This window comes from Pannonibacter phragmitetus DSM 14782 (assembly GCF_000382365.1).
In the GTDB taxonomy this organism is placed as follows: domain Bacteria; phylum Pseudomonadota; class Alphaproteobacteria; order Rhizobiales; family Stappiaceae; genus Pannonibacter; species Pannonibacter phragmitetus.
Map to the genome: position 1 here is coordinate 285,381 of NZ_KB908218.1, position 43,685 is coordinate 329,065.

Annotated in this window: 40 protein-coding genes (1 of these 40 only partly in view); 26 read left to right on the top strand and 14 right to left on the bottom strand. The window is 63.3% G+C overall.

All coding sequences use genetic code 11. The features are described from left to right. Both H163_RS0109800 and H163_RS0109805 read right to left on the bottom strand, forming a co-directional pair. Nucleotides 1-334, bottom strand: the 5' end (the start) of a protein-coding gene (locus H163_RS0109800) for a hemolysin family protein (RefSeq protein WP_051105360.1). 890 nt of this gene lie to the left of the window's left edge; only the first 334 of its 1,224 coding nucleotides appear in the window; the start codon lies at nucleotides 332-334; its stop codon lies beyond the left edge, outside the window. 187 nt (nucleotides 335-521) lie between these two features. Next, nucleotides 522-1,478 carry a LysR family transcriptional regulator gene (locus H163_RS0109805; RefSeq protein ID WP_019964402.1) on the bottom strand — a complete coding sequence of 319 codons (957 nt, stop codon included), beginning with the start codon at nucleotides 1,476-1,478 and terminating at the stop codon, nucleotides 522-524. A gap of 106 nt (nucleotides 1,479-1,584) precedes the next feature. Between H163_RS0109805 and dctP the strand changes: the two genes are divergently transcribed. From dctP to H163_RS0109830, 5 genes are all read left to right on the top strand, one after another. Beyond that, complete coding sequence (gene dctP / locus H163_RS0109810; RefSeq protein ID WP_019964403.1) at nucleotides 1,585-2,589, top strand: TRAP transporter substrate-binding protein DctP; 1,005 nt, start codon at nucleotides 1,585-1,587, stop codon at nucleotides 2,587-2,589. Nucleotides 2,590-2,669: 80 nt separating this feature from the next. Beyond that, nucleotides 2,670-3,149 (top strand): TRAP transporter small permease, encoded by a 480-nt coding sequence (locus H163_RS0109815; RefSeq protein ID WP_026355683.1) that lies wholly within the window; start codon nucleotides 2,670-2,672, stop codon nucleotides 3,147-3,149. Between the two features lies 1 nt (nucleotide 3,150). Beyond that, the gene (locus H163_RS0109820) at nucleotides 3,151-4,434 is read left to right on the top strand and encodes a TRAP transporter large permease (RefSeq protein WP_019964405.1); all 1,284 of its coding nucleotides are present in this window, start codon (nucleotides 3,151-3,153) and stop codon (nucleotides 4,432-4,434) included. Nucleotides 4,435-4,452: 18 nt separating this feature from the next. Further along, nucleotides 4,453-4,803 carry a hypothetical protein gene (locus H163_RS0109825; protein ID WP_019964406.1) on the top strand — a complete coding sequence of 117 codons (351 nt, stop codon included), beginning with the start codon at nucleotides 4,453-4,455 and terminating at the stop codon, nucleotides 4,801-4,803. Beyond that, a complete protein-coding gene (locus H163_RS0109830) occupies nucleotides 4,800-5,774 on the top strand; it encodes an alpha/beta hydrolase (protein ID WP_019964407.1) in 975 nt (324 codons plus the stop codon). The genes H163_RS0109825 and H163_RS0109830 overlap by 4 nt, the downstream gene beginning before the upstream one ends. 158 nt (nucleotides 5,775-5,932) lie before the next feature. On the opposite strand, the gene leuD is transcribed toward H163_RS0109830, so the two are convergent. The 3 genes from leuD to H163_RS0109845 form a co-directional block, all read right to left on the bottom strand. Continuing rightward, nucleotides 5,933-6,538, bottom strand: coding sequence for a 3-isopropylmalate dehydratase small subunit (leuD, locus tag H163_RS0109835; RefSeq protein ID WP_019964408.1), 606 nt, complete (start codon nucleotides 6,536-6,538; stop codon nucleotides 5,933-5,935). Nucleotides 6,539-6,593: 55 nt separating this feature from the next. After that, the gene (gene argC, locus H163_RS0109840; RefSeq protein WP_019964409.1) at nucleotides 6,594-7,544 is read right to left on the bottom strand and encodes an N-acetyl-gamma-glutamyl-phosphate reductase; all 951 of its coding nucleotides are present in this window, start codon (nucleotides 7,542-7,544) and stop codon (nucleotides 6,594-6,596) included. A gap of 103 nt (nucleotides 7,545-7,647) precedes the next feature. Next, nucleotides 7,648-8,217: a peroxidase-related enzyme gene (locus H163_RS0109845; RefSeq protein ID WP_026355684.1), complete on the bottom strand. Its 570-nt coding sequence runs from the start codon at nucleotides 8,215-8,217 to the stop codon at nucleotides 7,648-7,650. 86 nt (nucleotides 8,218-8,303) lie between these two features. Between H163_RS0109845 and H163_RS0109850 the strand changes: the two genes are divergently transcribed. Continuing rightward, complete coding sequence (locus H163_RS0109850) at nucleotides 8,304-13,121, top strand: NAD-glutamate dehydrogenase (RefSeq protein WP_019964411.1); 4,818 nt, start codon at nucleotides 8,304-8,306, stop codon at nucleotides 13,119-13,121. Between the two features lie 73 nt (nucleotides 13,122-13,194). Next, entirely contained in the window at nucleotides 13,195-14,061 is an 867-nt protein-coding gene (gluQRS, locus tag H163_RS0109855) for a tRNA glutamyl-Q(34) synthetase GluQRS (protein ID WP_019964412.1), read from the top strand. A 2-nt stretch (nucleotides 14,062-14,063) separates the two neighbouring features. Here the strand turns inward: gluQRS and H163_RS0109860 are convergent, their stop codons facing one another. Beyond that, on the bottom strand, nucleotides 14,064-15,029 hold the full coding sequence (locus H163_RS0109860; protein WP_019964413.1) for an AEC family transporter: 966 nt from the start codon (nucleotides 15,027-15,029) through the stop codon (nucleotides 14,064-14,066). A gap of 236 nt (nucleotides 15,030-15,265) precedes the next feature. Between H163_RS0109860 and H163_RS22590 the strand changes: the two genes are divergently transcribed. Continuing rightward, nucleotides 15,266-16,411, top strand: a complete 1,146-nt coding sequence (locus H163_RS22590) for a hybrid sensor histidine kinase/response regulator (protein WP_019964414.1) — start codon at nucleotides 15,266-15,268, stop codon at nucleotides 16,409-16,411. Between the two features lie 271 nt (nucleotides 16,412-16,682). On the opposite strand, the gene acnA is transcribed toward H163_RS22590, so the two are convergent. Next, nucleotides 16,683-19,361 carry an aconitate hydratase AcnA gene (gene acnA / locus H163_RS0109870; protein WP_026355685.1) on the bottom strand — a complete coding sequence of 893 codons (2,679 nt, stop codon included), beginning with the start codon at nucleotides 19,359-19,361 and terminating at the stop codon, nucleotides 16,683-16,685. A gap of 517 nt (nucleotides 19,362-19,878) precedes the next feature. Between acnA and H163_RS0109875 the strand changes: the two genes are divergently transcribed. From H163_RS0109875 to H163_RS0109900, 6 genes are all read left to right on the top strand, one after another. Next, nucleotides 19,879-22,671, top strand: a complete 2,793-nt coding sequence (locus tag H163_RS0109875; protein WP_019964416.1) for a bifunctional aconitate hydratase 2/2-methylisocitrate dehydratase — start codon at nucleotides 19,879-19,881, stop codon at nucleotides 22,669-22,671. Between the two features lie 199 nt (nucleotides 22,672-22,870). Next, complete coding sequence (ccmA, locus tag H163_RS22595; RefSeq protein WP_051105361.1) at nucleotides 22,871-23,548, top strand: heme ABC exporter ATP-binding protein CcmA; 678 nt, start codon at nucleotides 22,871-22,873, stop codon at nucleotides 23,546-23,548. Further along, nucleotides 23,545-24,216: a heme exporter protein CcmB gene (gene ccmB, locus H163_RS0109885; RefSeq protein WP_019964418.1), complete on the top strand. Its 672-nt coding sequence runs from the start codon at nucleotides 23,545-23,547 to the stop codon at nucleotides 24,214-24,216. Before ccmA ends, ccmB begins: the two co-directional genes overlap by 4 nt. A gap of 143 nt (nucleotides 24,217-24,359) precedes the next feature. Next, nucleotides 24,360-25,127: a heme ABC transporter permease gene (locus tag H163_RS0109890; RefSeq protein ID WP_019964419.1), complete on the top strand. Its 768-nt coding sequence runs from the start codon at nucleotides 24,360-24,362 to the stop codon at nucleotides 25,125-25,127. Between the two features lie 7 nt (nucleotides 25,128-25,134). Next, the gene (ccmD, locus tag H163_RS0109895) at nucleotides 25,135-25,320 is read left to right on the top strand and encodes a heme exporter protein CcmD (RefSeq protein ID WP_019964420.1); all 186 of its coding nucleotides are present in this window, start codon (nucleotides 25,135-25,137) and stop codon (nucleotides 25,318-25,320) included. Beyond that, nucleotides 25,317-25,934 carry a DsbE family thiol:disulfide interchange protein gene (locus H163_RS0109900; RefSeq protein WP_019964421.1) on the top strand — a complete coding sequence of 206 codons (618 nt, stop codon included), beginning with the start codon at nucleotides 25,317-25,319 and terminating at the stop codon, nucleotides 25,932-25,934. Before ccmD ends, H163_RS0109900 begins: the two co-directional genes overlap by 4 nt. Nucleotides 25,935-26,036: 102 nt before the next feature. On the opposite strand, the gene H163_RS0109905 is transcribed toward H163_RS0109900, so the two are convergent. From H163_RS0109905 to H163_RS0109920, 4 genes are all read right to left on the bottom strand, one after another. Next, nucleotides 26,037-27,365: a TRAP transporter large permease gene (locus H163_RS0109905; protein ID WP_019964422.1), complete on the bottom strand. Its 1,329-nt coding sequence runs from the start codon at nucleotides 27,363-27,365 to the stop codon at nucleotides 26,037-26,039. Between the two features lie 3 nt (nucleotides 27,366-27,368). Further along, nucleotides 27,369-27,947 (bottom strand): TRAP transporter small permease subunit, encoded by a 579-nt coding sequence (locus H163_RS0109910; protein ID WP_019964423.1) that lies wholly within the window; start codon nucleotides 27,945-27,947, stop codon nucleotides 27,369-27,371. Between the two features lie 143 nt (nucleotides 27,948-28,090). Then, the gene (locus tag H163_RS0109915; RefSeq protein WP_244296176.1) at nucleotides 28,091-29,110 is read right to left on the bottom strand and encodes a TRAP transporter substrate-binding protein; all 1,020 of its coding nucleotides are present in this window, start codon (nucleotides 29,108-29,110) and stop codon (nucleotides 28,091-28,093) included. A 97-nt stretch (nucleotides 29,111-29,207) separates the two neighbouring features. Further along, complete coding sequence (locus tag H163_RS0109920) at nucleotides 29,208-29,963, bottom strand: GntR family transcriptional regulator (RefSeq protein WP_160118282.1); 756 nt, start codon at nucleotides 29,961-29,963, stop codon at nucleotides 29,208-29,210. A gap of 160 nt (nucleotides 29,964-30,123) precedes the next feature. On the opposite strand from H163_RS0109920, the gene H163_RS0109925 reads away from it, so the two are divergent. From H163_RS0109925 to H163_RS0109940, 4 genes are all read left to right on the top strand, one after another. Then, on the top strand, nucleotides 30,124-31,326 hold the full coding sequence (locus H163_RS0109925; protein ID WP_019964426.1) for a mandelate racemase/muconate lactonizing enzyme family protein: 1,203 nt from the start codon (nucleotides 30,124-30,126) through the stop codon (nucleotides 31,324-31,326). A 14-nt stretch (nucleotides 31,327-31,340) separates the two neighbouring features. Next, a complete protein-coding gene (locus H163_RS0109930) occupies nucleotides 31,341-32,108 on the top strand; it encodes an SDR family oxidoreductase (protein WP_019964427.1) in 768 nt (255 codons plus the stop codon). Nucleotides 32,109-32,233: 125 nt separating this feature from the next. Beyond that, the gene (locus tag H163_RS0109935) at nucleotides 32,234-32,977 is read left to right on the top strand and encodes a DUF1223 domain-containing protein (protein WP_019964428.1); all 744 of its coding nucleotides are present in this window, start codon (nucleotides 32,234-32,236) and stop codon (nucleotides 32,975-32,977) included. Between the two features lie 138 nt (nucleotides 32,978-33,115). Beyond that, on the top strand, nucleotides 33,116-34,003 hold the full coding sequence (locus tag H163_RS0109940; RefSeq protein ID WP_019964429.1) for a cation diffusion facilitator family transporter: 888 nt from the start codon (nucleotides 33,116-33,118) through the stop codon (nucleotides 34,001-34,003). A gap of 3 nt (nucleotides 34,004-34,006) precedes the next feature. On the opposite strand, the gene H163_RS0109945 is transcribed toward H163_RS0109940, so the two are convergent. Further along, complete coding sequence (locus H163_RS0109945) at nucleotides 34,007-34,618, bottom strand: 2-hydroxychromene-2-carboxylate isomerase (RefSeq protein ID WP_019964430.1); 612 nt, start codon at nucleotides 34,616-34,618, stop codon at nucleotides 34,007-34,009. A 193-nt stretch (nucleotides 34,619-34,811) separates the two neighbouring features. Here H163_RS0109945 and H163_RS0109950 point away from each other — a divergent pair, with 193 nt between their 5' ends. Beyond that, complete coding sequence (locus tag H163_RS0109950; protein WP_019964431.1) at nucleotides 34,812-35,669, top strand: phosphatase PAP2 family protein; 858 nt, start codon at nucleotides 34,812-34,814, stop codon at nucleotides 35,667-35,669. A gap of 6 nt (nucleotides 35,670-35,675) precedes the next feature. Here the strand turns inward: H163_RS0109950 and H163_RS0109955 are convergent, their stop codons facing one another. Continuing rightward, the gene (locus H163_RS0109955) at nucleotides 35,676-36,152 is read right to left on the bottom strand and encodes a low molecular weight protein-tyrosine-phosphatase (RefSeq protein WP_019964432.1); all 477 of its coding nucleotides are present in this window, start codon (nucleotides 36,150-36,152) and stop codon (nucleotides 35,676-35,678) included. Nucleotides 36,153-36,333: 181 nt separating this feature from the next. Here H163_RS0109955 and H163_RS0109960 point away from each other — a divergent pair, with 181 nt between their 5' ends. After that, a complete protein-coding gene (locus H163_RS0109960) occupies nucleotides 36,334-36,633 on the top strand; it encodes a 4a-hydroxytetrahydrobiopterin dehydratase (RefSeq protein WP_026355688.1) in 300 nt (99 codons plus the stop codon). Here the strand turns inward: H163_RS0109960 and H163_RS0109965 are convergent, their stop codons facing one another. Next, nucleotides 36,634-36,897, bottom strand: coding sequence for a sulfurtransferase TusA family protein (locus H163_RS0109965; protein ID WP_019964434.1), 264 nt, complete (start codon nucleotides 36,895-36,897; stop codon nucleotides 36,634-36,636). It abuts the gene before it with no gap. Nucleotides 36,898-37,038: 141 nt separating this feature from the next. Between H163_RS0109965 and H163_RS0109970 the strand changes: the two genes are divergently transcribed. The 6 genes from H163_RS0109970 (at nucleotide 37,039) to H163_RS0109995 (ending at nucleotide 43,110) form a co-directional block, all read left to right on the top strand. Beyond that, entirely contained in the window at nucleotides 37,039-37,617 is a 579-nt protein-coding gene (locus tag H163_RS0109970; RefSeq protein WP_115336505.1) for a DUF924 family protein, read from the top strand. Nucleotides 37,618-38,018: 401 nt separating this feature from the next. Continuing rightward, nucleotides 38,019-38,357: a P-II family nitrogen regulator gene (locus tag H163_RS0109975; protein WP_026355689.1), complete on the top strand. Its 339-nt coding sequence runs from the start codon at nucleotides 38,019-38,021 to the stop codon at nucleotides 38,355-38,357. 12 nt (nucleotides 38,358-38,369) lie between these two features. Then, nucleotides 38,370-39,737, top strand: coding sequence for an ammonium transporter family protein (locus tag H163_RS0109980; RefSeq protein WP_019964437.1), 1,368 nt, complete (start codon nucleotides 38,370-38,372; stop codon nucleotides 39,735-39,737). Between the two features lie 199 nt (nucleotides 39,738-39,936). Continuing rightward, a complete protein-coding gene (locus H163_RS0109985; RefSeq protein WP_019964438.1) occupies nucleotides 39,937-40,503 on the top strand; it encodes a biotin transporter BioY in 567 nt (188 codons plus the stop codon). Beyond that, the gene (locus H163_RS0109990; RefSeq protein WP_019964439.1) at nucleotides 40,500-41,939 is read left to right on the top strand and encodes a class I adenylate-forming enzyme family protein; all 1,440 of its coding nucleotides are present in this window, start codon (nucleotides 40,500-40,502) and stop codon (nucleotides 41,937-41,939) included. Before H163_RS0109985 ends, H163_RS0109990 begins: the two co-directional genes overlap by 4 nt. A gap of 4 nt (nucleotides 41,940-41,943) precedes the next feature. Beyond that, entirely contained in the window at nucleotides 41,944-43,110 is a 1,167-nt protein-coding gene (locus H163_RS0109995; protein ID WP_019964440.1) for a thiolase family protein, read from the top strand. Nucleotides 43,111-43,685: the final 575 nt, after the last annotated feature.

Genomic DNA, 43,685 nt, shown 5'->3' on the forward strand with positions numbered 1-43,685 from the left:
CGGGTGCGCGCAGGGCGATCCGTTTGGGCACCAGTTCGCCCACGATCAGCGACATGTAGGTGATGGCTACGACGACTGAGCCGACACCCAGTGCATCGGCCGCAGCGGGCGGCAGGCCCTGCGTCAGCAGCCAGCCTGAGAGGCGCGCGCCCAGCGTCGCGCCGGAGAAGGCGCCCGACAGGACACCCACCAGGGTGATGCCGATCTGCACGGTGGAGAGAAACCGCCCCGGATCTTCCGACAGGCGCAACGCCACCGCAGCCCCCCGGCTTCCCTGATCGGCCAGCAGCTTCAGCCGCACGGGCCGGGACGAGACAACGGCAAGTTCCGACATGGCCAGAACGCCATTGAGCAGGGTGAGGCAGACGACGATGGCGATTTCGAAATACACGGGCTGATCCACGCAAGCTGGAAGCCGATACCTGCGTCATGCCGGCATCCGGATGCCATTATATGGGGAGAATTGCGCGAAGAGGAATGCCAAAGGGGGCCGCGAAAGACCGGCTGGTTCCGTGAAGGGGCTATCTCTGCCCGGCTTCAATTATCCCGGCGGGCCATGTGCCATTTCTGGCAAGAGTATGCGCCAGGGTGCGGACTTCTTCGGCCGCGAGTTGAACGGCGCGGTCTGCGGATGCTGATCTGTGGTGGCAGATGCAGACGTCACGCGAGTAGGCGGGGCTCAGGGGAATTCCGGCGACCAGACCGCCCGCGATCTCTGCGTGAAAGGCGCTGCGGGCGAAGATGCCGAAGCCTTCGCCGGAACTGACCATCCGCACCAGATGATGGCCTGCATCGATCTCGTACTTGATGTTCAGCTTGCGGCCGACGGAAGCCAGATGGTTCTCCATGTTGCGGCGCAGGCCATGGCGTGCGGAAGTGACGATGAGTGGCAGCTGATCGAGTTTCTCCAGGGGGTAGGGGGATGGCAGTTCTTCCAGGTCCTTGCAGCGGCCGATCAGCATGATGTCTTCACGCAGGATGCGTCTGCTCACGATGCTTTCGCTGCTGGGCGTGTTGAACGTGACGGCGATGCTGATTTCCCGGTTTTCCAGCCAGCCTTGCAGATAACCCGACATGGCTTCGACGAGACGAATGGCGACGCGCGGATATTTGCGCTTCAGCAGGGTCAGCAGCGGGTAGGTCAGAACCGCTGCTGCTGAGGGGGGCAGACCAATGGCTACTTCACCTTGCGGCTCCTCTGCCGTGGTAAGCAGTCCGCGCTCGGCATCCTGAACCAGACTGAAGATCTCGTAGCTGCGCTCCAGCAGCAGCTTCCCCGCATCGGTGACGTCCATGCCGCGGGGCAGGCGGTGGAACAGGGTGATGCCAAGGTCAGCTTCAAGCCGCCGGATCGTTGCCGACAGCGCAGGCTGGGCGACGCCCAGACGCACAGCAGCCTGCGTGATGCTGGCTTCCTCACAAACGGCAATGAATGCCGAAAGCCGCGAAAGATCAAACTTGTAGGACAGATTTCGCATGGCTGATATATGAAAAACCTTATGCCAACATGGAAAAGAAATATGCGAACTATCTGGCAGGTTCAACTACTCTCCCCGGCAGAACAAACTCGGGAGGGTAATTTCCATGACATTCTGCAAGTTCCTGACGGCTGCCAGCCTGGCCGTCATGCTCATCACGCCGGCATCGGCCGATAGCTACACGATCAAGGTCACGCTCGATACGAGCCCCCTGCATGTCCGTAATGTCTGGCTGAAAGAATTTGCCGGGAAGGTGCAGGCTGAGTCTCAGGGGCGCTTGAACATCACGATCTTCGAAGCGGCTTCGGCCTTCAAGGATGTCGAGGCGGCGGCTGCGGTTGCCCAGGGTGCCGTCGACATGGCGGTTCCGCAGTATCAGCTCATCTCCAAGTTTGTTCCTGATGCCGATATCGAGCAGCTGCCGATGTTCTACGGCGCGCCGCGCGAAAAGATCTATGCGGTCATTGATGGCGAAGCCGGCAAGGAATTGAACGAAAAGATCGAGAGCAAGTTGGGTGTCACCGTGATCGGGCGTCCGATTGATCTCGGCTTTGGCACGGTCTTTTCGACGAATACGGAACTCACCACTCCTGAAAATCTGAAGGGCCTCAAGGTGCGTGTGCCTGGCGGGCCCGCAACATCACGGCGCTATGAAATCATGGGTGCTGCGCCTGCCCAGATTGCCTGGCCGGATGTGCCGCAAGCTTTGCAGACCGGCACGATCTCGGCTCTCTGGACGACGCAGGAATCCCTCGCCAGCGCAAAGCTCTGGGATGCCGGCGTGAAATATGGCCTCGATGACCGTCAGGCCATCGTTCAGTATGTGCCGCTGATGAACACCACTGTCTGGGAATCGCTTCCGGAAGATCTGCGCGATCTCTTCACACAGACCTGGGACAGCATGGTTGATGCTCAGCGGGATGCCGCGCATCAGCGCCAGGATGAAGCCAGGCAGCTCAATGCTTCGAACGGCATCGTTTCGGTTGAGCCGTCACAGGCAAGCCTCGACGCCATGCGCGAGCAGCTGCTTCAGGCACAGCCCGACTTGGTGAAGAGACTGGGCATGGACGCTGACTTCGTCACCAAGGTCCAGAAGGTTCTCATTCAGTGATCTGACTTGCGGAAGCCTGCCTTCGGGCAGGTTTTCACTTGCGGGCGGCTTGCAACCTGATAGTGGCAGGGCAGTTCAAGATGAAAAGCAGTTATAAGATAATCGGGGCGGTTGAAAACACGATCATCGGCGTTTTTGCCCTGCTTGCCTGTATTCTCGTTGTGAGCGAGGCGTTTATACGGTTTGTCGTACCGGAAAGTCTGCCCGACTGGGGGCAGGAGGTCACCATCTATCTGATTGGCTGGGCCGTCATGCTGTGTGCCGGGCAGATGGTCCGGGAGAAAATGCATGTTGGTGTCGACATTGTACTGCAGACACTGTCTTCCCGCAGCTTGCGTTATCTCGAAATATTTACCGCCCTTTTCGGCCTGATCGTTTCCGGCTTCATCGTCTATGCAGGCGCGAAATCCGTCGAATTCGCCTGGCGGTTCGGTGAACAGAGCGACAGCTCGATCCGCTTTCCCATGTGGCTCTTCTATCTTTCCATCCCTTTCGGCTTTGGACTGACGGGCCTCCAGTACGCAATCCAGCTGGTTACGGCTTTCCGGGGGAAGCGCTGAGATGATGCTGCTTTTTATCGTTGCCGCCTTCATTGTTCTCCTGCTGGCCGGCGTTCCCATCTTCTTGTCCCTGTCCGGTCTCTCTCTCTTCGCGTGGCTGATTGAGGGCAAGCCTCTCGTCAGTTTCGGGCAGCAGTTCTCCAATCATATGAACTCCTACACGCTGGTGGCTGTGCCTCTCTTCGTGATCGCAGCCACCTTCATGCAGCGCGGCGGTGTGGCGAAGGCCCTGATCGATCTGGCGGCAGCATGGGTGGGGCAGCGCAAGGGTGCCCTGGCCATCGTCTGCATCATGGCGACCGGCGTCTTTGCAGCCATATCCGGGTCGTCAGTGGCGACCGCAATGGCAATTGGTGCGGTTCTGGTGCCCGCGATGCTGCATCGCGGCTATCCGATTGCCTTCACCACAGGCACGATCGGTGCTGGCGGCACGCTTGGCATCCTGATACCGCCAAGCCTTGCCATGCTGATCTATGGCATCATTGCCGATGAATCCGTGCCGCGGCTTTTTCTGGCCGGTGTCATTCCCGGTCTCCTGCAGGCCCTGATCTTCATCGTCTACATCGTCTGGTTTGCCAGGCGTCACAATCTGCCGCTGGAGCCAAGGCTGGACCGGGCCGCGTTCTGGAACGCTCATGTGCGTGCCTTGCCGGCTCTTCTGGTGCCGGTGATCATTCTGGGCGGAATTTATTCCGGCCTGGTCACGATCTCCGAAGCTGCCGGCCTTTCTGCCGTCGTTGCCATCCTCGTCAGTCTTCTGTTCTACCGGGACATCGGGCTGCGCGACGTTCTGCCAATTCTGGCCGATTCAATACGGCAGACCGCGGTCATCATCTTCATTGTCATCAGCGCACTGACATTCGCTCACTGGCTGACGGCGGCAGGTGCAACCACGATGTTGAGCGAAGCTGTCGTGAAGGCAGATCTCTCGGCCTGGCAGTTCCTCGTTTTTGCAAACGTGGTGATGTTCATTCTCGGCATGTTCCTGGAAGTGATCTCAGTCATCCTGATCTTTGTGCCGCTGGTCATTCCGATCATTCACCACCTTGGCATCGATCCGATCCATTTTGGCGTGATCCTGGTGATCAACATGGAGATTGCCCTGCTGACGCCGCCTGTGGGGCTCAATCTCTATGTGCTGCAGTCGATTGCAAACACGCCGCTCGCCAATGTCATCAAGGGCGTGGGCCCCTACATCGTGCTGATGCTCGGGCTTCTGGCCGTCATCACCTTCGTTCCGGAAATTTCTACCTGGCTTCCGGCGTTCGTCTTCAACAAAAACTAAAATCTGCAGGGGATCCCCATGCCCGTCGTACAGGTTCATGTTGCTCCAGAAATTGCCGGTCAGGCTGGCCTCAAGGCCCGCGAGATTGGTGAAATCATCGAACAGGGGCTCATCAGTCTGCTTTCAGCGTCACCTGACAAGATCCAGATCGCCATCGTGGCCGCACTTGCCATGCCGAAGGGCTGCCAGCTTCTCGTGGCCGTCGATCACAGGGCCTCGGACGAACGCCCGAAGCCCATTCGCGATGAACTGGCGCACCAGATTGCCACGCAGCTTCACGGCCTTCTGGGAGCATCCATCCGGGTCCGGCTGATCGGCATAGACCCGGCCTATATTTCCGCCTGCGATATTCATGAGGCTGGCAGATGAGCAGTCATGATCCCATCGTTCTGAGCAGCATCAACTCGTTCCACATCGGCGGCAGTGTGGTCAGGCTGCAGGGCCAGCCAAGGCGGGAGGTGAAGGTTTCTGCCAACGGCGACGCAAGGACGGTTGATCTCAACGGAGGTTATTTCGTCGGGCAGCTCTACGCCCAGCACTTCCGTCAGGCTTCGCCCAGATCAGGTCTGCCGGTGCTCTTCTGGCATGGCGGAGCCATGTCCGGCGTCACCTGGGAAACTACGCCGGATGGCCGACCCGGCTGGCAGAACTACTTTCTCCGCAAGGGCTATGACGTTGTCGTTTCCGACGCAGTCGAACGGGGCAGGGCGTCCTGGGCCCCGTTTCCCGAGATCTATGATGGCAGCCCGCTGTTCCGCACGCAGCAAGATGCCTGGACCCTGTTCAGAATGGGCCTGAAGGAAGGCTACCACGAGGACCAGGCCTTGAGGCGCGGCTATGAGGGGCAGCGTTTTCCCTTGTCGGCCTTCGACCAGTTGTCGGCACAATTCGTGGCGCGGTGGACGACAAACAACGAGCGTACTCTGGCAGCCTATGAAAAGCTGCTGGACCGGGTTGGCCCTGCCATCATCATCGCCCACAGTCAGGGCGGCTGGTTTGCGCAGCAAATTGCAGCCAGGAAGCCCGAACAGATCGCTGCCATTGTTGCAATCGAGCCGGCCGGCGCGCCCACGCTGAGCGAGGCCGAGACGAAGCTGGCTGCCCGCGTGCCATATCTCTATGTCTGGGGCGACTATTGCAATGATCACCCGGCCTGGCAGGGCTACAAGGCAAAAGTCCTGCTTCATTGCCAAATGCTGCAGGAGCATGGAGCATCCGTCGCACAGCTGGACTTGCCATTGGAAGGCATCAGGGGGAATTCCCACATGCCGATGATGGATGACAACAGCGATTATGTGGCAGCGATGGTCGCCAGCTGGCTTGCCGGCAAGGGCCTCTAAAGGCTGCCTTGCATCGAGGCAGTCCGGAGCATGAATGAACAAAGGCCGCCCAAAAGGGCGGCCCTTGCAACTTGTATCCATGGCCATCTGGCCGGGCCTTTCAGCGCATCCGCATCCGCATCCGCATCCGCATCCGCATCAGACCCAGCCCGGCGCTATCACGCCCAGGGGCGGCTTTCGGAGGTGGCGCCTTCGAAACGGTCGATCGACGGTGCCTTTTCCATGGTCAGGCCGATGTCGTCGAGGCCGTTCATCAGGCAGTGCTTGCGGAAGGGGTCGATCTCGAAGGAGATCACACCGCCATCCGGGCCCCGGATTTCCTGCGCATCCAGATCCACCGTCAGGGTGGAGTTGGCGCCGCGCGAGGCGTCGTCCAGCAGCTTGTCCAGCTCTTCGCGGGTGACGACGACCGGCAGGATGCCGTTCTTGAAGCAGTTGTTGTAGAAGATGTCGGCAAAGCTGGTGGAGATCACGCAGCGGATGCCGAAATCCAGCAGGGCCCAGGGGGCATGCTCACGCGAGGAGCCGCAGCCGAAGTTGTCGCCCGCCACAAGGATCGTCGCGCCCTTGTAAGCCGGCTTGTTCAGCACGAATTCGGCGTTGTCCGAGCCATCCTCGTTGTAGCGCAGCTCCGAGAACAGCGCGGTGCCGAGGCCGGTGCGCTTGATCGTCTTCAGATACTGCTTCGGGATGATCATGTCGGTGTCGATGTTGATGATCGGCAGGGGCGCCGCAACACCGGTGAGGGAGGTGAACTTCTGCAAGGCGGTCTCTCCAAAGGCTCTCTGAATATGTTGTTGTTCTTGTGCCTTGCCGCGCTCAGGCGGCAAGGCTTTCTGCCGGGTCTGCGCCCAGCATGATGTTGAGGTTCTGGACGGCAGCGCCCGAGGCGCCCTTGCCCAGATTGTCATAGACGGCGATGACCACGGCCTGCGCGCGGGCGTCATTGGCGAAGACATAGACGCGCATCATGTTGGTGCCGTTGAGGGCCTGCGGGTTCAGCTCCGATGCCCGGTCGAGCGGCGACAGCGGCGAGACTTCGACAAAGCCCTTTGCCTCGCCGCCAAAGTGATCCGCAATCGCGGCATGCAGCTCAGCGCCCGTGGGCACTTTCGGCAGGCGTGCCAGATTGAGCGGCACGCTGGTGATCATGCCCTTGTAGTAGTTGCCGACCGCCGGAACGAACAGCGGCGCATCGGTAAGACCCGAATAGGTCTTCATCTCCGGCAGGTGCTTGTGGCCAAGCGCCAGCCCATAGGGCAGGAACACGTTGGCCGCATCGCCCTGTGCCTCATAGTCGGCAATCATCGACTTGCCGCCACCGGAATAGCCGGAGATGCCGTTGACCGTGACGGGGAAATCCGCCGGAACGAGCCCTGCGGCCACCAGCGGGCGCAGCGCGGCAATGACGCCCTGCGGCCAGCAGCCGGGATTGGAGACAAAGCGGGCGGCGGCAATCGCCGCGCTCTGGCCCTTGTCCATCTCGGCAAAGCCATAGGTCCAGCCGTCCGCCACGCGATAGGCGGTGGAGGCGTCGATGACGCGGGTGGTGCCGTTGGTGATCAGCGACACGCTTTCCTTCGCCGCATCGTCGGGCAGGCAGAGGATGGCCACATCGGCGCTGTTCAGCATGTCTGCGCGGGCGGACATGTCCTTGCGCTGTTCAGGGGCGATGGACAGCAGCTCGATGTCGCGGCGCACGGCGAGACGCTCGCGGATCTGCAGACCCGTCGTGCCGGCTTCGCCATCAATGAAAATCCGCGCCACCATTGCGCCCGCTCCCTCATTTGCAAGGACAGAAGAATGGAGCGGGTTTTACACACATTCCGCCAGCCTGTCACGGGCAAGCGGGGCCTGGCCGCTGTCGGCGTTCTCAACGGGCCATTGAGTGATACTCATCATTCGGCCGCATCTCGGTGGCTGCGGCCATGCGGTTGGACATGTTGTAGAAGGCCGCAAGGGCGGCAATGTCCCAGATGTCCCGGCCGGTAAAGCCCGCATCACGCAGCGCCTGCCGGTCGGCTTCCACCACTTCGGCGGGGCGTTCGGTCAAGAGTACGGCGAAGTCCAGCATGGCCCGCTGCTTTGCCGTCAGATCCGCCACCCGGTAATTCATCACCAGCATGTCGCCGAGCACCGGATCGCCGGACAGCTGGCGGACGGCTGCGCCATGCGCAGCGAGGCAATAGAAGCAGCGGTTCACGCTCGACACGGCCACGGCGATCATCTCCCGCTCCAGCTTGGAGAGGCTTGAGGGGCCCAGCATCAGATCGTTATACATGTCGGTGAAGGCGCGCAATTTTGTGTCGTTGAAGGCGTAGGCGCGCAGCACATTTGGAATAAATCCTATTTTTTCCTCACACTTTGCAAAGTATCCCTGCGTCGCTTCACTCAACTCGCCTTCGACCGGCAAATTTAGCGCCATTACATCTTTGTTCGTCATTTTAGTGAATCCTCCCGAATGCCATTTTTTAAGCGGCATTGGCAGCCTAGCATGCCGCCGCTGATTCGCGGGTCAGGAGGACAGAGATGGCGCAAGCACGGGAAATCCAGAAGGCAAAGCTCATTGAAGAGGTGAGCAAAATTCTGACGTCAAAGGCGGAGACGGCAGGGGCCGGCCTCGCGGATTTTGCGGCTGAACTTTACCAGCAGGGTGCTGCAGAAGATCTTGTCGCCTACTCGGCGGACGAGCTGGCCGCTTTCGCGCGTGCCGCATTCCAGGACTTCAGCGCGCACCCGAGGGGCACCAGCCGCATCAGCGTGACGAACCCGTCCTTCAAGACCAAGGGCAAGATGGCCGGTGAGGTGACGGTCATTGAACTGGTCAATGACAACATGCCTTTCCTGGTGGATTCGGTCATGGCCGAGCTGCATGACAGCAAGCTGACCGTCCATCTGGTGCTGCACCCGATCTACAACGTGGAGCGCGGCGCGCAGGGCGAACTCGTGTCTTTCAGCGGCCACAAGGGCGGCGCGGCACGGGAGGACCATCAGGAAAGCGTGATCCATATCCACGTCAGCCGCATCGCGAGTGAAGAAGCCCGCGCCGGGCTGGAGCAGCGCCTGACACGCATCATGGATGACGTGCGTGCCGCTGTTGCCGACTGGAAGGCCATGCGCAAGCGCCTGACCAAGGCGGTGAACACCTACAAGACCGCGCAGGCCGACGGCTCCAGCAACGAGCTGTGGGAAGCGATCCAGTTCCTTGAATGGATGGCCGATGACAATTTCATCTTCCTCGGCATGCGCGAATATACCTTTGACGGCGGCGCCGGCGAAGGCGAGCTGACGCCGGTGGACAGCACCGGTCTTGGCCTTCTGGCTGATCCGGACATGCGCGTTCTGCGAAGGGGCGGTGAGTTCGTGCAGATCACCCCGGAGATCCGCGAGTTCCTGATGCGCCCGGACCCGCTGATCATCGCCAAGGCCAATGTGAAGAGCCGCGTGCACCGGCGCGTCTACATGGACTACGTCGGCACCAAGATGTTTGACGCCTCCGGCAAGATGACCGGCGAGCTGCGCATCGTCGGCCTGTTTGCCTCCACAGCCTATAACGAGCCGACGGGCACGATCCCCTTCCTGCGGCGCAAGGTAAGCAACGTGCTTGCCAAGGCCGGGTTTGATTCCGACAGCCACTCGGGCCGTGCCCTCACCAACGTGATGGAAACCTTCCCTCGGGACGAGCTGTTCCAGATCGATCACGAAACGCTCTACGACTTCGCCATGGCGATCCTGCAGCTGGATGAGCGCCCGCGCATCCGCGTGCTGGCCCGGCCGGAGAAGTTCGACCGTTACGTCTCGATCCTGTGCTACGTGCCGCGTGACCGCTACACCACGGAAGTGCGCCTCAACATCGGCACCTATTTTGCCCATGTCTTCGACGGGCACCTGTCTGCCTGGTATGTGACCTATCCGGAGGGGCCTCTGGCGCGGGTGCATTTCATCATTGGCCGTTCCGGCGGCAAGACGCCTGCCGTGGCGCAGGACGAGCTGGAAAAGGCCGTTGCCTCCATCATCCGCACCTGGCCGGACGGGCTGATGGATGCCTTCAAGGAGAACTTCAGCCCGGAAGTGGCCGAGCGCCTGTCGGACCGCTATGCGCTTGCCTTCCATGGCGGCTACAAGGAAGTCTACAACGCCGAAAACGCGCTGGCGGACGTGCAGAAGATCGAAAGCCTGTCGGAGGACCGCCAGGCGACGATCACCTTCTTCCGCAGCTCCGGCGCGCCGGATACGCGCCTGTCGCTGAAGGTGTTCCATCTGGAAGCTCCGATCCCGCTGTCGGCCCGCGTGCCGCTGCTGGAGAACATGGGCTTCAAGGTCATCAACGAGCGCACCTACCGCATCTCGCCGGCCGGCATGCCCTTCTGCTACCTGCATGAAATGACGCTGGAAGCGGCCAAGGGCGGCAGCATCGAGCTTTCGGCCGACCTGAAGGGCCGCCTCGAAGCCCTGTTCATGGCCGTGTGGCTGGGGCAGGCGGAAAGCGACGGCTACAACGCACTGGTGCTGACGGCCGGCCTCGGCTGGCGCGATATCGCCATGGTGCGGGCCCTGTCGAAATACCTGCGCCAGGTGGGCATCCGCTATTCCGAAGACTACATGTGGACCACGCTCAACAACTACCCGGCCATTGCCGCCAAGCTGGTCGAGCTGTTCCACGTGCGCTTCAACCCGGCGCTCAGCGAGGCAGACCGTACGCTCAATGCGGCGCGGATCGAGAACGAGCTGTCATCCGAGTTCGATGCGGTCGTTAGCCTGGACGATGACCGCATCCTGCGGCGCTTCCAGAATGTCATTGACGCGATCCTGCGCACCAACTTCTTCCAGCTGGATGCGGATGGGAAGCCGAAGCCGACCTTCGCCTTCAAGATCGATTCCCGCCGCATCGATGACATGCCGCAGCCCAAGCCCTTCCGGGAGATCTCGGTCTACAGCCCCCGTGTCGAGGGCGTGCATCTGCGCTTCGGCAAGGTGGCGCGCGGCGGCCTGCGCTGGTCCGACCGGCCGCAGGATTTCCGCACCGAAGTGCTGGGCCTCGTGAAGGCGCAGCAGGTGAAGAATGCGGTGATCGTGCCGGTGGGCTCCAAGGGCGGCTTCGTGCCCAAGCGCCTGCCTGTGGGCGGTGACCGTGAGGCGGTGTTCGCCGAAGGCACGGAAGCCTACAAGATCTTCGTCAGCTCGCTGCTGGACGTGACCGACAACCTCAAGGGCGACCAGATCCTGCCGCCGCTGGAAGTGGTGCGCCACGATGAGGATGATCCCTATCTGGTGGTGGCCGCCGATAAGGGCACTGCAACCTTCTCCGACACGGCCAACGGCATTTCGACGAGCCGGGATTTCTGGCTGGGCGATGCCTTCGCCTCGGGCGGTTCGGCCGGCTATGACCACAAGAAGATGGGCATCACCGCACGCGGCGCCTGGGAAGCGGTGAAGCGCCACTTCCGCGAAATGAACCGCGACATCCAGAGCGAGCCCTTCACCGTGGCCGGTGTGGGCGACATGTCGGGCGACGTCTTCGGCAACGGCATGCTGCTGTCGAAGGAAATCCGGCTGGTGGCCGCCTTCGACCACCGCGACATTTTCATTGATCCCACGCCGGATGCGGCCTCGAGCTTTGCCGAGCGCAAGCGCCTGTTCGAGATGGGCCGCTCATCCTGGGCAGACTATGACAAGAGCCTGATTTCCGCCGGTGGCGGTGTCTTCTCCCGCCAGCTGAAGTCGGTCCCGCTCAGCGAGGAAGCGCAGCAGCTGCTTGGTATTCCCCGGGCGAAGGCAACGCCGCAGGAGGTGATGACCGCCATCCTGAAGCTCAACGTCGATCTGATGTGGTTCGGCGGCATCGGCACCTATATCCGTGCCAGCACGGAAACGGATGCGGATGCGGGCGACAAGGCCAACGATGCCATCCGCGTCACTGCGCGCGAGATCCGGGCCAAGGTCATTGGCGAGGGCGCAAACCTCGGCATGACCCAGCGCGCCCGTATCGAATTCGGCCGTAATGGCGGACGTTCCAATTCGGATGCCATCGACAATTCCGCCGGCGTGAATTCGTCGGACATGGAAGTGAACATCAAGATCGCGCTGGGCGCGGCCGTCCAGTCGGGCAAGCTCGACATTCCCGCCCGCAACGTGCTTCTGGCGCAGATGACGGACGAGGTGGCGGAGCTGGTGCTGCGCAACAACTACCTGCAGTCCCTCGCCATCTCCATGACGGAGCAGCGCGGGCTGGAGGACTTCGGTTACCAGGGCCGCATGATGCGCCAGCTGGAGCAGGCAGGCCATCTCGACCGGCAGGTGGAATTCCTGCCCGATGATGCGGCGCTGGCCGAGCTGGAAAAGGCCGGGCTGTTCCTCACCCGCGCCGAGCTTGGCGTGCTGCTGGCCTATGCCAAGATCACGCTCTATGACGCGCTGCTGGAAAGTGACGTGCCGGATGACGATTATCTGGCGCGCGAACTCTTCCGCTACTTCCCGGACCATATGGCCGGCGCCTATGCCGAGGAAATCCGGGGCCACCGGCTGCGGCGGGAAATCATCGCCACGATGCTGGCGAACTCCATGGTCAACCGCTGCGGGCCGACCTTCATCACCCGCATCGCCGACCAGACCGGCGCCAGCGCCGCCGAAATTGCCCGTGGCTTCGTCGCCGTGCGCAACAGCTACGGCCTGACGGAGCTCAACGAGGAAATCGACGCGCTGGACACAAAGCTCGACGGCAAGGTGCAGCTCGATCTTTATGCCGAGGTGCAGAACCTGTTCCTCGATCAGGTGGTCTGGTTCCGCCGCCATGTCTCCTTCAAGGACGGTATCGAGGCGGTGGTGGAGCGCTTCCGCGCCGGGATTGACGCGATGCGGCCGCATCTTGAGAAGGCCGTCACGCCCGCACAGGCCGCCCTTCTGGCTGCCGCAGTGGAAGAGAACGTGGCCAAGGGTGTGCCGGAGCCGCTGGCCCGCCGCATCACCTGGCTGCCGGTGGAAGCAACCATTCCGGACATCGTGCTCATCGCCGGTGACACGGGTGCGGAACTGGATGCGGCTGCCTCGACCTTCTTCGTGGTGGCAGCGCATTTCGGCATTGCCGAGATGGGTATCCGGGCACGGAATCTGGTGGTTGCGGATTATTACGACGGGCTGGCGCTCGACCGGGCCCTGGCAACGCTCTCCGATGCACACCGCCAGCTGACGGCGGCAGCGCTGAGGGCCGGTGGCTTTGCCCATTGGCTGGCCGGGCATGAGGCCATCGTTGCCCGCACCACCCGCTCGGTGGGCGAGATTCTGGAAGGCACGATCAGTGTCTCCAAGTTCTCGGTCGCTGCAAGCCTGCTCGCGGAGATCGCGCGCTAAGCTGAAATACGCCGGTTCGGGCTATCTGCCCGGACCGGCTTTTCCCGGTTCGGCATCCCTGCCATAACGCGTCATGACCGCCGTTTTCCGCTTCGCGCCTTCCCCCAACGGGTATCTGCATCTGGGGCACGCCCTGTCGGCGCTGCTCAACCGGCAGCTTGCGCAAGCTGCGGGCGGGCGGATGCTGCTGCGGATCGAGGATATCGACACGGCCCGCTGCACACCTGCGCTGGAAGCGGCGATGCTGGAGGACCTCCGCTGGATCGGCTTTGCCCATGACGAGCCGCCGCGCCGCCAGTCCGAGCATTTCGGCGAATATGCCGCAGCTCTTGCCCGGCTGCAGGGGATGGGGCTGATCTATGAGGCCTATCTGACCCGCGCCGAGATCCGCAGCTTCGTGGCACAGACGGAAGCGCAAGGAAAACCCTGGCCGCGGGATCCGGACGGGGCGCCGCTCTATCCCGGCGATGCGGCCTTGCTGGATGACGCGGAGATTGCCCGCCGCCGGGCATCCGGTGCCCCCTTTGCCCTCCGGCTCGACATGCGCAAGGCGGTGAGCCTTTTGACCGGGCCGCTGTTCTGGGAGGAGGAGGGGCAGGCAGGGCGTACCGGCAATGTAGCCGCTGATCCTCTTGCATGGGGCGATGTCATCCTTGCCCGCAAGGACACGCCGACGAGCTATCACCTTTCCGTCACGCTGGATGATGCCCTGCAAGGGGTGACGCATGTGGTGCGGGGGCAGGATCTGTTCCACGCCACTGCCGTGCACCGGCTGCTGCAGGTTCTGCTTGGCCTGCCGGAGCCGCGCTATCACCATCACCGGCTGATCCTGGGGGCGGACGGGCGCAAATTGTCGAAATCGGAGGGGCACACGGCCCTGCGGGAATTGCGCGCTGCCGGGTGGACGGTGGCAGATGTGCGCCGCCGGACCGGCATCTGAAGTCAGATCAGCCCCAGCATGTCCAGCGCCAGCACCCACAGCCCGCAGGTGACGACGGCTGCGGCGGTGGTGAGGGTAATGGAATTGGCCGACATGGCGTGTCCCGTGCCGTAGCGGGTGGCGAAGATGTAGACATTGACGCCCGTCGGAGAGGCGGCTGTCAGCGTCATGGCCGCCGTCCAGACCGGCGGCAGGGCAAAAACATAGGCGCAGAGCACCAGCACGATGGCAGGCATCACCAGAACCTTCAGCACGCTGAGGATGATGCCTGCGCCCAGATTGCCGCGAATGCCATAGAGCACCATGCTCATGCCCAGCGAGAACAGGGCGACGGGCAGGGCGGTGGAGGAGAGCCGGTTGATCACATCCGCCGGGATGCCCGTGAGCGGCAGGGAGAACACCCGCCACACCAGCGAGGCGAGGATGGCGATGACGATCGGGTTCGTCATCAGGCTGGCCAGGATCTTCTTGAGAAGAGCCGGGAGCGACTGGGACCCGCCTGCGCCATCGGCGGCGGCCGCCCGCTCCATCAGCACGGCAATGACGATGGTCATCACCGGCAGATGCACGGAAATCAGCAGCACCAGCGGCAGCAGGCCATCCGGGCCCAGCACGGAAGACACGAGCGGAATGCCGACCATGACGGTGTTGGCAAAGGCGGCGGAAACGCCGGCAATCACGCCGGCGCGCGAATCACGGGCGAAAATCTTGCGCACGATCAGCGTGGCGATGGCCCAGGTGAGGGCAACGCCGCTGAAATAGGCGGCCCACAGCGCCCAGGGAAAGCCGTGATCCATCGAGACCGTTGCCAGCGTCTTGAAGATGAGCGAGGGGATCGCCACCACGAAGACGAACTGGCCGAGCCCTTCGCCCACGGATTGGGACAGCAGGCCGGTGCGTGCTGCCAGATAGCCGAGCCCGACAAGCACGAAAACGGGGACAACGATGGTCAGGATCTGCTCGAACATGGCGGGTTCCAGAATGCATCCGGGATGGATTTCAGAGGGGCGCGCAGCAGAGGGCTGCGGACAAGGCAGGACGGAGGGTGCACGGCACATGGACCAGGCCAGGGCACCGTGACACAATGGGATGAAGCCGCGCGATTCAGGCGGGCGGCGCAGCCGCATCACGGGCACAACTGTAGAAGAGGCAAGGCTTGCCGGTCAACCGGAAGCCCTTATGACGCTGGCAGCAGGGGAACAGCATGACGGGTAAGGAGAAGGGCAGTCCCGAGAGCCAGCGGCTCGCCCTGATGGCCCATGACCTGCGCACGCCGCTCAATGCCATGCGGTTGACGGCGGAGCTGATCGGCATGGAACCGCTGAGCCCCCTGCAGCAGGTGCGCCTGGCAACGCTCATTGCCGCCATCGATGGCCTCGCAGACATGACCGGCGCCGTGCTGAACGAGGGCCGCGCCGCCGCAGGCCTTACGCCTTTGCCAAAGGCTGTGCGGGCCGAGCCTGAAGGTGCAGATGCCGGGCGGATGGTGCTGGAAATCGCCGGTCTGTTCGAGCCTCTGGCCAAGGCCAAAGGCCTGCCTCTTGCCGTCAGTGTGCCGGAGGCGCCGCTTTTCTGTCCGCCGGAGCTGCAGATGGCCCTGCGCCGAGCGGCAACCGTGCTCCTCGACAATGCCATCCGCTACACCCCGCGCGGGCAGGTGCGGGCGGTGCTGCGCGAGGAGGCGGGTACCCTTTTGCTGGAGATCACCGACACGGGGCCGGGGATCGGTGTGATGGAGCGCCGCCGCCTGTTCCGCCCTTTCACGCGCGGGACGGCCGGCCGTGCCGGCGATGGCAGCAGTTCGGGCCTTGGCCTGTGGGGGGCTGCAGAGGTGGTGAAGGCCGCTGGCGGGCGGCTGGATCTGGACGATGCGCCGGGCGGTGGCTGCCGTTTCTCCGTGCATCTGCCGCTGCCGGGCGGGAGCGGGGCTCCGGATGGCGGCACTGCCCAGCCGGGGCCGCATGTGCTGATCGTCGATGACAACGAAACCAACCGGCGTCTGCTCGCAGCCTTGCTGGAATCCTTTGCCATGACCAGTGATGCGGCCGGCACCGGCCAGCAGGCCGTGAACATGGCGGCAGCAACCGCCTATGACGGGGTGCTGCTGGATCTGCACATGCCCGGCATGGACGGCATCGAAACCGCCGCCGCCCTGCGCCTCGGGCCGGATGGTGCGCGTCTGCCGCTGATTGCGGTGACGGCCGCCCTGGAATCAGTAGGCGACCGCAAGCTGCGGCAGGCCGGGTTTGACGACGTACTGCCCAAACCCATTTCTCCCTCGCAGCTCTACCAGACCCTCAACCTCGCCCGAACCCGGCACAAGCTGCGGCTGGAGGAGATGGCGGGGTAGGGGGGTGGTACCATTCCTCTCCATCGTCATCCCGGCCAAGCGAAGCGCGAGCCGGGACCGGTGAGCCGGGGAGCAAGTTGGCTTGGCTGGCGGGGTGAGCCTTTCACCGCATAAGGTGTTCGCATCCAAGTTTGCGTTCGAACCGGTAGGCCTCGGCTCACCGGTACCGGATCTCCGCTTCGCTGCGTCCGGTATGACGATGGAGGGACTGGGCAAAGATAAGGGCCGCCCCATGTGGAGCGGCCCTTTCCGTTTTGCGCTTAAAGGATGGTCAGCTGCGCACGAGGTTGCGCAGGACGTAGTGCAGGATGCCGCCGGCCTTGATGTATTCCAGCTCGTCCAGCGTATCGACCCGGCACAGGCATTCGATGTTCTTCACCGTGCCGTCCTCGTAGGTCACTTCCACGTTCATCATCTGGCGCGGAGTGATGTCTGCGATGCCCTTGATCGTCACCCGCTCCTTGCCGGTGATGCCATGGGACTGCCAGCTCTCGCCTTCCTTGAAGGTCAGCGGAATGACGCCCATGCCGACAAGGTTGGAGCGGTGGATGCGCTCGAAGGACTGGGCGATGACGGCCCGCACGCCGAGCAGCGTGGTGCCCTTGGCGGCCCAGTCACGCGACGAGCCGGTGCCGTATTCCTTGCCCGCGAAGATCACGAGCGGGATGCCGGCTTCCTGATATTCCATGCAGGCGTCATAGATCCATTTCTGCTGGCCGTCCTTCATGGTGACGCCACCTTCCACGCCCGGAACCATCTGGTTCTTGATGCGGATGTTGGCGAAGGTGCCGCGCATCATCACCTGGTGATTGCCCCGCCGCGCGCCGTAGGAGTTGAAGTCGGTAACGGCAACCTGATGCTCCGACAGGTAGGTGCCTGCCGGGCTGCTGGCCTTGATGTTACCGGCCGGGGAGATGTGGTCGGTGGTGATGGAATCGAGGAACAGGCCCATCACGGCGGCACCCTCTATGTCCGTCAGGGGCTTGGGCTCCATGGTCATGCCCTCGAAATAGGGCGGATTGGCCACGTAGGTGGAGGAGACCGGCCACTTGTAGGTCATGCCGCCTTCCACCTTGATCGCCTGCCAGTGCTCGTCGCCCTTGAACACGTCCGAATAGCGCTTGCGGAACATCTCATCGTCGATCGAGGAGCGGATGAGCCGGGTGATCTCTTCCGTCGAGGGCCAGATATCCTTGAGGTAGACCGGCTTGCCGTTCTGGTCCTCGCCCAGCGGGTCCGTGGCAACATTGACGTTCATGTTGCCCGCGATGGCATAGGCCACGACCAGCGGCGGCGAGGCCAGATAGTTGGCGCGCACATCCGGGTTCACACGGCCCTCGAAGTTGCGGTTGCCCGACAGGACAGCGCTGACGACGAGGTCATTGTCCGAAATTGCCTTCGACAGTTCCGGCGCCAGCGGCCCGGAGTTGCCGATGCAGGTGGTGCAGCCATAACCGGCGAGATTGAAGCCGAGGGCGTCGAGATCGTCCTGGAGCCCGGCCTTGAGGAGGTAATCCGTCACCACCTGCGAGCCGGGTGCCAGCGAGGTCTTCACCCAGGGCTTGACCTTGAGGCCCTTCCTGCGGGCATTGCGGGCGACGAGGCCCGCGCCGATCAGCACGCTCGGGTTCGAGGTGTTGGTGCAGGAGGTGATGGCGGCGATGACCACATCGCCATGGCCGAGGTCATGGCTGCGGCCTTCGACCGGCACACGCTTCGACAGCTCGTCCGCTTTCTTGAACTCGTCTGCCATGGTCTTGGCAAAGCCTGCGGCGACGGCATCGAGGTTGATGCGGTCCTGCGGGCGCTTGGGGCCGGAGAGGGCAGGCACGACGGTGGAGATGTCGAGCTCCAGCGTATCGGTGAAGACCGGATCGGGCGAAGACGCATCGCGGAACATCCCCTGTGCCTTCGAATAGGCCTCGACAAGAGCAACGCGCTGCGGATCGCGGCCGGTGGCCTTCAGATAGCCAAGGGTTTCGCGGTCGACGGGGAAGAAGCCGCAGGTCGCGCCATATTCCGGAGCCATGTTGGCGATGGTGGCGGCATCCTCAAGGCTGAGGTTGTCGAGGCCGGGGCCGTAGAATTCCACGAACTTGCCGACCACGCCCTTCTTGCGCAGCATCTCGGTGACGCGCAGCACAAGGTCTGTCGCGGTGATGCCTTCGTTGAGCTTGCCGGTCAGCTTGAAGCCGATGACTTCCGGGATCAGCATGGAAATCGGCTGGCCGAGCATGGCCGCTTCCGCCTCGATGCCGCCGACGCCCCAGCCGAGGACCGCAAGGCCGTTGACCATGGTTGTGTGGGAATCGGTGCCCACCAGCGTGTCCGGATAGGCGATGGTTTCGCCGTGCTCTTCCCTGATCCAGACGGTTTGGGCCAGATATTCGAGGTTCACCTGATGGCAGATGCCGGTGCCGGGCGGCACGGCGCGGAAATTGTCGAAGGCGGACTGGCCCCAGCGCAGGAATTCATAGCGCTCGCCGTTGCGCTGGTATTCCAGCTCCACGTTCCGGGCAAAGGCATCCTTCGTGCCGAAATAGTCGATCATCACCGAGTGGTCGATGACCAGATCCACCGGCACCAGCGGGTTGATCTTCTTCGGATCACCGCCGAGCTTCACCGCCGCATCGCGCATGGCGGCAAGATCGACCACGGCCGGAACGCCGGTGAAGTCCTGCATCAGCACGCGGGCCGGGCGGTAGGAGATTTCGTGTTCGGAGGTGCGGCTGACGAGCCACTGCGCCACCGCGCGGATGTCATCAGCGGTCACCGTGCGGTTGTCTTCAAAGCGCAGCAGGTTTTCCAGCACCACCTTCAGCGAATTCGGCAGGCGGGAGACGCCCTCAAGGCCGTTCTTCTCGGCGTCCGGAATGGAGAAATAGGTGTAGGTCTGGCCGTTGACTTCAAGGGTTTTCCTGGACTTGAAGCTGTCGAGGGATTGGGTCACGTCGAGCACTCTCCTCTCAAGACCGGGCACGGCGGCGGGATGGTGCCTGCCCGGAGGATTAAAGATCTCTGGTCCCGGCCGCTGCCGGATCTGACTGGCCTCTTGCCGGGCCTCGCCTTTGGTGCCGCACAGTCCCCGCCGCTGCCCGCAGGCGGGCAGGCCGGAGGCCGCTGTATGCTGCCCCTATAGCCGGTTTTGGCTTTTGCGGCGAGTCATGCCCGCAGCATCTGCAACTGGAACCCGTCTCCGGGTGCTATTTCAACCTTTTGGGCCGGCCTTCGGGACGCCTCGCAGTGAAAGGCTTTGACATCAAATATTGGGTTTATTTTTCAAAGGGCAACAGGGGTCAAGGACAAAGGCCCGCATTCAGTTTATGGGTGATCGAAAGCGCTTGAATGACATTGCATACTATTGTATACCGCGCTGAAAAATAACACTCAGCCCGCTTGCCCCGGCCCGCCAGAAGTGACCGCGATCCGGAGGTTGGCACTGACCAACAAGGGATTCCGGGATCACCATGAGCCTTTACACCGACTATCTCGCCGAGATCGAAGCCCGCAAGGGTCAGGGCCTTCACCCCAAGCCGATCGAGGATGCCGCGCTCCTCGCCGAGGTGATTGCCAATATCAAGGACACGGGCAGTGCGCATCGCGCCGATTCGCTGCAGTTCTTCATCTACAACACCATTCCCGGCACGACGAGCGCTGCTGGCGAAAAGTCCCGTTTCCTGAAGGAAATCGTCCTGGGAACCGAGGTGGTGCCGGAAATTTCCCGCGCCTTCGCCTTCGAGCTGCTGTCCCACATGAAGGGCGGCCCGTCCATCGCCGTGCTTCTGGATCTGGCGCTGGGCGAGGATGCCTCCATCGCCCGTGACGCTGCCGAAGTGCTGAAGACCCAGGTCTTCCTCTATGCTGCCGACACCGACCGTCTGAAGGCCGCCTTCGAGGCCGGCAATCCGGTCGCCCGGGACATTCTGGAGAGCTACGTCAAGGCCGAGTTCTTCACCAAGCTTCCCGAGGTCGAGGAAGAGATCAAGGTCGTCACCTATATCGCTGCGGAAGGCGATATCTCCACCGACCTGCTGTCGCCGGGCAATCAGGCGCATTCGCGCTCGGACCGCGAGCTGCATGGCAAGTGCATGATCTCCGAAGCCGCCCAGGCCGAGATCCGCGCCCTGCAGGCGCAGCATCCGGACAAGCGCGTCATGATGATCGCCGAAAAGGGCACGATGGGCGTCGGCTCCTCGCGCATGTCGGGCGTCAACAACGTGGCGCTGTGGACCGGCAAGCAGGCGAGCCCCTACGTTCCCTTCGTCAACATTGCCCCGATCGTGGCCGGCACCAACGGCATCTCGCCGATCTTCCTGACCACCGTCGACGTGACGGGCGGCATCGGCGTCGACCTGAAGAACTGGGTCAAGAAGCTGGATGACGAGGGCAAGCCGGTCATCGACAACGCCGGCAACCCGATTCTGGTGCAGAAGTACTCGGTCGACACCGGCACCGTGCTGAAGATCAACAGCAAGTCCAAGAAGCTCTACAGCGAGGACGGCAAGGAAGAGCTGGCCGATCTGTCCGCGTCCTTCCGTCCGCAGAAGATGGAATCCATGCGTGCCGGTGGCTCCTATGCCATCGTCTTCGGCAAGAAGCTGCAGACCTTTGCGGCGCAGACGCTGGGCGTTGAAGCGCCGCTGGTGTTCTCTCCGGCCAAGGAAGTCTCCCATCCGGGCCAGGGCCTGACGGCGGTGGAGAAGATCTTCAACCGCAATGCGGTTGGCGTTGCGCCGGGCAAGGTGCTGCATGCCGGTTCCGACGTGCGCGTGCGCGTCAACATCGTCGGCTCGCAGGACACCACCGGCCTGATGACCGCGCAGGAACTGGAAGCGATGGCGGCCACCGTCATTTCGCCGCTGGTGGATGGCGCCTATCAGTCCGGCTGCCACACGGCTTCGGTCTGGGATCTGAAGGCACAGGCCAACATCCCGAAACTGATGAGCTTCATGCACAAGTTCGGCCTGATCACCGGCCGTGACCCGAAGGGCGTCTATCACTCCATGACGGACGTGATCCACAAGGTGCTGAACGACATCACCGTGGATGACTGGGACATCATCATCGGCGGCGACAGCCACACCCGCATGTCCAAGGGCGTCGCCTTCGGCGCTGACTCGGGCACCGTGGCGCTGGCTCTTGCCACCGGCGAAGCCACCATGCCGATCCCCGATTCCGTCAAGGTGACCTTCAAGGGCTCCATGAAGGATCACGTCGATTTCCGCGATGTGGTGCATGCCACCCAGGCCCAGATGCTGAGCCAGTTCGGCGACAACGTCTTCCAGGGCCGCGTCATCGAAGTGCATATCGGCACGCTGCTGGCCGACCAGGCCTTCACCTTCACCGACTGGACCGCAGAAATGAAGGCCAAGGCCTCCATCTGCATCTCCGATGACGAGACGCTGATCGGCTCGCTGGAACTGGCCAAGTCGCGCATCCAGGTGATGATCGACAAGGGCATGGACAATGACACCCAGGTTCTGAAGGGCCTGATCGCCAAGGCCGACAAGCGCATCGCCGAAATCCGCTCCGGCGAGAAGCCGGCGCTGGCTCCGGACGAGAACGCCAAGTACTTCGCCGAAGTCGTCGTCGATCTCGACCAGATCGATGAGCCGATGATCGCCGACCCGGATGTCAACAACCCGGATGTGTCCAAGCGCTACACCCACGACGCCATCCGCCCCGTGTCCTATTACGGCGGCGAGAAGAAGGTCGATCTGGGCTTCGTCGGTTCCTGCATGGTGCACAAGGGCGACATCAAGATCGTCGCGCAGATGCTGAAGAACCTCGAAAAGGTGCATGGCACCGTCGAGTTCAAGGCTCCGCTCGTGGTGGCAGCCCCGACCTACAACATCATCGACGAGCTGAAGGCCGAAGGCGACTGGGAAGTGCTGCAGAAGTACTCCGGCTTCGAATTCGACGACAGCGCGCCGAAGAACAAGGCCCGTACCCAGTACGAAAACATCCTCTATCTGGAGCGCCCGGGCTGCAACCTCTGCATGGGCAACCAGGAAAAGGCCGAGAAGGGCGACACGGTTCTTGCCACCTCCACCCGCCTGTTCCAGGGCCGCGTGGTGGAAGACAGCACCGAGAAGAAGGGTGAATCCCTGCTCGCCTCCACCCCTGTGGTGGTGCTCGCCGCCGTTCTGGGCCGCACGCCCAACGTGGATGAGTACAAGCAGGCCGTGGAAGGGATCGATCTGACCAAGTTCTCCCCGCCGGTCGAAAAGCTGGCAACGGCGCGCTCGGTTCACTTCTGAGCCGCCAGAGCCATCTGAACCTCTGATGGCCTGACTTTCAGCGGCCGCCCGTTCGGTGAGGATCCTATCGGATCTGACCCGGACGGGCGGCCGTTCTGTTGTGAGGCGCAACTCTGCCCCTCCTCTACGCAGTTCTAGCTGCTTGCCATCGTCCGGGGGGCATCCTAACAAGGACCGGAATGAAGCGCGGAGCTGTCCCCTGAAACTGATTGCCGACAAACTTGCCGTGGACCGGGGCGGGCGCCGGGTGTTTGCCGGGCTGGGCTTTGAGCTTGAGGCGGGCCGGGCGCTGGTCATCACCGGGGCCAATGGTGTCGGCAAGTCGACACTGCTGCGCACGCTGGCGGGCCTTGTGCCGGTAAGCGAGGGCAAGCTGACGCTGGAAGGCGGCGCCAGCGAGCGCAGCCTGGCCGAACACGCGCATTATTTCGGCCATGAAAGCGCAGTGAAGCGCGCCCTGAGCGTGCTGGAAAACCTTGAGTTCTGGCGCAGTTTCATGGCCCCGGCCCGGCCGGAGGGCTTTGACGGTGAGGTGCTGCAGCCGCTGGAAATTCTCGACCGGCTTGGCATCGTTCATACGGCGGACCTGCCTGCGGCCTATCTGTCGGCGGGGCAGACCCGGCGGCTGGCGCTGGCGCGCCTGTTCGTAACGCCGCGCCCCATCTGGCTGATGGATGAGCCGACCTCGGCCCTCGACAAGGCCTCCGAAGCGCAGCTTCTCGGTTTCATGAACGCGCATCTGGCCGCAGGCGGGCAGATCATCACCGCCACCCATTCCGAGCTTGCGCTGCATCCCGCCGATGCGCTGCATCTGGCTGCGCCAGAGCTTGGGCAGGAGCAGGATGACGAGACCGCAGACGAGGGAGAAGGGGCATGAACGGCTGGTTCCTCGCACTTGTTGCCCGCGAGTTCCGCCTGGCCGTCCGGGTTGGCGGCGGGGCGCTGATCGGCGTGCTGTTCTTTCTGGCCGTGGTCACGGTCATTCCCTTTGGCGTCGGGCCGGATCTCAATCTCCTGTCCCGCATCGGCCCGGCCATCCTTTGGATCGGTGCGCTGCTGTCGGCGCTGCTGGGGCTCGACCGGCTGTTTCAGGCCGACCGGGACGACGGCTCGCTCGATCTGATGCTGATGGCCGGCCAGCCGCTGGAACTGGTGGTGCTGGGCAAGTGCCTTGCCCATTGGGTGGCGACCGGCCTGCCGCTGGTGCTGGCTGCGCCCGTTCTGGCCGTTTTCCTCAATCTCGGGCCGGTGGCCATGGGGGCGGTGACGCTGACGCTGCTGGTGGGCACTCCCGCTCTGACGCTGATCGGGGCAATCGGCGCGGCGCTGACCGTGTCGCTGCGCCGGGGCGGTCTGCTGCTCGCGGTGCTGGTGGTGCCGCTGACGATCCCGGTGCTGATCTTCGGCGTGAGCGCGGCGGACGCTGCCGTGAATGACCCCGTGCCCTTCATGACGCCGTTTCTGATCCTCTGCGCGCTGACGCTGTTCTCCGCCGTTCTCGGGCCGGTGGCCGCAGCGGCGGCGCTGCGCTTTGCGGCGGATTGAACCCATCAGGGCATGACGGTTTCGTGATTGGGGTCAGATGGGGGCTTGACCCAGCGCAAGGCAATGCGAAAACCCTTGAGGCATAGAGAGCGGACCTGCGGCCTTGCATTGCAGCGGCGGGTGAGAGGGATTAGAACCATTCCATGGCACTTGTTGATCTGGCGAACCCGACCCGTTTCATGAGCCTTGCCCGGGCCATCCTGCCCTGGGCAACGGGCCTGTGTGTGCTGCTGTTTGCCATCGGGCTCTACATGACCTTCTTCGTGGCGCCGGAGGATTACCAGCAGGGCGATACGGTGCGGATCATGTATATCCACGTACCGGCCGCCTGGCTGTCGATGATGTGCTATTCGGTCATGGCCCTGTCTTCTCTTGGCACGCTGGTGTGGAAGCACCCGCTGGCTGATGTCTCGGCAAAGGCGGCAGCCCCCCTGGGCGCTGCTTTCACCTTCATGGCGCTGATCACCGGTTCGCTCTGGGGCAAGCCCATGTGGGGCACCTATTGGGTCTGGGATGCGCGTCTGACCTCGGTACTGGTGCTCTTCATCATGTATCTGGGCCTCATGGCCCTGTGGCGGACGATGGATGACCCGATCCGGGCGGGCAAGGCGGCGGCCGTGCTGACACTGGCCGGGGTCATCAACCTGCCCATCATCAAATTCTCCGTCGACTGGTGGAACACGCTCCATCAGCCGGCCAGCGTCATCCGCATGGACGGGCCGACGATCCACCCGGACCTGCTGTGGCCGCTGATGGTGATGGCGGCAGCCTTCACGCTGCTGTTCCTGGTGCTGCATGCCCATGCGATGATCAACGAAATCCTGCGGCGTCGGGTGCGGGCGCTGCGCATGCGGGCTGCCGCCGTGCGCCCGGCGGGCGCCAGCACCGCAACCCCTGTCGCGGCGGAGTGAGGTGAGCATGGCTGCCTTCGACCTGGGCCCCCACGCGGGCTTCATCATTGCTTCTTTCGTCATTTGCCTTGGCGTCGTGCTGGGCCTGACCGCCTGGGTGTGGCTGGACCGGCGGCGGCTCAATGCGGATCTGAAGACGCTGGAAGCGCAAGGTGTGCGCCGGCGCAAGGCAGCAGGGACGCAAGGCCAATGAGCGCGCCGGACCAGTCTTCCGCTGCCAAGCCGGATGCGGGTTCCCGCCGCCGCATTCCTGTTTTCGCACTGCTGCCGCTGGTGATCTTCGCCGCGCTGGCGGTGCTGTTCATGTTCCAGATGTTCTTCGGGCGCGACCCGTCCGAACTGCCTTCGGCCCTGCTCAACAAGCCGGCCCCCCGCATGGAGCTTCCTGCGGTGGAGGGGCTGATGGACAAGGGCGTGCCTGTACCCGGCATCGCGGCGGCTGATCTGGATGGCGGCGTGTCCGTGGTCAATGTCTTCGCCTCCTGGTGCGTGCCCTGCCGTCAGGAGCATCCGGTGCTGGAGGAAATGGCGAAGGACGGCCGGTTCCGGATGTACGGGATAAACTACAAGGATCAGCCCGAAAACGCCCGCCGCTTCCTCGGCACGCTCGGCAACCCTTACGACAAGGTGGGCGCCGATGCCGGTGGCCGCGCGGCCATCGAATGGGGCGTCTATGGCGTGCCGGAGACCTATGTGGTCGATGGCAAGGGCGTGATCCGCTACAAGTTCATCGGCCCGCTTTCGCCCGAAAGCTACGAGCGCGTGTTCCTGCCGCAGCTGGAACGGGTTCTGGCGGGCGGCAGCTGATTCCCGTGTTTTGATTACAAGAACGCCGCCCGCTGCCGGAAGGCAGGGGCGGCGTTCTTGTCTCCGCGGCGGGGGTGGGCCTGCCGCAGCATCGGGTGGTTCTCAGCGTCCGGTGATGCCGGGGAAGGCGACCAGCAGACCGACAGCCAGCATCTGCAGGGCGATGAACGGCAGCAGCGCCCGGAAGATGATGCCCAGCGTGATGCCGGGAGGTGCCACGGACTTCAGATAGAAGGCTGCGGGACCAAAGGGCGGCGACAGGAACGAGATCTGCATGTTCATGCAGAACAGGACGCCGAACCACACCGGATCAAGGCCGAGCGACTTGATGATCGGCACGAAGATCGGCATCGTCAGCAGGGCAATGCCGACCCAGTCGAGGAAGGCGCCGAGGACGAACAGGATTGCCATCATCACCAGAACGATGACGGTGGGATTGTCCGAGATGCCGGTGATCATGCCCGAGACGAAGTTCACCCCGCCCATCAGATTGTAGACGCCGACAATGGCCGTGGCACCGATGCCGATCCAGACGATCATGCCGACCGTGGACAGGGTCTGCATCGCCGCATCACGCAGCAGCTTGAACGAGAACTCGCCGCGCAGGATCGTGGACAGGAGCACGCCGCCGACGCCGATGGCTGAAGCTTCGGTCACGGAGGCGATGCCGCCATAGATCGAGCCCAGGACGATGAAGACGACCAGCACCGGCAGCGCCAGCCCCTTCAGCAGCCGCAGCTTCTCCGCCGCCGGTATTGGCTCCGGATCGACCTGCGGCACAACATGGGGCGTGAAATAGGCCCGGGCCAGGATGTAGGCGACATAGAACATGGCCAGCATGAAGCCCGGCAGGAAGGCCGCGGTGAACAGCTCGCCGATGGAGACGTTGGCGGTCAGGCCATAGATGATCAGCACGATTGACGGCGGGATCATGGTGCCGAGCGAGCCGCCTGCACAGACCACGCCGATGGCCAGATTGCGGTCATAACCCTGCCGCAGCATCTGGGGCAGGGCGATCATGCCCAGCAGCACGATTTCGCCGCCGATGATGCCGCTCATGGCGGCGAGAATCACCGAGACGAACACGGTCTGCACCGCAACGCCGCCGCGAATGCGCCCGGCAAACAGCTTCATTGCATCGAACAGGTCCCGGGCAATGCCGGAGCGGTCGAGAATGGCGGCCATCAGCACGAACATCGGCACCGAAACGAACACGAAGTTCATCACGAAGGAATAGACGCGGCTGGTGATGAGCGGGATCGACATGGGGCCAAACCAGCCGAGCGCGAAGATGAGCGCCACAAGCAGCGTCACGAAGGCCAGAGGCATGCCGGTCAGCAGCAGCACGACCATCATGATGAACATGGCCAGTGTGCCCCAGCCGATGCCGAGGGCCTGCAGGTTGAAGCTGAAATCCAGAAGATCTGTCATGGCTCAGTCCTTCACGCTGCGGCGGGCATGGTTGACGGCCAGCACCAGGAACTGCAGCACCAGAGCGATCATCACCACCAGGATGAAGACCTTGATCAAGGCCGGGGTCGGCGGGCTCCAGGCGCTGCCGGTGGTCTCCAGCCGGATCTCGCCGGAGGGGGCCAGCACGGCGCGCTGCACCATGTGCCAGGAGGCATAGGCGAAGAAGCCGCTGGCAATCGCACAGGCGAGGGAAATGAGCACATCCGCCGCCCGGCGCAGGCGCGGGGACAGGAGGTCGTAGATCAGCACAACGCGGATATGGGTGTTGCGGCTTGTGCAATAGAGGCCGCCGAAGACGAAGGCGATGCCGCACAGGAAGACCGTTGCCTCATGCGCCCAGATGGTGGGGCTGTTGAGCAGATAGCGCAGGAAGACTTCAAGCAGGAGAATGGCAGCTGCCAGAACAATGCCTGTTGCGAAGATGAGGCCGGAGCCGTTGATCAGGCGGCCCAGAAGGCCGGCTTCAGGCGCTGCGCCCTGTTCCGGTTCGGGTGGAAGGCCGGGGGCCTTCGCGTCAGTGTGAGTGGTGCCGTGTGTCATGTCTGTTTCCAGCGGGACGAGCCTCAGGGCTGAGGCGGCACGGGGCCGCGCCGCCTCATGATCTTGCAGACGGATGGTGCCTATGCGGTCCGGGAGGGCGGGGCATGTGCTGTCCCGCCGCAACCCGTTTCAGGCCACCTGTCTCAGAGCAGGCCCTTCTGGTTCAGATAGCTGGTGAGGGTGTCATAGACCTTCTGCGCCATCGCAGAGCCTTTGGCGATGCGCTCCCATTCGGCCATGGCGATCTTGCGGAACTTGGCGCGTTCTTCGTCCGGCCAGTTGTGGATGGTGATGGAACCGTCCGCCTTGGCTTCCTCGATCGCCTTCAGGTCGGCAGCCTTGAGGCCGTTGATCTGGGCCTGCTGGAATTCCTTCACGGTCGTTTCCAGCAAGGTCTTGATGTCGTCCGGCAGGGCGTCCCACTTGGCCTTGTTCATGGACACTTCCACGAGCGGCAGGGAGTGGAAACCGGGGTAGACCGGGTGCGGGGCAACCTTGTTGAGGCCCTGGGTCTGGTTGACCGAGAACACCGAATAGTCGGCTGCGTCGACCACGCCCTTGTCGATGCTGGTGAAGACTTCCGAGGCAGGCAGGTTCACCGGCGCAGCGCCTGCTGCGGCGAAGACGTTGGCAATCGGGCCTTCCGGTGAGCGGACCTTGACGCCCTTGAGGTCATCAACGCCATTGAGCGGAACGCGGGAGACGAAAGCCTCAAGGCCGGGCGTGGACACGCCGATGAAATGCAGGCCGTAGGAGCCAAGCAGCTCCTGCATGATTTCCTTGCCGCCGCCATTCTCGACAAAGTCGATCATCTGGGCGGGATCGGACCATGCGCCGACCGGGTTGGCGATGAGGCCGAAAGCCGGGTCCTTGCCGGCCCAGTAGGACGAATCGCAGATCTGGCCGTCCAGAATGCCCGCCGCAACCGCGTCCAGGGTTTCATTGTATTCGACGACGGAGCCGACCGGCATCAGCTCGATCTTCACCTTGCCGCCGGACTTTTCAGCGACGAGATCGGTCCAGCCCTTCTGATACTCGAAATTCGGGTTGCCCGCCGGGTCCGAGGACTGGAACCGGAACGAGTACTCCTGCGCCATTGCGCTTGTTGCCAGCGCGAAGGCTGCCACAGCTGTCAGGGATGCCGTCTTCAAAAATCGCTTCATCATCATTCCTCCCGTTGATGAGCTTTTGGATGGGTATGTGCCGGAGCCCGTCAGAGCTCCTTTTGCGGCGGTTGAGAGCCGCCGTTTCCGCCTGGCGTCATGGCTGGGCGGAGAACCGGACATCGAGCAGAGCCGGGTCTATTTCCCGTTCCAGCTCGCTGATGAGGGACATGCTGAAGGCAACCAGATCACGGGAGGCCGAGCAGGCGGCATCCGTATCGCCGGCGAGGACATGATCCATAATCGCCATGTGGCGCTCCATGCTCGCAGCGAGGCCTTTCCGGCCACTGATCTGGGTGATGTGCAGATAGCCCATGCGGCGCGCGAAGGCCTGCAGCGGGCTGGCGGTTCGCTCCAGAAAGCGCTCTCCCGAAGCGCGGATCAGAAGCCGGTCGAAGGACTTGTCGATGGCATTGAAGCCGTCGAGACTGAGGCTGTCGAACTCTGCCTCAACCCGCCGGCGCAGGTGGTGCAGGGCTGCCCGGTCATTGGCAGACATGTTGCGGATGGCGGTGGCGGTGACAAAGCGGTCAACGTCCCGGCGCAGCTCCGCAAGGTTCCGCTCCCGGGTCAGGTCGATCGGGGCGACGCGCAGGCCGTTCCGGGGACGGACTTCCAGCAGCGTTTCTGCGGCGAGCCGGCGCACGGCCTGATGGACGGGTGTGCGGCCCAGGCCAACCCGTTCCTGAAGGTCCTGGGTCCGGATATCCGCGCCCGGAGCAATCTGCATGGCAACAAACAGCTCTTCGACCCGTTCATAGGCAAGGGACGTAAGGTCCTGAGCGCATTCAAGGCTCCAGGCAGGGGCGGCTGCCTGGTCCGTGCGGTCATCCTCTGCTTTGCCGGTCTTCATCATCATCTCTTGCCAAAAAGCTGCATCGGGCTTATGTCGGTCTGACTCTGATATTTCACATAGTATCACGATATGTCAATGGACGCCGGTTCGAATCCAGAGTGTGGACCGACCGGTGTTCTGGCGGCCGGTCAGACCGGCGCAAACACGGGAGGCCGGCATGAAAATCACAGCACTGGAAACACTGCGGACAGAGGAATTTGCCAATGTGCTCTGGGTGCGGGTCCATACGGACCAGGGCACCATCGGTCTGGGTGAGACCTTTTATGGCGCAGCGGCTGTCGAGGCGCATATTCACGATACGCTGGCCGGGCGGCTGCTGGGCCGCAATCCGCTGCAGATCGAAGCCCTGAACCGGGTCATGACGGATCTGCCGCTTGCACAGGCCTCCACCGGCGTGGAGTACCGCGCGGCATCGGCCATCGACATTGCCCTGTGGGATCTCTTCGGCAAGGTCTGCGGGCAGCCGGTGCATCAGATGCTGGGCGGCATCACCACGGACAAGCTGCGGATCTACAACACTTGCGCCGGTTACGGCTATGTGCGGACCCACAACATCCGGCCGGTCGATACCTGGAACATCGGCAGCACCAGCGAAGGCCCCTACGAGGACCTGAATGCCTTCATGACGGATGCCGGTGCCCTGGCCGAGAGCCTGCTGGAAAGCGGCATTTCTGCGATGAAGATCTGGCCTTTCGATCCGCCCGCGCAGGAAAACCGCGGCCTCTACATCAATGCCGAACAGATGCGCAAGGCGATCGAGCCTTTCGAGAAGATCCGCAAGGCCGTGGGGGACCGGATGGAGATCATGGTGGAGTTCCACTCCCTGTGGAACCTGCCAACAGCCATGAAGATTGCCCGTGCGCTGGAGCCTTACGCCCCCACCTGGTACGAAGACCCGATCCGGATGAACTCACCGCAGGCGCTGGCCGAATATGCCGCCTCCACGACCGTGCCCGTCTGTGCCAGCGAAACGCTCGGCTCGCGCTTTCCCTACAAGGACATGCTGGAGCGCAACGCCAGCCATATCGCCATGGTGGACCTGTGCTGGACCGGCGGCATCACCGAAGGGCGCAAGATTGCCGCGCTGGCCGACACCTATCACCGGCCCTTCGCCCCGCATGACTGCACCGGTCCGGTGGCCTATATCGCCGCGATCCACACGTCCTTCAGCCAGCCGAACACGCTGATTCAGGAATCCGTGCGTGCCTTCTACACCGGCTGGTACAAGGAACTGGTGACCGAAATGCCGGTCGTGCGCGATGGCTATGTCCTGCCAATGGAGGGGCCGGGTCTTGGCACCGAGCTGCTGCCGGCCGTCTTCGAGCGGTCTGATCTGACCGTCCGCCGTTCCGTTCTGTGAGGAGTGAACCTGCGATGACCAACCCCTTGTTTGATCTCTCCGGGCAGACGGCGCTGATTTCCGGCTCGACCCGTGGCCTTGGCCTGGCGATTGCCGAGGGTCTTGCCCAGGCCGGTGCGGCGGTTGTCCTCAATGGCCGCAGTGTCCAGGCCGTTGCGGAACGGGCGGCAGAACTGCGCGGACGCGGCTTCACCGTGCATGAAGCAGCCTTTGACGTGACGCGCGAGGAGGAGGTGGTTGCCGCCTTCGAGCGGTTCGATGCAGCTGGCCTCGGCATTTCCATTCTGGTCAACAATGCCGGTATCCAGCACCGCCAGCCCATGGTGGAACTGGCGCTTGCCGACTGGCAGCGGGTGATCGACACCAACCTGACCAGTGCCTTCCTGATGGGCCGGGAGGCTGCCCGGCGGATGATCCCGCGCGGGGCGGGCAAGATCATCAACATCGGATCTCTGACCAGCGAACTCGCCCGGGCCACGGTGATTCCCTACACGGTGGCGAAGGGCGGCATCAAGATGCTGACCCGCGGCATGGCAGCGGAATGGGCAAAGCATGGCATTCAGGCGAATGCCATCGGTCCCGGTTACATGGTCACCGACATGAATGAGGCGCTGATCAACAACCCTCAGTTCGACGCCTGGGTGAAGGGCCGGACCCCTTCCGCACGCTGGGGCAATCCGGATGAACTGGCCGGAACGGCGGTCTATCTGGCCTCGTCTGCGTCCAACTACGTGAACGGTCAGATCATCTATGTCGATGGCGGCATGCTCTCCGTTCTCTGAAATCACCTTGCGCCGCAGCCCGTCTCACCGCGACGTGACTCGCGCGGCGGCGCAGAATATGTATTTTGGACGAGAGAAAGATCCGGAAGACAAGAGTGAGCTCCCCGGCCATGGGCCCTGTGCGAATGCTGATTTCACGGCTGGCGGTTGCCGCCGGCTTGCTGGCTGTAGCCCTGCCGGGCGGTGCCTCTGCCGCAGACGGGAAGACTCCGCCGGTCGTGGTGGAGCTCTTTACCAGCCAGGGCTGCTCGTCCTGTCCGCCGGCCGACAAGCTGTTGCAGGACCTCGCAAAGGACGCCAGCATCCTCGCGCTTTCCCTGCCGGTCGACTATTGGGACTATCTGGGCTGGAAGGATACGCTTGCCTCGCCGGAAAACTCCGAGCGCCAGCGGCTGTACTCGGCCCGCCGCGGTGACCGCTCGGTCTATACGCCGCAGATCGTCATCAACGGCGGCGAGCATGTGGTGGGGGGCGATGAGGCTGCAGTCGGGGCCGCCCTTGGCCGCGCCACGAAGATGACGGCCTCGGTCTTGCTTCATTCCACGCCGGACATGCTGGAAGTCACCATCGACGGAGCGCTGCCCGAAGGGGCGAAGATGGCGACCGTCTACCTGCTCCATGTCATGCCTTCCAGGACAGTCGAGGTCGGCCGTGGCGAGAATGAGGGGCGGCAGGTCACCTATGTCAATGTGGTGAAGCGGCTGGAAGCGGTGGGCATGTGGTCCGGCGGGCAGATGGAGTTGAAACTGCCCCAGCATCCGATGAAAAAGGGCGGAAAGCGCTGCGCGGTCATTGTCCAGCTGGAGGATGACAGCGGGCCGGGGCGCATCATCGGCGCTGCTTCCAACCTGTGGGATACGGGTATCTAGCGCTTCTCCTCGCGCACCGCCCTTGCGTTCAGCCTGAAACATGCCTAAGGCCTTGCCCGAACGGGACGGCGCGCCATCAAGGCCGCCGCCTCCTGACCGGGCGTGCGGAGTGCCGCGCCCTCAATCCGTGAGGTAGCCATGAGCCTGCGTCTGCGCATTGCCCTCGGCAGCGTGATTGTCGGCGCCGCCGTTCTGGGCCTGAAGTATCTGGCCTATGTGCTGACAGGGTCCGTGGCGCTCTATTCGGATGCGCTGGAATCCATCGTCAATGTTGCCTCCTCCTTTGCCACCCTGCTGGCGGTCTGGTACGCGGCCAAGCCGGCCGATTCCAATCACCCTTATGGCCACGACAAGGCGGAGTATTTCGCTGCAGTTCTCGTGGGCGTGATGATCGTGCTGGCGGCGTTGTCGATCTTCAATGCGGCCTGGGAAGGCTATCACGCGACGGAAATGGCCGATTACACCGTGAAGGGCCTTGCCGTGAACGGGCTGGCCAGCGTGCTCAATTGCGGCTGGGCCGTGCTGCTGATCCGCTTTGGCCGCAAGAACGGCTCCCCGGCGCTTGAAGCCGATGGCAAGCACCTGATGACGGATGTGCTCACCTCTGTGGGCGTTCTGGTGGGTGTCGTTCTGGTCTTCCTGACCGGCTGGCGGCAGCTGGATTCGCTGCTGGCGGGGCTTGTCGGCCTCAACGTGCTTTGGTCCGGCTGGACCCTGATGAAGGCCTCCGTCAGCGGCCTGATGGATGAAGCGGCCTCCACCGATGTGCAGGACATGCTGCGCGGGCTGATCTCCGAACACGGGGAAGGGGCCATCGAGGCCCACGACCTGCGCACCCGGCTGGCGGGGCGGCTGACCTTCGTGGATTTCCATCTGGTGGTGCCGGGGGAAATGAGCGTCGATGCCGCCCACGACATCTGTGACCGGATCGAGCAGGCCATCGGCAAGTCGCTGCCCGGCGCCAGGGTGACGATCCATGTGGAGCCCGAGCACAAGGCCAAGCACTCGGGCATTGTTGTCCTGTGAAGGTTAGCGGGTGAGGCGCAGGGCGCATTCCACGGCGTCTTCCAGCCGGTCGTTGCCCCAGTAAAGCTCTCCGTCTTCCGTCACAAAGCTGGGTGCTCCGAAAACGCCTGCCGCTTCTGCCTCGGCCACGGCGGCCCGCAGGCCGATCTTCACCTCGATGCTCTGGGCCTTGGCAAGCAGGGCCTTTGCATCCAGTCCCAGATCCAAGAGGATGCCGGCTAGAAGACCTTCGTCGCTGATATCGCGGCCCTCGCCAAATTCCGCCATGTAAACAGCGCGCACGAAGCTGCCGATCCACGGTTCCAGCCGCCCGGCATGGGCAATGCGCGCTGCCATCAGGCCGTTCTGCGGAAAGGGATCGGGCACGGTCAGCGGCAGGCCCATGTCCTCGCACATCCGCTCCATCTCGCGCCACATGTAGCGCCCCTTGGCCGGAAACAGGTTGAAGGGTGACGTGTCCCAGCCCTGCCGGGCAAAGATGGGGCCGAGCAGAAACGGCCGCCAGACCAGATCGATGCCCCTGTCCCTGGCCACCGTCTCGATGCGCATGGCGGTGAGGTAGCTGTAGGTGGAGGCAAATTCAAACCAGAAATCGAGCCTCGGCCGTTGCTGCATGGAAAATTCCTCTTATACCAAGGCGTTGAGATGCTGACGCATCACGCCTTGAAATTGCTCAGGCGCCGCACGGGCTTGACCAACTCTTGATGAGTCAAGCTCATCGAGAGTTGGTATGACATCTGGTCCGTTCACGGCGCCCGCCGTTGCGCAGATATTGGCCGAGCTTGCAAAAATAGGCTAGAGAGCCCGAATGACCGATCACGCTGCTCCTTCTGGCCTCGCCCGTGCCCGCACTTTGATCTGCACCAGTGTGCGCTGGTGCCGCACCCATCCGTTTGCGGCAGCCTTCACGTTCATTGGCGTTGTGTCGCTGGTGTTCCTGGCGGCGCCGGATCTTGATCTTCTGGCCAGCGGCCTGTTCTACACGCCCGGCGAAGGCTTTACGGCGGCCTCCTCGCCCTTCCTGCAGAAGCTTCGTTATCTCGGCCCCTATCTGGTGCAGACGGTGGCCATCGTCTGCGTGCTGACGCTGCTTCTCAAGCTGCTGCTGCCGGAGCTGCCGGCGCTGATGCCGCTGCGCAAGCCGGTCTTTCTGCTCTCCACGCTGGTGCTGGGCCCGGGTATCCTGGTCAACAGCATCCTGAAGAACACCTGGGGCCGTCCGCGCCCGGTGATGGTGGAACAGTTCGGCGGAGACATGCCGTTCATGCCGGTGTGGCTCAAGACGGACTGGTGCAGCACCAACTGTTCCTTTGTCTCGGGCGAGGGCTCGGCCAGCATGTGGCTGATGGCACTGGCTTTCGTGGTGCCGAGAAGCTGGCGTCCGGCGGTGGTGCTGACGGTTCTGCCGCTGATGCTGGCGCTTTCGGCGAACCGGGTGGCCTTCGGCGGCCATTTTCTCTCCGACACGCTGCTGGCCTGGGGGCTGACCTTCCTGGTGCTCCTGTCGGTCTACTGGCTGCTCTATGTGAAGACGCCGCGCTGGGCGCAGGATCAGAGCCTTGATGCCGGGCTGTCTGCGGCCGGCTTGCGCCTGCGCCGCGCCGTGCTGCCGCTTCTGGCCAGGATTGGCCGGGCGCTGCGTGCCTTTGTGGCGAAGTTCCGCTGAGGCGCGTCAGCGCCTGCGCCCAAGCCCCAGCCCCAGCCCCAGCTCTGCCGCAAGATCCTCCGCGCCTCTCATCACCATCCGGAACACGGTCTCGAATCCGGCCGGGCCGCCGTAATAGGGGTCCGGCACGTCTGTCCCCTCTGCTTCCAGAAACAGCCGGAGGCGGGCAGGGGCCTCTGCCGGGCTCAGCTTGCGCAGATTGGCGAGATTGCTGTTGTCCATGGCGAGGATGTGCTCGAAGCGGCTGAAATCGGCCTTCACCAGCTGCCTTGCGCGCTGGGCGGAAATGTCGATGCCGTTGCGGGCAGCCACGGCAATGGAGCGCGGGTCCGGCGCCTCACCCTGATGCCAGCCACCGGTTCCGGCCGAATCGATCAGCACCCGCTCGCCTGCGCCCAGATCCTCCACCACCTTGCGAAACGCCCCTTCTGCGAGCGGTGAGCGGCAGATGTTGCCAAGGCAGACGAAAAGAACGGATGTCATGGCAGGGCTCCTGTGTGATCCAAATGCTGATGAGCCTGACAGACCGGGATCTGGTCAAGCCCGTCCGGCGTCCGGGCCTTGGGGTGATGCAATGCTGGCCAGCGTCGTCTCCTGGCCTATATTCGGTTTGACGCGGGAAAAGATGTCCGTGACGCGGCGGATTTCAAGACGGGAGATGCAGATGGCGGCACGTCTGACGGACGGGGAGCGCGGGACAGCGCTGGACCAGCTCACCGGGTGGCGGCTGGTGGAGGGGCGCGACGCCATCACCCGCCGCTTTGTCTTTGCCGGTTTCGTCGAAGCTTTCGGCTTTATGGCGCAGGTGGCGCTGGTGGCGGAGCGGATGAACCATCATCCGGAATGGTCGAACGTTTACCGCACGGTGGAGGTGACGCTGTCCACCCATGATGCAGGCGGGCTGACGGCGCTGGATGTGGCGCTGGCCATGGAAATGGACCGTATCGCCGCGCGGATGACCTGATCAGCCTTCGTTCTTCTGTGCACCCCGGCGGATGGTGAAACGCAGGCTGTCTCCGGTCTTGTCCTGGGCCAGCAGCGTGTGCCCATCCTCATTGCACATGTGGGGAATGTCTATCACCGACATCGGGTCGCTTGCCTCGACCACAAGTACCGTGCCCGGCTTCAGCTCCGTCAGCGCCTTGCGGCTGCGCAGCACCGGCAGCGGGCATTTGAGGCCCCTGAGGTCCAGATGCTGTCCCGGTTCCGATGTGTCTGGTGCCGTCATGATGCCCTGCGCGGTTTTTCGTCCGGTTTCAGCTCTTGTCCTGCCGTGAACACTGCGTCAAGCCGCAAAGGCTTGAAACACCGCTGAAAGGGCCGACATTGGAAGAGACCTGAAAGACAGCAGACGAGAAGGAAACTGCCCGTGACCAGCACGTCCACCCCCGCTTCCGCCCAAGCGTCCGCCGCCGATCCTTTGGCCGTTCTTGATTTCTGGTGGAAGGCCGGCCGCGAAGCCTGGTTCACCCGCAGTGATGCTTTTGACGCGGACATCCGCAGCCATTTCGTGCCGCTGATGGATGATGCGGCATCGGGCGCGCTGGACCACTGGCAGGAAACGCCGCATGGCGCGCTGGCGCTTCTGCTTTTGCTCGACCAGTTCCCGCGCAACGTCTACCGGCAGGACAAGCGCGCTTTCGCAACCGATGCAAAAGCGCAGATCATTGCCACGGCCGCACTGGCCAGAGGCTTCGACAAAGCCTTTCCCAAGGATGCCCGCGCCTTCTTCTACCTGCCGTTCGAACATGCGGAGGACATGGCCCAGCAGGAGAAATCCGTCGATCTGTTCCGCCGTCTCGGGGACAAGGAGTTCTATCTCTATGCCCTCGTTCATCTCGATGTGATCCGCCGCTTTGGCCGCTTTCCGCACCGCAACCATGTGCTCGAGCGCGAGACGACGGCGGAAGAGGCCGCCTATCTGGCCGATGGCGGCTTTTCGGCCTGAGATCAGCACACGTCTTTCTGCCTCCATCCAGAAGTTTGCGCCTCCAACAGGACGCCATCGCTGCCTTAAAAAGCGGCGGTGGCGTTTCTGTTTTTCAGCTTTGCTTATGTCGTGTGCAAATTTTGAGATTTGAATAGAAAATAGGCACATGCATCGCTCTCTGGCTGCCTCCTGAACGGTCAGATACCTGGCGCCTCCGCGTCCGCTCCCATGAATCTGGCGGAAATCGGGCATTTTCCTGCCTCCGGCCAAAGTTGGCACGGTCCTTGTTTAAGAGAAGGGGAAAGCCGGCCCGGCCCGCCCTCAGCGCAGGTTCCTCCTGAAGCGCAGAGGATGCGGGCCAGGTGGCCAGACCGGTCCAGTCCCGGACCGGTGACAAGCAGGGGAAACGGGTAACGAGCATGAAAATTGTGATGGCCATCATCAAGCCGTTCAAGCTCGACGAGGTGCGTGACGCCCTCACGAGCATCGGCATCCAGGGACTCACCGTCACCGAGGTCAAGGGTTACGGCCGCCAGAAGGGTCACACCGAGATCTACCGCGGCACCGAATATGCGGTGAGCTTCCTGCCGAAGCTCAAGATCGAAGTCGCTGTTTCCAGCGAGTCCGTCGACAAGGTCGTGGAAGTCATCTCCGGCGCCGCCAAGACCGGCCAGATCGGCGACGGCAAGATCTTCGTCTATTCGATCGATCAGGTGGTTCGCATCCGCACCGGCGAAACCGACACAGAAGCGCTTTGAGGGGTGAGTAACATGAAGAAGTCTTTCGCTTATGCCGCAATCGGCATGGCGGTCCTCGGTCTGATGGCCGATCCGGGCCTGGCCCAGACTGCCGCTCCGGCCGCCACCGAAGCTCCGGCTGCCGCCGCTGAGGCGCCGGTCTACGCTCTGGCCGCCGACACCGCCTATATCTTCAACACGCTGCTGTTCCTTCTGGGCGGCTTCCTCGTCATGTGGATGGCGGCCGGCTTTGCCATGCTGGAAGCGGGCCTCGTGCGGTCCAAGAACGTGTCGATGCAGTGCCTGAAGAACATTGCGCTCTATTCCATCGCCGGCATCCTGTTCTGGCTCACGGGCTACAATCTCATGTACACCGGCGTTGACGGTGGTTTCATGGGTTCCTTCGGCCCCTATTCCTTCGATCCGGTCGGTGGTGACGCGCTCAGCGTTGGCTACTCCACCGCTTCGGACTGGTTCTTCCAGATGGTCTTCGTGGCCACTGCCGCCTCGATCGTCTCCGGCACGCTGGCCGAGCGCATCAAGCTGTGGCCTTTCCTGCTCTTCACCGTTGTCCTCACCGGCCTGCTGTACCCGATCGCCGGCTCCTGGCAGTGGGGCAAGGGCTGGCTTTCGGTGATGGGCTTCTCCGACTTCGCCGGCTCCACGCTGGTCCACTCCGTCGGTGGCTGGGCCGCGCTCGCCGGTGCGATCGTCCTCGGCGCACGCAAGGGCAAGTACACCTCCAGCGGCCAGGTCATCCCGATGCCGGGCTCGTCCATTCCGCTGGCCACCCTTGGCACGTTCATCCTGTGGCTCGGCTGGTTCGGCTTCAATGGTGCTTCGCAGCTCGCCATGGGCACGATCGGTGACGTGACCGACATCTCCCGCATCTTCGCCAACACCAACATGGCTGCTGCCGGTGGTGTTGTGGCTGCCATGGCCCTGACCCAGATCCTCTACAAGAAGGTAGACGTCACCATGGCGCTCAACGGTGCGCTGGCCGGTCTCGTGTCCATCACCGCCGAGCCGCTGAACCCGACTGTTGCGCAGGCGGTCTTCATCGGTGCCGTTGGCGGCGCGCTGGTCGTCTTCGTTGTGCCGCTGCTCGACAAGCTGAAGATTGACGACGTTGTCGGTGCCATCCCGGTCCACCTCGTCTGCGGCATCTGGGGCACCCTTATCGTGCCGCTGTCCAATGAGGGTACCTCCTATGGCATCCAGCTGGTCGGCGTTGTCTCCTACGGCGCCTTCATCTTCGTGACCTCGCTGGTTCTGTGGATGATCCTCAAGGCCACCGTCGGCATCCGCGTCAGCCCCGAGGAAGAGGCTCTCGGCCTCGACAAGGTGGAAATCGGCGTCGAAGCCTATCCGGAATTCGGTCAGGGCTCCCAGCGCCTCTGATCCGGACCCAGCTCTCCCAGGAGCAGGCCATACGGCCAAACCTCAGCCCGGGGCATGTGCCCCGGGCTTTTTTGTGAGAGTTTTTCATCCTCCGGCATGCAATCCTCTCTTCTGCGGATTTGCGCTGCCGCCGCCGCCGCATTAAAAAGCCGGTCACTGGGTGGTTCGTTCATAGGCAGTTTTGACAGGCAGAGGAGCCATGATCATGGCAAGCAAGGACTACGCATTGGTGCAGATCGCCTTTTATGCGGCGCTGATTGCGGTGCTGGGGCAGTTTCCGCCCTTCGCCATTCCGTTCCTGGCGGGCGTGCCCATCACCGCGCAAACCCTTGGCGTGATGCTGGCCGGTGTGATGCTGGGCTCCGTGCGCGGCGGCCTGTCCATGCTTCTCTTCCTCTTCGTCGTGGCGCTGGGCGCACCGCTTTTGGCCGGCGGACGCGGCGGGCTTGCCGTCTTTGCCGGACCTTCCGCAGGCTTCCTCATCGGCTGGCCCATCGGCGCCTTTGTGGCCGGCTTCATCATGGAGCGCAGCCGCACTCTGCCGGTGCTCGTGTCTGCGGCGCTTTCGGCAGCTGTGGGCGGCGTTGGCGTTGTCTATCTCTTCGGCATTCCGGGCCTCATGATCCTCGCCGATCTGCCTTTCGCCAAGGCCTTGGCCGGCACCGCCATCTATCTGCCGGGTGATCTCATCAAGGTCGCGATCACCGCTGTGGTGGCACAGACTGTGGCGCGCGGCCTGCCGCGCGCCCTGCTGAGCCGGCCATGAGTTTCACCGGGGCGGCGCTGGCGCATCACGCGGCCACCCGCCCCGGCCAGACCGCGCTTGTCTGCGGCGGGGCAAGCCTGACTTTCGCTGCGCTGCAAGCCCGGGTCGAAGCGCTGGCCCTTCAGTTGCACCGGCGCCAGCCTGCTGCACCCTTCCGTCAGCCGCGCACCGGCATTCTGCTGGACGATCCCTTGCAGGCACTGCTGGCCTTCTTTGCTGCAGGCCGGGCCGGGGGCATTGCTCTCATGCTCGACACCACATGGCCCGATGCCCTGCGCGATCAGATCCTCGCCGCCTCTGCGCCTGATCTTGTCATTGATGCTGCGGCTTTTCCGGCGCTGACGGCAGGGGCGGAGGAAGCCGCTTCATCCTTGCTGCCCTTTCCCGCGCCGGAAGATCTTTTCTACGCCGGCTTTACCTCCGGCTCGACGGGTGTGCCCAAGGGCTTTGCCCGCACCCACCGCTCCTGGACAGAAAGTTTCCGCCTGAGTGCTGCTGCCTTCGGCACCTCACCTCAGGACAAGGTGCTGGTCTGCGGCGGGCTGGTGCATTCGCTGCATCTCTATGCGGCGGTTGAAGGGCTTTGCGCCGGGGCGTGCGTCGAGGTCATGCCCCGCTTTCAGCCGAAGGCCGTGGCCCGCCGCCTGGCGCAAGGCGGCACCACCATACTCTATGCGACGCCGACCCAGCTGCAGCTGATCCTGCGCGACATGGAGGGCGCACCGTCCCTGCGGCTTGTCCTGTCGAGCGGTGCCAAGCTGCAGCCGGAGGACCGGCAGATGCTGACCCGGCGTCTGCCCGGCGTGCGGATCTGCGAGTTCTATGGCGCCTCCGAAATGAGCTTCATCTCCCTGCAGGATGGAACGGCGCCGGAAGCTTCCGTCGGGCGCCCCTTTCCCGGAGTGGAGGTGGAGATCCGCGATGGGCAGGGCCGCGTTTTGCCACAAGGAGAAGCCGGACATCTGTGGGTGCGCAGCCCGCTGCTGTTCGATCGCTATATATGCGGTGGCGGCGAGGAAGTGCGCTGGCAGGACGGCTGGCTGACCATCGGCGACCGGGGCTGGCTTGATGAGGCGGGCAATCTCTATCTCGCGGGCCGCGACAAGCGGATGATCAACAGCTCCGGCCTCAATATCTTTCCCGAAGAGGTGGAGAAGGTGCTGCGCGCCCTGCCCGGGGTGACGGCTGCCGCAGTCTTCGGCGCGCCGGACCGTCTGCGCGGGCAAAGACTGGTGGCCGCCATCTGGCCGGACCCCGGGGCTGCCGGCAATCTGAAGGATGGCAGCCTGCTGCGGCGCGCCGTGCTGGCGGCCCTTGGCCGTGCCCGATGTCCGCGTGCCTTTCTCCTGTTCGAGGCCTTCCCCCTGACGCCGGGCGGCAAGACGGATCTTCCGGCGCTGGAAGGGGCTGTCCATGCCCGGCTGAAGACGAGGTGAGGCCATGACCGGCACAACGGCGCATGACCCCGTGATTGTGGCCGCCCGGCGTTCGCCCGTGGCCCCGCGCGGCGGCGCCTTTGCGCGGCTGGAACTGGCGCAACTGGGCGCGCCCGTGCTTCAGGCAGCCCTCGCTGATGCCGGGCTTCCCGTGGAGGCGGTCAGCGAGGTGATCCTTGGCAATGCGCTGGGCGCGGGCGGCAATCCTGCCCGGCTGGTGGCCCTGGCCGCGGGCCTGCCGCAAACCGTCAGCGCCATGACCGTGGACCGGCAATGCTGCTCCGGTCTTGATGCGGTGATCCTCGCGGCCCGCGCCATCCGGGCCGGGGAGGCGGATGTGGTCATTGCGGGCGGCGTTGAAAGCTTCTCCCGCGCGCCGGTTCGCATGCACCGCCCGATACAGAAGGATGGCCTGCCCATTGCCTATGACCGTCCGGCCTTTGCGCCGCCGCCGTTTGCCGATCCGGACCCTACGGAGGCGGCGGCCATGATGGCGCATGAGATGCGGTTCACGCGGGAGGCGCAGGAAGCTTATGCCCGTGCCAGCCATGCCGCCGCCTTGCGGGCGCAGGCGGCGGGGGATCTTGCGGCTGAGACCGTGCCGCTGGCGGGGTTGGCGGCGGATGCCTTCACGCGTCCGCTTGATGCAAGGCTGCAGTCCCGGCTTCCCGTGCTCGCAGGCGGGAACGCCCATGGGCTGACAGCATCTACAATTGCCGTGGAAGCCGATGCAGCTGCGATCCTTGTGATCATGCGCCGCGAGGAAGCAGAGCGCCGGGGTCTGATGCCTCTGGCTGCAGTGGGGCAGGGGGTGATGACCGGCGGCGATCCGGGCAATCCGGCTGCGGGGGCGCATGAGGCGGCGCTGCAGCTCTTCCGCCGCACCTGCATGGGCCTTGAAGACATCTCTGTTGTGGAGCTGATGGAGGCCTTCGCCGTTCAGGCGATGGCGGGCCGCAGGGCGATCGGCCTTGGCCTTGATGATTTGCGCGTCAATCAGGGGGGCGGGGCGCTCGCACGGGGGCATCCCGTTGGCGCATCCGGCGCCATATTGGCTGTGAGGCTCGCCCATATCCTCGCCAATGCACCCGGCAAGTGCGCCGGACTGGCTGCGATTGCCGCCGCCGGAGGGCTCGGAACGGCTCTGTTTCTGCTGTCCACACGGGCTTGAGTGCGCCTGCGAAGAATTTTTCGCTGCGCGGCAAGTGCCTGTTGATAAACATTTTTCCCCGTTTCGCGGCTGATTTCTGCGGCTTTTGCGGGCCTGTAAGCCAGCTTATCCACATGGGGGCCGCAAAAATAATCAGCGGCTGCAAAAAAATCGGACAGAAGGTTGTTGACGGGTCCGGTGGGTCTGCGTATAAGCCTGTTCATCGACGGCGGCAACGTCGCTGGCGGCGGGGACGCTGTTCCCGAGACTTCCCGACAGGGTGGCTTTGGTGGCCGGATGAGAGTTCGGCGGCGGGTTTCTGTTGGGTGATGAACGCTTAGGTGTTCAGTTCTTTGACAATTTGGAATTGAAGGAAGGGAAACGCGGCCGGCGTTGACTTTGCGCTTCGGCGGACCTGGAGACGGATTTGCTAAGAAGCAAGGGTTACGGACAGGTACGTTTCTTTTTCGGAAAGAAGCAAGGAAGACACATTTTGGTCGTGAGATTGAAATGGTCTCTGTCGAGTTTCATGCGCTGAGAAGTGTGTGAGAACTTTGAGTGCTTTATGCAGCGATTGAGAATTGGTGCCTGTGATT

Excerpts from the sequence above, each read along its gene's own strand:
- H163_RS0109805 (WP_019964402.1), bottom strand. The coding sequence starts at position 1,478 with ATGCGAAATCTGTCCTACAAGTTTGATCTTTCGCGGCTTTCGGCATTC.
- dctP (WP_019964403.1), top strand. The coding sequence starts at position 1,585 with ATGACATTCTGCAAGTTCCTGACGGCTGCCAGCCTGGCCGTCATGCTC.
- H163_RS0109815 (WP_026355683.1), top strand. The coding sequence starts at position 2,670 with ATGAAAAGCAGTTATAAGATAATCGGGGCGGTTGAAAACACGATCATC.
- H163_RS0109820 (WP_019964405.1), top strand. The coding sequence starts at position 3,151 with ATGATGCTGCTTTTTATCGTTGCCGCCTTCATTGTTCTCCTGCTGGCC.
- H163_RS0109825 (WP_019964406.1), top strand. The coding sequence starts at position 4,453 with ATGCCCGTCGTACAGGTTCATGTTGCTCCAGAAATTGCCGGTCAGGCT.
- H163_RS0109830 (WP_019964407.1), top strand. The coding sequence starts at position 4,800 with ATGAGCAGTCATGATCCCATCGTTCTGAGCAGCATCAACTCGTTCCAC.
- argC (WP_019964409.1), bottom strand. The coding sequence starts at position 7,544 with ATGGTGGCGCGGATTTTCATTGATGGCGAAGCCGGCACGACGGGTCTG.
- H163_RS0109845 (WP_026355684.1), bottom strand. The coding sequence starts at position 8,217 with ATGACGAACAAAGATGTAATGGCGCTAAATTTGCCGGTCGAAGGCGAG.
- H163_RS0109850 (WP_019964411.1), top strand. The coding sequence starts at position 8,304 with ATGGCGCAAGCACGGGAAATCCAGAAGGCAAAGCTCATTGAAGAGGTG.
- gluQRS (WP_019964412.1), top strand. The coding sequence starts at position 13,195 with ATGACCGCCGTTTTCCGCTTCGCGCCTTCCCCCAACGGGTATCTGCAT.
- H163_RS0109860 (WP_019964413.1), bottom strand. The coding sequence starts at position 15,029 with ATGTTCGAGCAGATCCTGACCATCGTTGTCCCCGTTTTCGTGCTTGTC.
- H163_RS22590 (WP_019964414.1), top strand. The coding sequence starts at position 15,266 with ATGACGGGTAAGGAGAAGGGCAGTCCCGAGAGCCAGCGGCTCGCCCTG.
- H163_RS0109875 (WP_019964416.1), top strand. The coding sequence starts at position 19,879 with ATGAGCCTTTACACCGACTATCTCGCCGAGATCGAAGCCCGCAAGGGT.
- ccmB (WP_019964418.1), top strand. The coding sequence starts at position 23,545 with ATGAACGGCTGGTTCCTCGCACTTGTTGCCCGCGAGTTCCGCCTGGCC.
- H163_RS0109890 (WP_019964419.1), top strand. The coding sequence starts at position 24,360 with ATGGCACTTGTTGATCTGGCGAACCCGACCCGTTTCATGAGCCTTGCC.
- ccmD (WP_019964420.1), top strand. The coding sequence starts at position 25,135 with ATGGCTGCCTTCGACCTGGGCCCCCACGCGGGCTTCATCATTGCTTCT.
- H163_RS0109900 (WP_019964421.1), top strand. The coding sequence starts at position 25,317 with ATGAGCGCGCCGGACCAGTCTTCCGCTGCCAAGCCGGATGCGGGTTCC.
- H163_RS0109905 (WP_019964422.1), bottom strand. The coding sequence starts at position 27,365 with ATGACAGATCTTCTGGATTTCAGCTTCAACCTGCAGGCCCTCGGCATC.
- H163_RS0109910 (WP_019964423.1), bottom strand. The coding sequence starts at position 27,947 with ATGACACACGGCACCACTCACACTGACGCGAAGGCCCCCGGCCTTCCA.
- H163_RS0109915 (WP_244296176.1), bottom strand. The coding sequence starts at position 29,110 with ATGAAGCGATTTTTGAAGACGGCATCCCTGACAGCTGTGGCAGCCTTC.
- H163_RS0109920 (WP_160118282.1), bottom strand. The coding sequence starts at position 29,963 with ATGAAGACCGGCAAAGCAGAGGATGACCGCACGGACCAGGCAGCCGCC.
- H163_RS0109925 (WP_019964426.1), top strand. The coding sequence starts at position 30,124 with ATGAAAATCACAGCACTGGAAACACTGCGGACAGAGGAATTTGCCAAT.
- H163_RS0109930 (WP_019964427.1), top strand. The coding sequence starts at position 31,341 with ATGACCAACCCCTTGTTTGATCTCTCCGGGCAGACGGCGCTGATTTCC.
- H163_RS0109935 (WP_019964428.1), top strand. The coding sequence starts at position 32,234 with ATGCTGATTTCACGGCTGGCGGTTGCCGCCGGCTTGCTGGCTGTAGCC.
- H163_RS0109940 (WP_019964429.1), top strand. The coding sequence starts at position 33,116 with ATGAGCCTGCGTCTGCGCATTGCCCTCGGCAGCGTGATTGTCGGCGCC.
- H163_RS0109945 (WP_019964430.1), bottom strand. The coding sequence starts at position 34,618 with ATGCAGCAACGGCCGAGGCTCGATTTCTGGTTTGAATTTGCCTCCACC.
- H163_RS0109950 (WP_019964431.1), top strand. The coding sequence starts at position 34,812 with ATGACCGATCACGCTGCTCCTTCTGGCCTCGCCCGTGCCCGCACTTTG.
- H163_RS0109955 (WP_019964432.1), bottom strand. The coding sequence starts at position 36,152 with ATGACATCCGTTCTTTTCGTCTGCCTTGGCAACATCTGCCGCTCACCG.
- H163_RS0109960 (WP_026355688.1), top strand. The coding sequence starts at position 36,334 with ATGGCGGCACGTCTGACGGACGGGGAGCGCGGGACAGCGCTGGACCAG.
- H163_RS0109965 (WP_019964434.1), bottom strand. The coding sequence starts at position 36,897 with ATGACGGCACCAGACACATCGGAACCGGGACAGCATCTGGACCTCAGG.
- H163_RS0109975 (WP_026355689.1), top strand. The coding sequence starts at position 38,019 with ATGAAAATTGTGATGGCCATCATCAAGCCGTTCAAGCTCGACGAGGTG.
- H163_RS0109980 (WP_019964437.1), top strand. The coding sequence starts at position 38,370 with ATGAAGAAGTCTTTCGCTTATGCCGCAATCGGCATGGCGGTCCTCGGT.
- H163_RS0109985 (WP_019964438.1), top strand. The coding sequence starts at position 39,937 with ATGATCATGGCAAGCAAGGACTACGCATTGGTGCAGATCGCCTTTTAT.
- H163_RS0109990 (WP_019964439.1), top strand. The coding sequence starts at position 40,500 with ATGAGTTTCACCGGGGCGGCGCTGGCGCATCACGCGGCCACCCGCCCC.
- H163_RS0109995 (WP_019964440.1), top strand. The coding sequence starts at position 41,944 with ATGACCGGCACAACGGCGCATGACCCCGTGATTGTGGCCGCCCGGCGT.